Source organism: Marivirga arenosa (genome assembly GCF_030503875.2).
Classification (GTDB): domain Bacteria; phylum Bacteroidota; class Bacteroidia; order Cytophagales; family Cyclobacteriaceae; genus Marivirga; species Marivirga arenosa.
In genome coordinates, this window is record NZ_CP129968.2 from 1,966,715 (window position 1) to 2,024,385 (window position 57,671).

Sequence of the window (57,671 nt, forward strand, 5' to 3'; positions counted from 1 at the left end):
GGTAATTGACTCTGAATTCGATCCTTATTATCACATCTATCAGTATAGAATATCAATTTTTGAAACTGCTGAAGAAAAAGTGCGAAGCTTGCAAACCGTCTTTATTGATAAATTTAAAAAATCTATAGGGACTACCTTGGAACAATTAAAAATCAAAGTGTTGAAAAATATTAAGTTGGTTAGTAATTATTCTGCTTTTAGAGTGGTAGCCTTAAGACCTTATCCCTATGAAGAAACTTTATTGCCTATAGTAAAAAGAAGTTTTTCTAATTATTTATACAAGCATTAATTAATAGGTTAGATTTTTTTATTTAAAAGAGCTAAGTATTACAACCATGGGATTAGAATAGTTGTCTTTAGGTGAACCGTACTAAAAAAACTATTCAACCATGAAAAAACTATTAGCCATACCATTCTTTTTAGTATTTCTATTTGGGTCAATTGATGTTAAATCACAGTTATATGCAGGTGGTAGCTATGTGTATGCTCAATTATCCGAATCGGGTTTAGATCAGGTTAATGGCTTCTCATTCGACCTTCAAGCTGATTTTAATCTTGGATTTGATAAAATTATTTTTAGTCCCACTTTTCGATTAGCGATATTAGATTCTGATATATATAATCTTAATTATCCTTTTTATGCAAAGAATTTTAGTTTTAGTCCTATTACCGCTTATAATTTTATTCAATTGAAATGGCTAACAATAAGCATTTACGGAGGACCTTTTATAAGTAAGCTAGAGGCTAGGAGGGCACCTTCTATTTTATTTCCTGCTGCTTTTATCAGCGATACACGATATGGAGCCGAATTTGGTATAGGATTTAAGCTGAATATTTATGACGTTGCATCAGTAAAAATAAATCCATTGAATCTGCTTATTGGAAATGAATATTACAGACAGGGTCATATAAATTTTATGCTTAATTTTTAATTTTAGAAAATATTGTAAGTATATTTTGATTAAATGAACTATAGCCCTACATTTGCATTCCAATTTTGACAAAGAATTAATCATGGCAGGAACAAGTCTTAAAAGAAAAGCAAGAAGAAATAGAGTAGTAGCTAAGAAAAGAATGGATTCAATCCAGAAATTACAGCAACAGCCAGTTATTAAAAATGTTGATGTAGAGGCAATAAAAGAAGAATTCAAAAAGAATGCTTCTAAGAAAAAACCAGCTGCTAAGAAAGAAGATACTGCAAAAGCTGAAGAGAAAAAAGAAGCTCCAAAAGCTAAAAAAACTACTACTAAAAAAGCAGCAACAAAAAAAACTGAAGATAAGCCAAAAGCTTCTAAGAAATCAGAAGAAAAGAAAGAAGACTAAATTCTTACTCCATATAGATATAAATAAAAGCGAACATCAGTTCGCTTTTTTTGTTTCTGGTCTATTATTATCTAAAACATTCCCATTAGTATGGCAGAAATTTTATTAAAAGCTTCTTGCATTTCTAAATCATTCGATACTCAAATTTTGGATAATTTATCTATTGACATAGCAGAAGGGGAAACGCATGTTATAATGGGAAGAAGTGGGCAAGGAAAATCAACTTTATTGAAGATTTTATCGGGCTTGCTTGCTGCTGATGAAGGAGAAGTGAAATTTTCAGGTGAGCTGCTTGATAATCCAGATGAGGTTTTAGTTGCAGGTCATGAGGAGCTGGCTTATGTGGCGCAGAACTTCAATTTGCTTCATAATAGAACGGTGTTAGAAAACTTAAAAGATGCACTTTTAGCTTTTAAAGATGAATTTGCGGAGCAGCAAATTAAACAACTCATGCAGCTCATGAGACTTGAAAAGCTAAGTTCTCATAAAATTGAAAGCCTTTCAGGAGGCGAAAAACAACGCCTAGCTATTGCTAGAGCATTAGCTACACAACCTGCCGTGTTATTGTTAGACGAACCTTTTACTCAACTTGATTACTCCACTCGTCAAACTTTAATGGATGCCATTAAAGAAGTAAGGACTGAACTAGAGACTAGTATCATTTTAGTCAGCCATAACTTATTTGAAGCCTTTTATTTGGCAGATCAAATTCATGTTCTGGATAATGGTAAAATCATTAAGTCTGACAGTCCTCACTCTTTATATCAGAATCCTGAATTGAAAGCTGTAGCAGAATTATTGTCTGATTTTGTATTGTTGCCATCTAAATCTATCACTAATAAACAGAAAAGACAATTAGGGATTTGGGCTGAAAATGTGGTGGTATTAGAGGGTGAGCCATCGGAATACAAATTTTCAATTTCTACTAAACTTAAGGATTGTGTTTTCATGGGTTATCATTATAGGTGTGTGTTTGTTTCCGAGCAGGGTCAAAATATCATTGTAAAAACAAATAATAAGCTAGAAAGTGGCTCCTCTTTTCAATTAGCTTTTCCAGATGAATATCTGTTTGAATTAAAAGATGCATGAATATTTCTATTATCTGAGCATCAACTTATTGTGACTTCATAAATAAATCGTACCTTTGCAATCCGTTCAGGTGAGCGGCCTTATCTGTATTAATATATTATAGATAAGTGATTGTAAACCAAAACGATGACAATTTTGGCTCGAATTGTTGTTGTAATTAAAGAGCCCTGACACATTATGGCAGAAAATCAAGAAAACGTAAAGAACGAAGAGTTCGATTGGGAAGCATTTGAAACCAAAGGTTTTGGTGAAGGCTACTCAAAAGCTAAGAGAGAAGAATTAGCTAAAATGTATGACAATGTTGCTACTGATTTGGATGAACAAGAAGTAGTGAAAGGTATTGTGGTAGCGATTAACGATCGTGACGTAGTATTAAACATTGGCTACAAATCTGATGGATTAGTTCCTACAAACGAATTCCGTGACATGCCTGACTTAAAAGTAGGGGATGAAGTGGAAGTTTACGTAGAAGAGCGTGAAGACAAAAACGGTGAACTAGTTTTATCAAGAAGAAAAGCGAAAATTGTTGGTGCTTGGGATAAAATCCAAAAAGCCCTTGACCAAGATCTTATCATTGAAGGTTTAGTGAAAAGAAGAACCAAAGGTGGTTTAATCGTGGATGTACACGGTGTTGAAGCTTTCTTACCGGGTTCTCAAATTGACGTTAAGCCAATTCGTGATTTCGATGTTTTCGTTGGAAAGAAAATGGAAGTAAAAGTTGTGAAAATTAACTACAGCAACGATAACGTAGTAGTTTCACACAAAGTATTAATAGAAAAAGACCTAGAGAAGCAGAAAGCTGAAATCTTGAACAACCTTGAAAAAGGTCAGGTTCTAGAAGGGGTAATCAAGAACATGACGAACTTCGGTGTATTCATCGATCTTGGTGGTGTTGATGGTTTACTTCACATTACTGATATCTCTTGGGGTAGAATTAACCACCCAGAAGAAGTATTGAAGCTTGACGAAAAAGTGAAAGTTGTAGTATTAGACTTTGACGAAGGCAAGAAGCGTATTTCTTTAGGTATGAAGCAATTAACTTCTCATCCTTGGGATTCGCTTGCTGAAGGCTTAGACGTAGGTTCTAAAGTTAAAGGTAAAATCGTTAATGTTGCAGATTACGGTGCATTCTTAGAAATTGCTCCTGGTGTTGAAGGTTTAATCCACGTTTCAGAAATGAGCTGGTCACAACATTTAAGAAATCCTCAGGATTTCATCAATGTAGGTGATGAGTTAGAGGCTGTAGTGCTTACTTTAGACAAAGAAGAGCGTAAAATGTCTCTTGGTATCAAGCAATTAACTGAAGATCCTTGGAACAAGAAAGAAGTATTAACTAAATATGCGGTTGGTACTGAGCACAAAGGTGTAGTTAGAAACATGACTAACTTTGGATTGTTCATCGAATTAGAAGAAGGTATTGACGGATTAGTTCACGTTTCTGATTTAAGCTGGACTAAGAAAATCAAACACCCATCTGAATTCGTAAAAGTAGGAGAAGAGTTAAATGTAGTTGTTTTAGAACTAGATGTTGAGAACAGAAGATTAGCATTAGGTCACAAACAATTAGAAGAAAACCCTTGGGATACTTTCGAAACTGTATTCACTGTAGGATCTAAGCATAAGTGTACTGTATTAAGTAAAAACGAAAAAGGTGCTATTTTGGAACTTCCATATGGTATTGAAGGATTTGCTGCTACTAAGCACTTAAAGAAAGCGGATGACTCTATAGCAGAGGTTGGGGAGTCTTTAGAATTTCAAGTATTAGAATTCTCTAAAGATGATAAGAGAATCGTTCTTTCACACTTACACACTCACTCTAAAGTTGAGGAAGCTGCTCCTAAGAAGAAAGCTACAGGTGGTGGAAAGAAAAAGTCTACTCCTAAACCACAAGCTTCTTCATCTACATTAGGTGATTTAGATGCATTATCTGCATTAAAATCTCAAATGGAAGATGATGCTAAAGGTGGAGCGAAGAAAAAAGCTTCAGCTAAGAAGGAAGAAGAGAGTAATGAAGATGATAAAAAAGAGGACTAAGATTAAGTCTTAATTTTTAAATATACTGGAAGCCATTCGGATTAATTCGAATGGCTTTTTTTATTATCTATTCGTAAAGCACTGATATAAAATGGATTTGAAATAATTTTATAATTATTCTCTAAGTCTGTTTGACAAGCGCGAGAATATGTCTATTTTTGCAATCGCAAATGCGACAATGGTCACGTGGCCGAGCGGCTAGGCAGTGGTCTGCAAAACCATCTACAGCGGTTCGAATCCGCTCGTGACCTCATTATTTTTACCTCCTTCGTGTCAAAAGCGGAGGAGGTTTTTTTATGTCTTTAATTTTTGTGTTAAAAACTGAATGTTTAATAATTATCCTTTCAAACGATGATTAGTGGTAGTTAATACCACTTTGAATTCTGAAGTAGTATTTTTTATATATCTTTAGGCAGTTCTAGAAATCAAAACCTTATTATTATGAATATTTCTATTAGGTCTTTAAAAGAATACTTTTTTCTGATTTTAATTTTATTTGTTGTATTCATATTGTTTCTAATAGTACTATTTCTTTTTGATTATTTTCAAATAATAGAATTTGACAATTCTTCATTTTCATTTGATATGGCAGACAAAGTTTTGACGCTAATACTATATGTTATAACGGTTACACTACTTTTTAGAACATACAGTTTACAGCAAACAGAACTATCAAAAATGGTTGATGCAAATAAAGAATTAGTTACTGCCAATAAATTGATGGTTGATGAAAACAAGAAAGCAAATGAATTACAATTAATAATAACTTTGAAAAATAGTATATATGATAGGTTTAATGAACGTAAATTTGATTACGATTCTTTAAAAATCAATTGTATTGATTTTCTGGATAAATTTAGAACACATATTCTTAAGCCTATAACACATCTTATAAAAAAATATATATACATTCTGAACTTAATTTAGATGTCACTTATTTGAGTAATATTAATAGTTTTAATAAAGATTCATTATCGAAATTACAATTGTTATTGAACACTTTAGCCATTCAAATTAACTATTTTAAAATTCAAGGTTTCTCCGATGAAAACTTGAATTTCATTTATATTGGTTTACCTGATAATTTTAAAAGTTTTATATTATTAATGAATAGTAATTTTAGAGATGAACCAATAAATAAACTGGATAAAAATGAAATTAAAGAATTTGATCCCATTGAGAAAGGAGAAATAATTGAGAAATTTAAAATTCTTAGTAGGATACATGATCAAACTAAAAATTTGGCAGAATTAATTGGCTATTAAAGTCCTTTTCAGCAATGGGAGGTAATTATTCACCTTTTAATTCACTTACTTTCTTTTTTAGTTCTTCAATATGTTGAAGCCTTTTTTCATTTTGTGTTTTAGATATCTTTTTATTTTTATAGTCATTTTCTAAATGATAAAGGGCATCCATATAATGGTCAATAGCTTTTTCATTTTCGTTTTTATATTCAGCCTTTGCACCTAATTCTTTGTGCTTTTTATAGTTGGGTATTTTTTTACTTTTACTTTCAGATTCAGAAAAAAGTGTGATAATTAAACCTACTAAAGGACTTAACAAAATTGACCACAACAAAGCCATTCCAAAACCTATTTTTCTATTACTTCCAATAGCCCCAACTAATAAAGCTAAAATTACCCATGCTATGATATAGCCCATAATTGTTTTATGTTTTGATGAAAATCTAATATATCAGAATGAACTATAATTACCATAACGAATCTCAATTTGTTTATTCTAAGGGTGTTGTATCCCCGCTAGCGCACGTGTGTCGCATTCTATTTTATCCTCCAACTTAATAATCAGCTGGAGGACAAAACAATCCAACTATAAAACCTCCTTATTATAAGGAATGAAATTATGCCATTTCCATGGCGTAAAGGTGTCTTTAAGAGTAAGCTCTAATAAGTATTTAAAGATACTTTCTCCATTAGCACTGTTCGTCATGATCATTACCCCTTTCTTGGCATCTGGGAATAGGATAGAATAATGCTCAAATCCATCTCCATGACCACCTTTAGATGCAGCCCATCCGTAAGGCGTTTTGATTAAGATAAATCCTAAGCCGCATGATAATTCAATAGCGTCATATTCAGAAGTAGTTTTATTAGCAAGTGGACCAAAGTGATGCTTCGAATTGATTTTAACTTGAGGAGTGAATATTTCCTTCCAGCTTTCTTTACTTAATATTTTTTGCTGAAGCACGGCTTCTAAAAATAGGCTGTAGTCGGAAGCAGTGGTTTCCAATGTACTCGGGCCTCTAGGCTCATTATCTTTATCTTTCATTAATACCATACCCATTTCATTATGACCATAAGCAAAATCTGCTTCAAAACGGTCTTGCCATTGAAAGCTCGAGTTTACCATACCTAATGGCTTGAATATTCTCTCTTGAGCTAATTCTTCTAATCCTTTACTGGTCATCTTCTCAATAATCACCTGTAAATACACCATAGCTTCACCTGAATATGAATAACGACTACCAGGCTCAAATTTTACTCTCAGTTTTTGATCCGCCTCAAACCAACGCCAATTCGGAAAACCTGAGGTATGAGCTAAGCACATTCGAGCAGTAATTTTGTGATAAAGGCTGTCTTCTTTTAAATCTGAGTAATCATCATGCCAGCGTGTCTGAGGTTCATATTCATAAATCTTTTTGGGTAGGTAGTTTTCTAATGGAGTGTCTAGATCAATCACACCATCTTCTACTAAATCCATCACTAAAACACTAAAAACAGCCTTGCTAAGTGATGCGCCATAGATATTCGAACTATCAGATAAAGGCTGCCTGCTATTATTATTTTTAAAGCCAAAGGTGTTGGTATATTTCACTTGATTGTCTTCGAAAATACTTAATGCAAGGCCATGTACTTCCGCATCTTGAGATAGTTGCTTTATTTTTTGTTCTAATGAATCTATTGTTATGGTACTTTCATCTAATCTGTTTATTGATTTCTCATTATCAATACTACAAGATATAAGTGAGATCAATATTACGCATATAGCAGCACTCTTAAATTTATTCAAACTCAGAAAAGGAATACTGAAAGGATAGAAGCACTTTTGTTTATTGAGAACATAAAAAATATTGAATAGTATGATAGTGAAATTCAATGGCACAACACTGATGAAAAACAAAAAGCCATAGCCTTGCACCGTAATCAATGCTATAAAAGCAAGTATAAAGAGGAGAGTTATGGATATGTTGTAGTTGATAACTTTCCTACCATGTTTATCATAAATAGGATTATCTCCTCTTTTATGTACCCAAAGCAATACTATAGTAATAATATTAATAAATGGGACTACCACTCCCAAAAGCGGTACTCCATGAAATAATAATAACCATTTAGTTTGAATATCTTCTTCTTTAGGATTATTCAACGGTTTTAGATCTTCAATTTCAATGCCCAGACCTATTGCTAATAATTTAAGGGTATCCAAATGTGGATTTACGGTTCCTTTTTCAATTCTTTGGATAGTTCTTACCGTAACGCTTGATTTCTCAGAAAGCTTTTCTTGAGATAAGCCTTCTTTTTTACGGTAATAGATTAGATTTTTTGAGATACTTTCTTGTTCCATCATTTTTCGATTTGTGAAAGTACAAAAGTATCTTGAAAAGCGGGTCATTGTTACGACACAAGCCTGTCACCTTGGTGTCATATCACTTAAAATGGCTTTAAAAGGGGTTTTTATCCTCCTCGCACAAGCGTCCGCTTGTGCGGTCCATGAATTGTGTATCTTTATTCTATTATAATCAAATCATAGCATCATGTTTAGTCATCAATGCTTAAATTATCTATGTATTTGGTACAAGCTGACGCTTGCACCATTCAGAGTATTATGTGTTTAAGATGAGTTTTTTAGGTTGAGACTTGCTCACGTTTCATTTTCATTTCACCCACGCTCATATTTCCTTCTTTAGCTTGTCTACGCTCATAGCTTGCTTCAAAGGCTGATATTCCATGTAATTCTGATAGATAATCTAAATGACCTGGTGAGGTAACCACCATAATATCATCAGATGTAATTTGACTAGGACTATCATAACCACATGATTCTGCTAGCATTTGAGTTTCCTTATAAAGAGCATCTGCATAGGTGGCCACTCTTTTTGCTGCTGACTCAATATCTAATGCTTTTTGAAGCCTTTTATTCTGCGTAGCAATACCAGTAGGGCATGCATTGGTATGGCATTCTAAGGCTTGTATACAGCCAAGGGAAAGCATAAAGCCACGAGCAATATAAACGGCATCAGCACCTAAAGCCATAGCTACTGCAATATCAATGGTAGTAGCAATTTTACCGCTTGCGAATAGTATTACTTTATCACGAACGCCATTATTTTTAAGTGCCCAGTCTGCTACTGCAAGTGCTTGTTTCATAGGTAAACCCGCATAAGAACTCAAAACATGTGGAGAAGCACCCGTACCACCATCACCACCATCAATTACAATATAATCGGGACCTCGACCCGGTTCTTCACTGATCTTTTGTGCTATGTCTTCAATTTCTGCGGTATGGCCAATTACCATTTTAATTCCTACAGGTTTATTCACAATTCCTCTTACTTTATCAATGAAATCAAAAAGTCCATTTACATCGGTAAATTCTTTATGGCGAGCAGGAGCAAAGGCATCTTTACCTAATGGGATCTTTCTGATCTTAGCAATCTCAGGAGTGATTTTCTCTTTTAGCAACATGCCTCCTTTACCTGGTTTGGCACCCTGAGCCAATTTAATTTCAAACATTTTCACCTGCGGATGATTAGCCATATCTTTAAGTAAATCATCATCCATATCACCTGATTCATTTCTAATTCCATATTTGGCAGTTCCTATCTGGAATACCAGATCAGCATCTCCATATTCATGACAAGGAGCTAAAGATCCCTCTCCTGTATTATGTAAAATCCCTGCCATTTTAGCGCCTTTGTTGAGTGCTGCATGTGCATTAAAGGATAAGGCTCCATATGACATGGCACTGATGTGTACAAAGTGATTTAAAGTATAAGTTTCAACGCCTGTGTGTTTGCCAATTACTTTTTTGTAGAATTGTCCTGTTTCTTCCCCTGTTAAAGTTTTGGTGTTGGTAAATGTAGCTGGCATAATTAAAGTAGTACCCACTTTATCCATATCAACTTGGCTACCGAAGCCAATGGTGTTTCTGGCACCAGAAGAGGTAGCATAAATCCAGTTTCTGGTTATTCTATTGTAAGGAGTTTCTTCCTGATCATTAGAGAAAAGATATTGTCTTAATAATGGACCAATTTTTACTAATAATTTTCTACCCCAAATGACCACGGGAAATACTCTTTGAATAGGAGTGTCTTTTTGTCTTTTATCGTAAATGAATAAGGTTATAAAGCCTGTAATTAAAAGCGCAATAATAAACTCTCCTCCTAAAGTCAAGGCTAAAGACCAAATGCCTGATTCTTTTAAATATTCGGATTGAAAAAAAAAGCCATAAGCTGCCGTTATTACCAAAGCTGAAAATATCCAGGCTGTAGTATAGCTATTAAAGATTTTTAGGATGTATTTAAGGCGAGGTCCAGTTGTACCAGATTGTATAAATTCACGATCAGCCATAGCGTAGAAAATTAATAGTGTATTGTAATATAATACAATTTTATAGCTTTGGCAATGCTGATCTTTAAAATATTTTGCTTATAAGTGCTTGAAGCTCAATAATAAATTAGCTTACATCTGTTTACTCCAGAAAGCGTCAATAAGTAATTGGGCAGTTGCTGGGTTAGTAGCAATTGGGATATTATGAACATCACAAATTCTCATCAACATTTGAACATCTGGTTCGTGAGGATGCTTGCCTAGCGGATCTCTAAAGAATAGCACCATTTCAAGCTTTTTTTCGGCAGATAATGCAGCTATTTGAGCATCTCCACCAATGGGACCAGACAAAAGCTTTTCTACTTTTAAACCAGTATTTTCTACATATCCACCTGTGGTGCCAGTAGCCACTAATGATACCTTAGAAAGCTTTTCTTTATTTTTATTGAGGAAAGAAACCATCTCTGGTTTTTTACCATCGTGAGCTATGATTGCTATTTTCATATCATTAGATTTATAAAGTTTTAAAATGCTCTAAGGCTAATTTGTATCCTGATAATCCTAAGCCTGAAATCATTCCTATGCATTTTGATGAAATCAAGCTTTTATGCCGAAATTCTTCTCTTTTATAAATGTTGGATATATGAACTTCTATAACATCTGTGTCTATAGCGCCAATTGCATCATGTATGGCAACAGAGGTGTGGGTGTAGGCCGCAGCATTTAAAATAATTCCATCATAGGCAGAATCGGATTCCTGAATTTTTGATACCAACTCACCTTCTATATTGGATTGATAATAATCTAGTTCTACATCAGGGTAATCTAGTCTTAATTTTTTTATAAATTCATCAAATGAAGCTGCTCCATATATTTTAGGTTCTCTTTTACCTAAAAGATTTAAATTTGGCCCATTTATGATTATGATTTTCTTTTTATCCATTACATTTAATTATGGCTTGGGATATATTTTTAACTGAATATAGGAATTATTTACAATTAGAACGCTCATTAGCTGAAAACACCGTTTCTGCTTATATCCATGATGTGATAAAGCTAAAACAGTTTTTGGATTTCTCCAATCCTAAAAACGATCCTTTAGAAGTTAAGCCTTCTGATTTACATAATTTTTTAGAATATGTAAATGAATTAGGTATGACGGTCCATACCCAAGCAAGAGTAGTATCAGGTATAAAAGGCTTTTTTAAATATTTATTATATGAAGATATTATAAAAGAGAATCCGGCAGAATTATTAGAGGCTCCAAAGTTAGGGCGAAAACTACCTGATGTGTTGAGCACGGAAGAAATTGATCGTATCTTGAATTCAGTGGATTTAACTAATGCTAATGGGCAAAGAGATAGGACTATACTGGAAGTATTGTATTCATCTGGTCTTAGAGTAAGTGAAGCAGTGAATTTAAAAATATCCAATACTTATTTTGATATAGGCTTTTTAAGAATAATAGGGAAGGGGAGCAAGGAAAGATTAGTACCGATGGGAAAGTCGGCTTCCAAGCATTTGAAGATTTATATCAATGAAGTCAGAATTCATCAAAACCCAAAGCCTGAAGCTAAAGATATTGTCTTTCTAAATCGTTTTGGAGGATCGATCAGCAGGGTATCTATTTTTACCATGATTAAAAAGCAGGTCAATTTAGCAGGTGTTCATAAAAAAGTAAGTCCCCATACATTCCGTCATTCATTTGCTACTCATCTGATAGAAGGAGGAGCTGATTTACGAGCTGTTCAGGAAATGCTAGGACATGAATCCATTACCACAACTGAAATTTATACTCACTTAGATCGTGATTTTTTATCTCAGACCTTGAAAGAATTTCACCCTAGAGCTTAGTTGTTACTTTTAGCTTTATTTCTTTTCTCTTCGTCTATATCTCTTACTAATAAACTTAGGAAAGCTGCAATTGCCATTGAGATTCCCCCCACGATTAGGGCATAAACAGCATCATTATGAAAGAAATTCCTCAAAATATAACCTAATATACCAGCAGCAACGATTTGAGGGATAACAATAAAAAAGTTGAAAACTCCCATGTAATACCCCATTTTGTCAGCAGGCAAAACACTACTTAACATAGCATAAGGCAATGAAAGAATACTAGCCCATGCGATACCTACTCCAATCATACTGATGACTAATGTGTTTGGATCATTAATGTAAAATATAGAGATTAAGCCAGCTCCTCCACATAATAATGCAATCATATGAGTTCCTCTTCTTCCGAAATATTTGGCTAATTGGGGTAGTAAAAAAGCAGAGAGTGCTGCAACTCCGTTATAAACCCCAAACATAATGCCTACCCAATTAGCGCCTTCATTATAGATTGCCGATTTAGTATCGGTTGTGCCATAAATATGCTCAGTTACGGCAGGTGTGGTATAAATCCACATCGCAAATAAGGCGAACCAAGAGAAAAACTGAACGAAAGCCAACTGAACCATGGTTTTAGGCATTTTAAATATGCCTATGAAGGATTCTGCCAAACCTGTAAAAACACCTCTTTCACTATTTTCGAGCTTTAGCTTTTCAATATCATCCGGTGGATATTCTTTTGTATTAAACACAGTCCACATAACAGCTGATAAAAATGCAATTCCACCTATATAAAAAGACCATTTTACGGAATCTGGAATTTCGCCATCAGGTGCTTGATTACTAAAACCTAGCCAGTTGGTAAAAATGTAAGGTAATGCTGATGCTATGACTGCTCCAACCCCAATAAAAACAGCCTGCATGGCAAATCCTTTTGATCTTTGTTCATTGGGTAGCATATCGCCAACAAGAGCCCTGAAAGGTTCCATGCTAATATTTATAGAACCATCCATTATCCACAACATGCCTACGGCTATCCATAGGCTAGGGGAATTTGGCATGATGAATAATGCAATAGTTGCCAATATAGCACCAATTGCAAAGAAAGGTCTTCTACGTCCCCATTTGGGAATCCAGGTTTTATCAGAATAATATCCAATTATGGGTTGAACAATTAAGCCCGTAACCGGTGCTGCTAACCATAAGATAGGAAGGCTATCTTTTGAAGCTCCTAAAGTCTCAAATATTCTACTTACGTTTGCGTTTTGAAGCGCAAACCCAAATTGAATACCTAAAAATCCGAAACTCATATTCCAGATTTCCCAAAAACTTAATTTTGGTTTCTTAGAAGCAATTGAAATATCTTCCATTTAATTATTTATGGTTTAAAAATGTTGTGGGGGTTTACCAAATAATTATTCACTTACCAATTTATAATGAATTGTTCTTCTTCCCATTTAAATTTGCTTAGCGGTAGATTTTCTATTTTAAAATCAGTCCTTTCCTCATCTGGTAGTGGATCAAAGTTTGAGATTGGATCTATGAATCTATAAGGTGATTTTTCTATTGGGATTGACTGTTGATCAATTGAAATCTCCTGCTTTAATTCATTTTCAAAGCCGTGGAAGTAAATCTGCACTTCTTTATATTGAGATTTATAATTTCCTTCTCTAGCGTGGAAAATTATTTGTTTTTCTTGAGGCTTATATTCGATTAACCTTTTATAAAAAGCACCTTCTACATGATTGAAAGTGTCACCATCATCTTCATAATATTGGTAGGTATTATTTTCTAATCCTTTATAAATATGAAGATATAAAACACTATTTTGATTGTTACTCAAGCTTTGCACCCTGTCTTGCATGGGGATAATAGAAGAAGCTTTTACAAATGCAGGTAACTTTTCAATTGGGCACTCTGCTATAATTTCCTGCTTACCGTGATAGAATTTATCATCGTATAAATCATACCATTCTCCTTCAGGTAAATATACCTTAGCTAAATTTACTTCACTTGAAACCGGAGCTACTAAAATATTAGCCCCAAATAAGTATTGGTTTTCATATAGGGAGTTGTAGATTTTATCATCGTGTGGGTAATAAATCGCTAAACTGCGAGCTACGGGAATACCACTTTCATGAGCCTCATAAAATGCTGAATATATATAAGGCATTAATTTATAGCGCAGATTTATGTAATTACGGGAAATTTCTTCGACCTCTTCACCAAATGCCCAAGGTTCAGAATCTCGGCTGTTAATCATACTATGACCTCTAAAGAATGGAGCAAATGCTCCAATTGAAATCCATCTTGCAAACAATTTGCTGTTAGCATCACCTGCAAAGCCGCCAATATCGTAACCTGAGAATGCCACTCCTGTTAAGCCAAGACTGTTGACTAGTCGAACTCCTAATAGCATGTGTTCATCATTGGCTACATTATCGCCAGTCCAAACTGAGGCATATCTTTGTATACCGGCAAAGCCTGCTCTAGTAAGGTTGAAAACTCTTTTATTAGGATGGTTCTTCTTGGCTCCTTCATAGGTACTTCTGGCCATTTGCATACCGTAGATATTTCTTGCTTTTCGGGTAGATGCTTTTTGACCTTCAAAATCAAACTCCATCAGCTCAGGAAGATATTGACCCCAGGTTGCAATTTCGTTCATGTCATTCCATAAACCAGAAATTCCTAAATCAGTGTAGGCTTTTAGTTTCTCAGCCCACCAGTTTCTAACATCTGGATTTGTGAAGTCAGGGAAATGGCACCATCCAGGCCATACTTCTCCTTCATAATATTCCCCATCTGGATATTTGATGAATACATCTTCTTTTACTCCCGAGTCATAAGCTTCATAGCCTTCTTGGATTTTAATACCTGGATCACATATGACCACAAGCTTAAATCCCATTTCCTCCAGCTTTTCAATCATTTTACTCGGATTCGGAAAATCTTCCCCATCCCAGGTAAATATTTTATAATCTTGCATATGATGAATGTCTAAAACCATCACATCTGCAGGAATTTCTTTTTCCCTGAAAAAATTAGCTATACCTAAAACCTCCTTGTCAGGTTTATAACTGTAACGACATTGCTGATAGCCTAAACTCCATATAGGAGGAAGTTCCATTCTTCCTGTTAAATCAGTGTAGGCGCTAATAATATCTTCTACATTATCCTCATAAATGAAGTAATATGACATATCACCTTGGTCAGCTGAAAAGCTAGAGAACCTTCTATTTGAAGCTCCAAAATTGAAATGTGATTTATGACTGTTATCTAGGTAGATGCCGTAGGAAAGATGGTTGTGTATTCCAATATAAAAGGGAATACTACAGTATAATGGATCGCTATCTGGTGGGTAACCGAAATGGTCAGTATTCCAGTTTTGATATCCATTTCCTTTTCTATCTAAAGGTCCTGTTTTTTCGCCTAAACCAATAAATCTTTCCCCTTCTTGTAGTTTTTTATAGGTAGTAACTTGCTCTCCCAACCACGAGGTGCTAAAAGAAGCATCATCTTCATTGATAAGCTCACCACTCTTATTTTTAAATTTTACAGCAAATGGAGATTTGTTAAGTTCTAAAGTAAGTTTATCAGTTTTTATTTCTACAATATTATCATGATCGATACAGCTAAAGTCAATATTTAGTGGTTTCGAAATAACCGCATAGGAGAGCTCATCAAATTCTTCTGAGGTGCTTAAATGTATTTTGAAAGTTCCTTCCTGTATTACGGTGATTTTGAAATATGCATTTTCAGTTTTGCCAGAAATACCATAAGAAGTTTCTTCATAGTGTTCAATATTTCCACAATGAAGGTTTGAATTCGATTTATTTATCGTTTTAGAACTAATCATCCATTTTACTTTTAAGGACCGCTAAGCTATCCAATAAAGTTATCAGAATTTACTGATGCAATTATAAATTTCATGCAATCGTTTGCGGTGACGTTTGCAATTTAACCATTTGTATTTAAAAATCATTTAATATGCTTTTTTAAAGGATTTCAGATCTGTATACAGTGGCTAATATTAGTTCTAGCAAAATAGATTTAGGAAACAAAATCATTTATTTCTGTTTTGAAATTTAAATTAGCAACTTTGTCACAGATTAATAATACATATCATTATAATAGAGTTGATTTAATAAGATGTCACAAAATTTATATCATAAATTATCTTCTGAGAAGCCTTTTTTTATAGTAGGTCCGTGCGTAATGGAAAGTATGGATTTATTGCATACAGTTGCCAAGGAAATAGTTACCCTTAAAAAGGAGTTTGATGTTGAAATCATTTTTAAATCTTCTTTCGATAAGGCAAATAGAACTTCAGCATCAGCTAAAAGAGGTCCTGGATTAGAAGAGGGAAGAGAATGGCTGCAGGAAATTAAGTCAACTTATGATCTTCCAGTTACTACAGATGTGCATGAGTCAAATCAGCCTAAATTATTAGAAGATGTGGTTGATATTATGCAGATACCTGCTTTTCTATGCCGTCAAACAGATTTATTGTTAGCAGCTGCTGAAACGGGTAAGATTGTAAATATTAAAAAAGCGCAATTTTTATCAGGTGAAGATATGTATTATCCTGCTCAAAAGGTGGTTCAGGCGGGGAATAAGCAAGTTATGTTGACTGAGCGTGGCAATATGTTTGGGTATAATAATTTAATAGTAGATTTCCGGAATATTCCAGACATGCTTGAGCACGGGTTTCCTGTAATTATGGATTGTACGCACTCTGTGCAACGCCCAGGTGGGGCAGGAGGAAAGACGGGAGGCAATAGAGAATTTGTACCTGGTATGGCAATGGCAGCGAAAGCTTTTGGGGCTAATGGTTATTTTCTGGAAACTCATCCTAATCCTGATGAAGCATGGAGTGATGGACCTAATCAGGTATTTTTAAAGGATTTAAAAGCATTAATAAAATCAATAATTCAATGAGTCGGATTTTAGATTCTGCTAAAGAAACAATTGCTATTGAAGCTAAATCAGTAAAAGATTTAGAAAGCTTACTGACAGATGATTTTGAAAAGGCTGTGAATGCCATTATGGATAGTAAAGGTAAGCTGATTGTAACGGGTATGGGTAAATCCGGAATAATTGGAAGAAAATTAGCGGCTACATTTTCAAGCACAGGCACACCTAGTTTCTTTTTGCATCCAGGGGAGGCTTATCATGGCGATTTAGGTCTGATACAACAAAATGATATTGTACTTGCAATCTCTAACTCAGGTGAAACCGATGAATTGCTTAAAATATTGCCTTTTTTCCTTAGAAACGGGAATAAGATAATCGGAATGAGTGGAAATCCCGCTTCAACATTAGCTAAGAATACTCATTTTCATTTGAATGTACATGTAGAGGAAGAGGCTTGTCCCCTTGATTTGGCACCCACTTCCTCAACCACAGCTACTTTGGTAATGGGGGATGCATTGGCTGTTGCCTTAATGCGTGAACGAGATTTTCAACCTGAGCATTTCGCTTTATTTCATCCTGGGGGTTCTTTGGGAAGAAGATTATTAATGCGAGTGAAAGATGTGATGAGGTCTACAGAATTGCCAGTTATTGCATCTGATAGTAAAATGGAGGAGGTTATTCAAGCCATGTCTGCAGGAAGGTTGGGTATTGCCATAATTGAAGATCAAGCTAAATTATCAGGAGTAATAACAGATGGTGATTTAAGACGAGGAATGAAAAATAATAAAGCTAATTTCATGGACCTTCAAGCCAAAGATATTATGACTAATTCTCCTAAATTCATTGATAAAGAAATGAAACTAAAGGAGGCTGAATTGATGATGATGGAACATAAAATTAACACTTTACTAGTGGCTGAGGATCAGAAATGCATTGGTGTATTACAGCTTTACGATCTGTAGTTGTAATTTTTAAAATATTAATGAAGTAGTATTTTAAATTATATGTTGATTAGCTCAACATACATTAAATAACATTATCTCTTATTCCCTTTTATATTTCTTTCATTATTGTCATTTTTGAGTTCTTAAACGAAACGTAATTCATTAAAATATAAAAACATGGCTAAAGCAGGAGTATTATCCGGAGACGAAATGATGAATCTTCTTCATCATGCAAAAGAAAATAAATATGCATTACCGGCAGTAAACGTAATTGGTAACAATTCAATTAATTCAGTTTTAGAAACTGCTAGAGATGTAAATTCACCAGTTTTCATTCAATTCTCTAATGGAGGAGCTGCTTTTAATGCAGGGAAAGGATTATCTAATGATGGACAAAAAGCCGCTATAGCTGGGGCTATTGCAGGCGCTCATCATGTTCATTTAATGTCAAAAGAATATGGCGTTCCTGTAATTTTGCATACTGACCACTGTGCTAAGAAATTATTGCCATGGATTGATGGATTATTAGAAGCAGGTAAAGAATTTTACAAAACACATGGTAAGCCATTGTTCAGCTCACATATGATCGATTTATCTGAGGAGCCTTTAGAAGAAAATATCGAAATCTGTAAGAAGTACTTAAAGCCAATGGCTGAAATGGGTATGCATCTTGAGATTGAACTAGGTATCACTGGTGGTGAAGAAGATGGTGTTGACAATACTGGAGTTGATAGTAGTAGATTATATACTCAGCCAGAAGAAGTGGCTTATGCATATGAGCAATTAAAAGAGGTGAGTGATAATTTCACTATTGCGGCATCATTCGGAAATGTTCATGGTGTATATAAACCAGGAAATGTTGAGCTACGTCCTGACATCTTAAAAAACTCACAAGATCATATTCAGAAAAAGCATGATACAGCAGAAAAGCCAGTATTATTTGTATTCCATGGTGGATCAGGTTCTGAGCCAGAGAAAATCGAGGAGGCAATTGGATATGGAGCTGTGAAAATGAATATCGATACAGATATGCAATGGGCTTTCTGGAATGGTGTACATGGCTATTATAAAGAGCATAAAGATAGATTGCAACAACAGATTGGTACTTCTGATGATCCAGATTTACCAAATAAGAAGTTTTATGATCCAAGAGCTTGGTTAAGAAAAGGTGAGCAGAGCATGGTAGAACGTTTAAAACAAGCTTTTAAAGAATTAAACTGTATTAATAGACTGGCTTAAAAAGTCATGAAATTCTAAGTATTAAAGCACAGGTATAATTGCCTGTGCTTTTTTTTGCTTTATAATTAAGCTATATTTTCTTTTTAGTACTTTTAAGTTTATTGTATTCATATTCCAGATGAAAATAAATTTTGTTCTATTATGCTTTCACACAGTATTCATTCTGTCAGCTTGTAATTCCTTAGAAATGAAAAATAATGATGAATCAATTATTAATTCTGAATTCCCTGAAGGTGTTGCATATGAAATTTTTATTCAATCATGGGCTGATGGAAATGGTGATGGAATTGGTGATTTTAGAGGTGCAATACAAAAATTAGATTATTTGCAGGATTTAGGTGTGTCTGCTGTTTGGCTAATGCCTATCATGCCTTCACCTTCTTACCATAAATATGATGTAACCGATTATAAAGCCATCCATCCTGATTATGGAACAATGGATGATTTTAAAACCTTTTTAAAAGAGGCTCATAATCGAAATATCAAGGTGATTATTGACATGATCATCAACCATACTTCTTCTGAACATCCTTGGTTTAAGGAAGCTGTTAAGGGCAGAAATAATCCCTATCGTGATTACTATATCTGGGCAGATATAGATAGTGTAGCAGATAAAATATCAAAAAAAGAGGTCACACAAGATTCGGATAATATTACGCAATGGCATGCTGTAAATAATGATAGAAATGAGCAGCATTATTATGGTTTTTTCTGGGGAGGAATGCCGGACTTAAATTTTGATAATCCGAAAGTCAGAAAGGAAATTTATGATATTGGGAAATACTGGCTAAACGAAATTGGTGTTGATGGATTTAGATTAGATGCTGCAAAACACATTTTCCCTGATGAAAGAATTAAAGACTCTTATTTGTTTTGGCAGGAGTATAAAAGGGAAATGCAAAAAGTAAAAGATGATGTGTATTTGGTAGGAGAGGTATGGGCACCTGCTTCTGTTGGAAAAGAATTTGCTAAAGGTCTACCTGCATTATTTAATTTTGATTTGGCTGGAAGTATACAGCAATCTATCCTTCAAGAAAGAAATATTGCCAGTACCATCAGTGGCCCTTCTTGGGAAAACCTTGATAAAGAAGACATCATAAGTAGATTAATCAAACAAAGAAAGCTTTATAAAGATGCATCAAATGATTATAAAGATGCGATTTTTCTAACCAATCATGATCAAAATAGAATCATGAGTAATCTGAATGGTGATCTAAAGAAGGCAAAATTAGCGGCCTCCATTCTTTTAACTTTAGCCGGAACGCCATATATCTATTATGGTGAAGAAATAGGTATGTTGGGTAAAAAGCCGGATCCAAATATACGAGAACCATTCTTATGGGATACTAAAGAATTGGATACTTTTAGAACAAACTGGATCGAAGCAGTATTCACGAAAGATGGTAAAGTTCAATCTCTTCGAGAGCAAAAAGATAATCCTCTGTCATTATATCATCATTATAGGAATTTGATTCATTTCAGAAATCAATACATTGCTTTATCAAAAGGAAATATTGAATCTATAAAAAATTCAAACCCATATTTAGTAGTCTATCGTAGAGTATATCAAAATGAGCTGTTAAATGTTGTGCATAATTTATCTTCACAATCTCAATTGTTGGATACTATTCCTAAGGAGATAATTTATGGAGGAAATAGCATCATTAATAATACAATAAATCCATTCAGTACAATTATTTATAAATGAGTAGATTTCAATTAAATATTAACCCCAAAAGTACAGATTTTGACGAATTAGGGCATATCAATAATGTAGTGTATTTACAATGGGTTCAGGATGTGGCAGAGGCACATTGGAAGAATATTTCAGGAACGGATGATGATCAAATTAATCTATGGGTAGCATTGAGACACGAAATAGATTACAAAAAAGAAATTAAGCCTAATGAAAAAGTGGTAGCTGAAACGTGGGTAGCTTCAATGGAAGGAGTGAAATCTGAAAGAATGACAAGAATTTTTAATCCTGATAATAACCAAACTAAAGCAGAGGCGAGAACATTTTGGTGTTTATTAGATGCTAAAACTAAAAGGCCCAAAAGGATACCAGAAGATATGAAAAGTTTGTATGAGAGTTAGAATTAAGTTCCTCTGTAACATTTTCAAAATTGATAAGTTAGAAGTATAAAATAAGTAAAAGCTATGATTGCAATATTATCTCCAGCTAAAAGTCTGGATTTTGAGAAACAATTTGAGATTAGAAGTACCCAAACTAGATTTGATAAAGAGACCCATCAATTAATAGAAGTTCTTAAAGATAAATCGGAAGAAGAGGTTGGTGAATTAATGAGCATAAGTGATAAATTAGCTCAGTTAAATGTTGAGCGTTATGATAACTTTAAAAAGAAGACTCCTAAGCATGCTAAGCAAGCAATTTTAGCTTTCCAAGGTGATGTTTACCAAGGCTTAGAGGCTGAGGAATTCACACAAGAAGAGCATGACTATGCTCAGCAACATATTCGCATTTTGTCTGGTTTATATGGCCTGTTAAGACCATTAGATTTAATTCAACCCTACAGATTGGAAATGGGTACTAAACTAGAAACCGATAAGGGTAATAATCTTTATGAGTTTTGGGATGACAAAATAACAGATTTGTTAAAGGAGGATATTAAATCTCAAGGTGATAATATCTTGATTAATCTCGCTTCAAATGAATACTTCAAATCTGTAAATAAAAAAGAATTAAAAAAGGATTTTAAAATTGTGGATGTTGAGTTCAAAGACTTTAAAAATGGCAAGTATAAAATTATATCCTTTTTTGCTAAAAAGGCCAGAGGCTTAATGGCAAGATTCATTGTGAAAAATAAAATCGAATCTATTGAAGATTTGAAAGGCTTTGATTTAGATGGTTATTCTTATGATCCAAATGATTCAAGTGAAACTAAATTAGCTTTTAAAAGAGGGTAAAATCATCTTATAGGCTAAGATTATTTAAAAGGATAGTGTTGAATTCAAAAACGCTATCCTTTTTATTTTTATATTGTAATTCATTAATTCTAATTACTAATTATAAAACTATGAAAAAGAATTTTACAATATTATTGGTGTTCATTCTTATTCCAATTATTGGCTTTGCCCAAGATATAAATCAAATCGCCCTCGAAAAAGCTGAGGAGATAGAAGAAAAAGTAATTGAGTGGAGAAGATATTTTCATCAGAATCCAGAATTGTCAAATCGTGAATATGAAACGGCTAAAAAAATAGCCAAGCACCTTGAAGATTTGGGCCTTGAAGTAGAAACAGGCATAGCTCATACTGGTGTTGTGGGTTTATTAAAAGGTGGGAAGTCAGGACCTGTTGTGGGATTAAGAGCTGATATTGATGCCTTGCCAGTTACAGAGAGAAATGATTTACCATTTAAGTCTGAAGTAGTAACAGAATATAATGGAAAAGAAACTGGAGTTATGCATGCCTGCGGACATGATACACATATTGCCATTATGATGGGGGTTGCTGAAGTTTTTAGTGAAATTAAAGACGAGATTCCAGGAACAATAAAATTCATTTTCCAACCAGCGGAAGAGGGTGTGCCTGCTGGCGAAAGAGGAGGTGCAAAAATGATGGTGGAAGAGGGTGTTTTGAAAAACCCTGATGTTGAGGCCATTTTTGGTCTGCATATAAATGCGGGTACTCCAGTTGGACATATCAAGTACAAGTCTGAAGGAATAATGGCTGCATCAGATAGATTTACCATTAAAGTAAAAGGAAAACAAGCGCATGGGTCAACACCATGGGCCAGTATAGATCCGATCGCGGTTTCTGCTAGAATTATCAATGGATTGCAATATATTATCTCTAGAAATTCTGAATTGACCAATGAAGCAGCAGTTATCACGGTTGGAATTATGCAGGGGGGTGTTCGTTACAATATTATTCCTGAAGAAGCTTATTTGGAAGGAACCATTCGCACACTGGATGCGGATATGAAAAAAATGATCCATGAAAAAATTAGAATTACAGCACAAAAAATTGCTGAGATTGAAGGGGCTACCGTTGAAGTAGAAATCATTGAAAATGCACCTTTAACCTATAATGATCCTGAACTAACTCGAAAAATGGCTGCATCATTAGAAAAAACAGTAGGTGCAGAAAAACTTCATATTATGAAAGCAATTACAGGAGCTGAAGATTTCTCTTACTTTCAAAATGAAATTCCCGGTTTGTATTTCTTTATTGGGGGGCAGCCAAATGAGCAAGCAGAAGGACAAGCTTTAGGTGGTCATCATACTCCAGATTTTTATATTGACGAAAGTGGTTTGATAACGGGAGTGAAAGCTTTTGTTAACCTTACTTTAGATTATATGAATAATAACTAGATTAAAAATAGTATTGAGTCTTTGATAAGGCTCAATACTTTTAAGCTTGTCGATACTGAAACATATTAATAATTTCTCCTTCTAAAGTAGTATATTGACTCATAAGGTTTGCGGTTAGACAGGAGTGAATGGGTAAAACGTATACAATATCACCAATATTGAATTCATCAAACTTTTCATCATCAACATGCATCGTTCCGTGTTCTTGCGACAGTTTTTTCATGTAGCAATTCTTAATAGGGGAGCCCCATCTTTCATCTTCTTTTTTGGAAATTAAACCGTAAATGGTTCTGCCATTTTGTTCAATTCTATCTTTAGATAAATGAATAGCTCCACCGTAAAGGATTATCTCGTTTCGATCTTTATGTTTGGCTACAACAGGACAAGCTAACGCTACAGCAATATCATTATAACTACATGATCCGATTTCAGCCTGCATGACATCATAAAAGACAAAATTCCCAGGACGCATTTCATCAATATGGTCAAAGTCACTGCATATACTACAGCTAGGAGTGTCTCCGTTCGAAATAATCAGTTCAGGATATTGTTTTTTGAAATGATCTTTTAAATCGATCATCAACTGTGAGGTTTCTTGATGTATTTTATTTATTTCTTCTTTTCCCTTTGCTTGATAGGAATGCCCTGCATGTTGAATGAAACCAACAAAATTCACCAATTCATTCTTTTCAATTTCATTAATAATGGATTGGATTTCTTCAAATTTTTGAGCCTGAACGCCTGTCCTATGATAACCCGCATCAATTTTTATAAATATTTTAAGTGGATGTCTTATTTCTTTGTTTAGCCATTGAACTGTTTCAACTGACTCAACACAGATATTTAAGGTGATTTCTTTTGCCAGATAATTCACCGTGTCAATTTCTAATAGGTTGAGTGGAAAAGCTACAGTGATATCTTTCCAGCCTGATTTATGGAAATATTTCGCCATTTCTAATGAAGAAACAGCACAGGAATCAATGCCACATTCTTTAAACCACTCGCCAATTTCATGCGATTGATGCGTTTTAAAATGCGGCCTTAATTTACAATTGAATTCTTTGGCACGATCCACCATATTTTCAATGTTTTTTCGGCATTTGCCTTTATCTAATAATAGGGTTGGTTTCGTGATCTTCATATTGGCTTTATTCTATTTGGATTAATTCACCCCCATTGCTAACTTCTACATTAAGACTAGGATTTCCTACATACAATATTCTTCCAGCATTTTCAATAGAACCAGTTATAGAGTTTTTTGCATTTACTATTATATCATTATAACCTCTATGTAGAATTTTAGCATTATCCACTACTAGCTTTTCACAATTATATTTTCCATCATTGAAATAGGCATTAATTCGTAAATTCGAACTATTCCCTGATATCATATAGTTAGCAGAAGAATTACTTGATAATACTGTATTGGTATTATTGACTTTCAAATTTATATCGTTAACTGCATCTTCAGTACGTATTGAAATAGATTTAAAAAGGGTGTCATTTGCAAAAATATTTCCATTACTTAACGATAATATATTTAAGCTTTCTTTATTGGTAAACCATTTTAGCTTAGGCTTTTTGAAATCTCTGGTCCATCCACATGAATTATAATTGAAGAAGCTAATAGAGTCATTTTCAAATTCATATTGAATTTCAGGAATTAAATTTTCACCATAAGTCAATTCAAAATATTCATTTTCTGCATCTACTATTTCTAGTTCAATATCGTTATACAAGACTAACTGATTAAAAGATTCTAAATCTGTTATGTTTATGGTAGTTTCTTTTCCTGCTGATTGAAAACAATCAGGGGCATTAGTTGAATTGCAACCCAAAAATGATATGCTTATAATGAGAAGAAAGAAGCAATATTTAATTCTTTTTAAAATCTCCATCCTATTCCAAATTCAGATTGTTCTGCAGTTGCAGCATGCGTTTTTAAAGATGCTATAGCCATTAAATGATCATGGAACTGATACCTTAATCCATATCTTTGATATACAGGCATGTTTATAGCACTAGGATCATAAATATAAACCCCCAATTGAGTGATGAATCCTAATTTCCCAAACTTTAATTCATGCCCAATTAAAAGTGCGACTCTCCTAAAATCTTTTATTTCTTCATCATTATTTAATCTAAACCAATTCTGCTGAATTTGACTTTTTAAGGAAAGATTATGAGAGTAATCTAAACCAATTCCAATATCACTTTTTTTATTTATATATTTCTGACCAAATAGGATAGCGTTAAAAAATGGTCTAGGTTCCCTAACCTGTAGAGTTTTTGTATTGTAACCACCACTAAAGGCAAAATATATTTGATAGGGGATTTCTTCAACCAGTTTTATATCTTCATTTTTTTCTTCAACTCTGCTGATAATTTTATACGACATCCCTAAATTAGCTGTCACTATATTAATACCTCTATTAGGTGCTCTTTGAGCGCCATTACTAGCGTGTGTAACATTTAAGTTTGGAGTCAGATTAATTTTATCATTTATATTAATCTCATAAGTCAACCTTGTTTGTAACAAAATAGTGATAGGGGTTGAGATCATATTATTCTGGTTATTAGTTTCCCTATCATAAGGGTTAGTAGAATAGACTAAACCAGTCCCAATGCGAAAATATAAAGCCGTGTTTTCTTTTCTACTTATTGGGAGATCCATATTAGCAGCCCCAACTATCAAATGACCTAATTTTGGATTTCTTAGGTTGTAATAAGATAGACCATAGTTTACAATTGGCTTATTGTAAAGGCTTTCCCATTCTCTTCTGCCATTTAATCTTTGTTGAAAACTCAATTCAATTCCACTTGGATTCGAAACTGCCAAATGAGAAACATATTGATTATGTTTTAAAATAAACCCTTTAATAATTTGCCCATTCAAATACCAGTCGTATTTCTGGGCATGAGCTGAAAGACTTATTATTATAAATAATAAGATTGCTAAAAATCTCTTCAACACTATGATAATTTAAACTGCAACAGCTGCTTTAATATGTGGGTGATATTGATAATCTACCAACTCGAAATCTTCAAATTTGAAGTCGAAGATATTCTTGACTTCAGGGTTAATTTTCATTTTTGGTAGTGGGTAGGGCTCTCTTGATAGTTGAAGATGAGTTTGGTCTAAATGGTTAGAATATAAATGAGCATCTCCTAATGTATGAACAAATTCACCTGGCTCAAGATCACAAACTTGTGCAACCATCATAGTTAATAGTGCATAAGATGCGATATTGAATGGGACACCTAAAAATACGTCAGCTGATCTTTGATACAATTGACAACTTAATTTTCCATCCGCTACATAAAATTGGAAAAATGCATGACAAGGAGGGAGTGCCATATTAGGAACATCTGCAACATTCCAAGCACTTACCATAATTCTTCTAGAATCAGGGTTGTTTTTAATTTGATCAATTATTTGACTGATCTGGTCAATATGTTTTCCATCAGGTGTTGGCCAGTTTCTCCATTGAGAACCATAAACTGGACCTAATTCACCATTTTCATCTGCCCATTCATCCCATATTGAAACGCCATTCTCTTTTAGGTACTTGATGTTAGTTTCACCTTTTAAAAACCATAGTAACTCATGAATGATCGACCTTAAATGCAACTTTTTTGTAGTAACAACAGGAAAGCCTTCTGATAAATCAAATCTCATCTGATAACCGAAAACACTAAGGGTTCCAGTTCCTGTTCTATCTCCTTTTTCAGTGCCATTATCTAAAATGTGCTGCATTAAATCGTGATACTGCTTCATACTATTGTAATTAAAAGACGCTAATAATTCTTAAAGATAATAAATGATAAAAACTATCTATAAAACATCATGTAATATAATACAAAATGAGATATGGTAACTAGGATTAACCTGGCGAATTCCACTCTATTTCTTTCTGATTTTTCAGTTCTGGTATACAGATAGTAAAATACTGCAAAGTAGGGGATAGGTAAACCAATGAAGGCAAGTTCAGAAATTGGAATCCTACCCATTATGATAATAACGGCAGGAATCCAATATATAAATGATGAATACCTTTTAGCACTTTCTAAATTCATTCAAATTATAGTTTTTCGTAAATGATTGCGGCACCTTGCCCAACTCCAACACACATGGTAGCTAAACCATATTTCACATTTTCTCTTTTTTGCATTTCATGTAATAAAGTAGCTGAAATTCTAGTGCCACTAGCTCCTAAAGGGTGACCAATCGCAATTGAACCACCGTTTACATTTATAATGTCAGGGTTTAAATCTAAATCCTGAATGCAGGCTATCGATTGAGAGGCGAAAGCTTCATTTAATTCAATTAAATCTAAATCATTTACAGATAATCCAGCTCTCTTCAAAGCTTTTTTTGTAGCAGGAACTGGACCTATTCCCATAGTTTCAGGTCCTACACCAGCAATCGCCATGCTAACCACTCTAGCCATTGGTTTTAAATTGAATTTTTTAAGGGTTTCTTCATTTACAATTAAAGATGCGGCAGAACCATCATTAACCCCACTTGCATTCCCTGCAGTTACTGTCCCATCTTTTTTGAAGGCAGGTTTTAAAGTGCTTAATTTTTCAATAGATGATAATCTAGGATGTTCATCTTTATCAAAAATAATATCGTCAGCTTTTCTTTGAGGTACATTAACGGGCACTATTTCGTTACTAAATTTACCTGCTTTATGAGCTGCATCGTATTTTACTTGTGAATTATGAGCAAATTCATCCTGACTCTCTCTACTGATCTTCCATTGTTCAGCAACATTTTCAGCAGTTTCGCCCATCGCAAATGGATAATGCATATCTGCTAATTTTGGATTTATAAATCTCCAACCAATTGTAGTGTCATATATTTCTGGTTTTCTAGAATAAGCAGTTTCAGCTTTTGCCATAACAAAAGGAGCTCTTGTCATACTTTCAACACCTCCGGCAATAAAGGCTTCGCCATCACCTAACATAGTAGCTCTACTGGCATCCATTATGGATTGTAGGCCAGAGGCGCATAATCTGTTTACCGTAACTCCACCCACCTCTATGGGTAATCCAGCCATAAGGCCAGCCATTCTTGCTACATTTCGGTTATCTTCTCCCGCTTGATTAGCAGCTCCAAAAATCACATCTTCTAATAATGATTTGTCTAAATTGGGCTGTCTTTCTAATAAACTTTTGATAATATGAGCTGCCAAATCATCTGGCCTTACGCTACTTAAGGTCCCACCAAATTTTCCGACAGGTGTTCTTGCTATGTCTACAATATAAGCTGTTTTAATCATTTCCTTTTTTTTATTCGAAATTAATCTTTTTGATTTTTAGCTGAAAGTCTTAACTCAAAATGTTAATATTGATTATCTATAGATAATAATAAAAACTCAATTGATTTGTTTAATTCAATTTATCAAGTTTCCCATCTCTCATTTCATGTCTCTCATCTGATATGGCCGCTAGATCTTTATTATGAGTTACGATTACAAAAGCTTGTCCAAATTCATCCCTTAATTTTAAAAATAAGGAATGGAGTTCTTCCGCATTTTTTGAATCTAAATTACCGCTGGGCTCATCTGCAAAGACTATGGATGGGTTGTTCATAAGAGCTCTAGCAACAGCTACTCTTTGTTGCTCTCCACCACTTAATTGACCGGGTTTATGTTCTGCCCTGTTATCAATACTTAGAACTTTCATCAGTTCTTGTGCTCTTATTTGAGATTCCTTTTGATCTCTCTTAGAAATGTAGGCAGGAATTAATATATTTTCTTCTGCCGTAAACTCTGGAAGTAGATTATGGAATTGAAAAATAAAACCAATTGCATTATTTCTAAAGTTGGATAGCCTGCTTCCATTAAGTTTACTAATATCTTTATTGTCGAATATTAATTCACCATTATCAGCTTGATCCAACGTTCCTAAAATATGTAATAAAGTACTTTTTCCGGCACCGCTCGGTCCTACAATAGCACTTATTTTTGCCTTTTCTAATTGAAAGTCAATGCCATCTAAGACTTTCAGATCTCCATAATTTTTTTGAATGTTTTTAGCAATTAATAAGCTCATGCCTCAAAGATAATGAAAACAGTATATCTGAAATATGAAAGTTGAATTATCTTAAGTATTGGCGATAGAATTCAAAATATGCATCTTCAAAATCTTTATAAACTTCAATAATTCAAAGTATTTGCAAATTTGTAATTTGTAAATTACTGTTGAGGTTGAATAATAATATTTAATGCCGTACATTCGCAGAAAAATTATCCAAGAATGAACATACACGAATATCAAGCCAAAGGAATACTTGAAAAGTACGGAGTAACCATTCAAAAAGGAATTGTTGCCGATACACCGGAAGATGCTACAGCTGCAGCTAAGAAATTAAACTCAGAAACAGGTACTGAGTGGTATGTGATAAAAGCACAAATTCATGCTGGAGGTAGAGGTAAAGGAAAAGTAAAAGAAACTGATTCAAACGGAGTTGTATTGGCAAAAAGCTTAGATGAGGTAGCACCAAAGTCTCAAGCTATTTTAGGGGGTACATTAGTTACTCACCAAACTGGTGAAGAAGGTAAAGTTGTTAATAAAATATTAGTAGCACAAGACGTTTACTATCCAGGAGAAAGTGAGCCAAAAGAATATTATTTAGGTATTCTTTTAGATAGAGCCAAAGGATGCAATGTTATCATGGCCTCTACTGAAGGGGGTATGGATATAGAGGATGTTGCTGAGAATACTCCAGAGAAAATCATTAAGGAGTGGATTGATCCACGTGTTGGTTTACAAGGATTTCAAGCAAGAAAAGTTGCTTTTAAGTTAGGGTTAGAGGGTGAAGCTTTCAAAAATATGGTGAAGTTTATCTTTTCACTTTATGAAGCGTATGATGCAACGGATTCATCAATGTTCGAGATTAACCCAGTATTAAAAACATCAGATAATAAAATTTTAGCAGTTGATGCTAAGGTTAATTTAGATGATTCAGCTTTATATCGTCATAAAGATTTAGCTGAAATGAGAGATAAGACGGAAGAAGATCCTGCAGAAGTTGAAGCAGCTGAATCTGGCTTGAACTACGTAAAACTTGACGGAAACGTAGGTTGTATGGTGAATGGTGCTGGTTTAGCGATGGCCACTATGGATATCATAAAATTATCAGGAGGCGACCCTGCTAATTTCTTGGATGTAGGAGGTAGCGCAAATGCAGAAACTGTAGAAGCGGGTTTCAGAATCATTTTAAAAGATCCTAAAGTAGAAGCTATCTTAATCAATATCTTTGGTGGTATTGTGAGATGTGACAGAGTTGCAAAGGGTGTTGTTGAAGCCTACAAAAACATAGGAGATATTAATGTGCCTATTATTGTTCGTTTACAAGGAACGAACGCTGAAGAAGGTGCTAAAATCATAGAAGAGTCAGGCTTAAAAGTAACTTCTGCTATCGTATTGAAAGATGCAGCAGAAAGAGTAAAAGAAGCTTTAGCTTAATATAAAGATAAATTATATTTGAGCAGCTGATCTTCAGGTCAGCTGCTTTTATTTTTTCAACCCAATATGCACCTGTAGCTCAACTGGATAGAGTATCGGATTTCGGCTCCGAGGGTTGGGGGTTCGACTCCCTCCAGGTGTACTACTCATGACTTCAAAGGTCGATAAAACCTCTCAATTCGCAATTGAGAGGTTTTTTATGTTCAAAATCTCCATAGTATCACAAAATATTTAGACTATTTTCTGACTTTGTACTTATTTATTACGAGTACATTTATCGTTCTACCTAGATATGAAATTTCTAAATTATTTTTGATTAAAACTGACCTTTGACTATCGAAAGAAAACAGCAATACCCAGACTCTATTTGCATAATCAGGTAAATGACTTCCCTAAATTTAGATGAATAATTCTGTACTCACCCTACCTTTCTCAGATACATTTATAAAGTAAACGATTCAATTGTTATTTATGCTCTTAAAAAACCTAGTTTAGAAATAGAAGAAACAGAATGATAATAGATTTAAAAATCTGAGAGTAGAATTAAAATCTCCCTATGAACTCTTATATTCCATTAAAAGATATCTGAATGAAATTCGGATGAAGATATGGTCAAAATTCATTAATTTTTATTGTTTTAAATAGTTTGTACTAATCCTTTTTAGCGATGCAAACCTACTACAAACTTCTGCTTCAAAATATTCAAGAACTCGTTCCAATTAAGCAGGAGGATATCTGCTTGATAAAAGAAGCCTTTAAACCCGTATATCTTAAAAAAAAGGATTTTTACCTTCGAAAACACGATAGGTCTAACTATATGAATTTTGTAGCTGATAGCTGTTTAGAAGTCTATTCTATAGGAGAGAATGATATGGAGCATATTCTCAAGTGTGGAATTGAGGGGTTTATGACAAATCATTATTCAAATTCCTTTACATTTGAACCTTATGAATGGGGTTTATATTATAAGCTTAATCAGTGTTTTTTTATTCCTACTTCTTACTTCTTTTTTAACCTTACATAGGTCAAAAAACAGAATTGATAACATTTTATTCGCTTATTTTATCAATACGCATACTTGATTTTGGTTACACATATTTTATTAATTGCAGGGGATGGTTAATCGTTTTTTTTGGTTGGCTCTCATTTTTCAGAGCTTATTTCTTTTTATAGAATTTTTCAGTTCTTGCGTTTTTGTTATTGAAAGAAAAACACAGAAAGCAAATAATTAAGATGCTTAAGTGGTATTTAAAGAATAAAAATTTATTTAGTATTGATGTCATTTGTTTAATATTGTAATCATTTTGTTAACCAGCTATTTGACTAAAGTTCACATGTTCTTTTTCCCAATTCCAGATGGACATGCCAAAGTTTCTGGAATCTTCAACAACTTTCATTTGTACCTAATTTATTATTTCAATAACTATTTTACCGTTTAAATTGTCTTTGCCTAGGGAACATCTGCCTATTCTAAAATACTCGAGCTATTTGAGTTTAATTTCCAATTTAGCTTTTGGGTTAGTAATTCTCTAAAATGAATAGCATCCTCAATATTTGTATTGGTTTTTAAGTTATATGTTTTTAATAACATATCTTTTTTTGCAAAGATGAGTATAGTTTTTTTTAAAAAATTGATTGAAATCAAGACTTTTTAAGGCTTGAAAGTGTTTCTGGAGTCATTATTAGGTAAGAAGCAAAGTATTTATTGGGTGTTTCTTGAAACACCTGTTGGCTTATTTGTAACACTCCATTATAATGTTCCTTTGGAGAAGCAAATAAAAGATCTTTTTCACGCTCTATTTGTTGTATAACAAGTTGTTGCATTATGATTTTCCAAAACTCTTTTAAATTCTTGTTTTGATTCATAAGATTCTAAAAGCGCTGTTTTGATATAACTTTTAATCGAGTCTTTTTTATAGCTTGAATATTAACTCAGATGGTTTTTCTTTAAAAAAACTATCAAGAGCAGTACTGAAATTGTTTTTGTAACCGAAGCGGATTATATGTTCCTGTCCATTATCAATTATTGAAATTTTCAAACTCCAAGAGATTACAAAGTACAGATTTGTTTCAACTGTTTGAGCTTTTTTAAGAAAGCCATTTCTGTTTAGAATGATAAAGGCATTCCATAAGTTTTGATTTTCAATTTGCTTGTATAATTCATTATTGATATCCATTATTAATCAAAATGTTGGGATGTTTGGGTATTAATAAACTTATCTTGATATTAATCAGCATGCAAAATTGAAACCTCTTCTTCCAACAAAGGACCTATCACTTCAAGTTTTCTACCTCCTCTTTCTAATAATTCTCTTGTTGGCATTTCAAATACCCAATTCAGATTATCTCTGCCAACAATTTCATAATATTTCACCTTACTTAGTCCATAAATAAGTTTTCCAATTCCACTCCAATAAATAGCTGAAGTGCACATAGGACAAGGTTCATCACTGGTATAGATGGAACAATTTTTTAGATATGAGTAATCAAATTTCTTATAGGCATCTCTTATTAAATTGACTTCTGCATGTGCAAGACAATCGTTATCTGTATTAATTGTATTTTTTCCTTTTAAAAGAACTTCCCCGTTTTTATTTACTAAAACACAACCAAATGGCAAATTACCTTCTTTCTTCGATTCTTTTGCTAATTCAATTGCCATTCTAATAAATTCTTGATGATTTTTCATGTCACTTAACCTTTTGATGTTATTTGTAGAATACTCTATGCTTAATAATATTTTTTATATCTCAGTTATTTTATGCTCAATATTTACACCGAAAGCTCAAATTATTCTTTTTCAGTTGCCAATATTTCTCGATTGCTTTCAATAGTTGGATATCAAAGCTCAACTAAAACGATTTGCAGAACTCATATAGTTTACCATGCGAGTTATAGCCCTGAAAAGTGTATTGCCATCGAGTATAATAATTATTGGATATCCTTTATGTGATGCCGCTTGGGTAGTGTAAGATTCAGGAATGCTAATCCCAAATTCTCTCGCTTCATTCAAGATATTAGAAAGCGATTTATGTTTTGTTCCGATTGTTTTTTGTTCAAGGCTTTGTGATTTTACTTGGTAATTAACAATCAGAAAAAAAAGTACGATAAAAACATGATTCTTCATTTGCTATTATTTAAGACTTGTAAATTTTAGATAAGGAGGTTCAGTTGATGTCTTATGAAGATTAGGTCCTCTGTAATACATTACTTTTCCAGTAATTGACACCTCATTTAGACTAATTTCAGAATAAAGTATACCGTCAGGATGAATTAAAGCGTATTTATTTTTTCTATTCAAATAAATGAGCTTAAATATTTCTTGATTTTGAGTATCTGGATCAATCACCAGCCTATCATTTTCTCCATCCAACACAATATATCCATCCCTTCTAATCCATTCTCCCCTAACATCTTCATCTATTTCTAGTTTAAAAATACCTTTTGGCTGTTGTTGAGGAGCTGGATCTGTTAAAAAAGGAATAGCGAGTGTATGTGCAGTTTCTTCAATAGCCCAAAGTCTAAAAGCATTGGTCATTAATGCAATTGATAGGTTACTGTCTGGAAAAACGCTTACAATATTGCGTGCTCCCTCAGCCGAACCGTCTTGTTCAAAAACTTTTCGATCATCCATGTCCCAATTTTTGTCCCAACCAATAGTTTCCCTAATCGTATCTCCAGAATTTAGTTTTTGTATTTCAAAAACCGTATGTAATTCTTCTTTTTTAATAAAACCATTAGTATATGAATTTGCTAATTTTAATAAATCTGTTGGCGTAGAGATAATTCCAGCTCCAGCCCAACTGTAACTATAATCTTTAAGCGTGTCTATTTGCGTTAAGTACCCTTTGTTTATGTCTTCCTCATTTAATTTGAATAAACCAGTCATTTGTTCAGATCTATTTTTTAAATCTTCTATACTAGTAGAGTTCATTGATAAAGGAGAGAATATGTCTTGATTTAATACATCTATAAAGCTTTGGTTAGAAACCTTCTCTAAAACTTTTGAAAGCAGCGTATAACTATGTATGCTATATTTGTATTTTTCTCCGGGTTTGTGTGCTAATGGCACGTGGGAGAAAACACTGAGGGCCTCATCAACACTGTAATAGTTCGATTGCATAAATTTATCCTGCTCCGTATAATTATCCATTCCAGACAAGCCTGAAGCCAATTGTTTGATGGTAAATGCATACTTTTTGTGAGGATAGTCTGGTAGAATTGTATGCAGCGTGTCATCAAAACTTATTTTCCCTTGTTCAATCAGTTTAGCTAGAGAAGTAATAGTAATAAGTCGGGACAAACTACCGGCCCTAAATTGAGTTTCTGGAGTAACTGATTGCTTCGTTCTCAGATTAGTATAGCCAAACCCTTTAGAATAAATTATTTTGGAATTGCTGCTAAGAGCTAACGAAATGCCTGGTGGCATAGCAGGCTGTTTTATTAGTTCATTCATCATGTAAGTGATAAGATTTAATGCCTCCTTGTTCTCTGATTCTTTAGCTTTGGATGCTTCTTTATTTTCGCTCAGTTCTGAAGTTTTTACTGAACAACTCGAAATAGCAAGAAGCAGAAAAAAGGTTGTAAATATCGTTTTAGAAGGAATACCCAACTGTTTCATATTTTAAAAGAGGTTTAAAAATTATTTACTCATAAAATCAGCAATTGCTTTAATTGATTCTATTGCTTTTTCTTCCTGCACAAAATGACCACACTCAAACTCCTTGGTTTCTGCATTAGTAAGTCGGTCTTGCCATTTCTTCAAATATTTCATGGAGATAAAATCATCCTTTATACCCCAAAGAATTAACCATTCTTTGTTTGACAACTGGTCTAACTGTTCCCACTGATTTTGATACCAACCCGAAGAACCTACCAAGGTTTTGGCGAGATTTAATAAAGGAACTCTAGAGCGTTTGGTAGGGAATGGTTTGATATACTGAGCGTGCAACTGTTTCGATAGATACTTTTTGTTAGCAAAACCTTTTTTAAGAAGTACTTTAGGTGAAAAATTCATCGTTAGATACAAAAACCTACCTAAGCCTGAATTGACAATCTTGTCTATTTTTTTGGCTTCTTTCTGTTGATCCGTAGCCCAAAGCCAAGAATTAAATAATATTATTCTTTTAATTCTGTCAGAATTTGCAATGCCTGCTCCCAATCCTATTGGCCCGCCAAAATCATGGACGACCAATGTGATATCTTGCAGATCTAGTTTGTTAATAACTTCACTAAGGTTGTTGGCATGCCATTCAGGAGTACCAGAAACAGAATCTGGTTTTTCCGACAAACCAAACCCTAAATGGTCTATGGCTATACATCGATATTCTTTTGAAAGTTCTTTAATGAAATTCCTGTATAAAAAGGACCATGTGGGTGTACCATGAACAAACAGGATTATTTCTCCTTTGCCCTCATCGATATAGTGCATATTGCCGGCTTCTATTCGAAGGTATTTATTTTCAAATGGATAGAGTGTAGCGTCAATCCATGTCTGTGAATAGGATACTGATGTCATTATTGTAAATAGTAAGATGGTTAGTAACTGTTTCATTGGTTTCTGAATTTGAAATAAAGATCAGTCGTCTATACCAATTTAATTTTGGTATAAACCAACATTCTAAATCTTTATGCTATTGTATAACTTGCTGAAGTTGGTAGAGTCGATTCTTAAATAAGAAGCCAAATCTTTATGGGAAACCTGTCCAAATAAATGCGGGCTTCTTTCGGAGAAGGAATTAAACCGTTCCTTAATATCATATGCCATGAGCTCATAATGGCGCTGCACCATTCCAATTAAAACAAATTCCGTAGCCTTTCTAAATAGGGTTTCTATTTCCCGATATTCGTTTAAAAGCTGTAGATGTTTTTCATAGGAAACCCGAAGAAAAGAACTTTCAGTAATCGTTTCTAAAAAATACTTTGAAGGTGTTTGAGTAAGAAATGATTCGGGTATACCAATAAAAGAGGAAGGATAGGTAAAAGCAATGATATGCTGACGATCATCCTTCAAATAATATGATTTTTGAATGCCTTCAATTACAAAATACATATATCGTTCGGTCTCACCCGGTGCAGTCATAATCGTCTTTTTAGGGGCATCATATTCAGTCCAATATGAAAGATATTTATCCAGAATGTCATGTTTTATGGAGTGGAATTTATTTAAAAAGTCTTTCATATTTATCGTATCTGATTTTTAATCTTATGAAGGTAATTAGCATGCCTACAGCCTAACATTGATTTTACAATTATTTATTTTTCCGAAACCTATATGAACTGCTAAATTGATGCAAAGTGACTGCTCAATTGATAATGAAAATCAAATATATTAGGTCTATAGTCAACTAATAGCCAGCTAATTTGATTATTTCAATAGGTGATAGCTTACTTAATTCTAAAATGTTCTTGCCTGATTCATTCATAATTTTTCTAACCAAGAAGTTACCACTACGATAGCCAATTGATGTTCTGCCATCAGGATGCTCAAACATCCATATTTGGTAGTTTGCATGTTTAGGTAATGCCATAATTTCTTTGATCCAAGAATCTCCATCCGTGCCTTCTGGCATATGGTTTTCTTCAAAAATGGCACCAGTATATTCTTCAGCAAATACTTCAGCTAAACCTTCATTGACTATAGCTATGGTAATGCCAGGACCAAACTTATTATCTTGAATAGCCCATCCTCTCGAAAGGTGATGAAATTCATGGTATAGAGTAGATTTCAAGCCTATTTCAACCGCTGAAGACAAGCCCCCATCAAAAGTATTAGAAATTTGAATGGCCACAACTGCGGGTGAATTGGATTCCGTTCTGCCAGTGACACCACCAACATTATTTAAATTCCAATCTACAATTTCTACAATAAGCTGAATGTCATTAGGCACATTGGGTAGTAGAGCTTTTACCTCCATATAGGCACTAGAGATATTCTCTTCAATTGTTTGCTTTTCAATTTGTGAAAATTGAGTTGTTGTTTCCTGGAATACTACATCTAATCCTGCTTTGTTAGATTTGTCAGAGTTGCAAGAACCCAAGATAAATAAGGGAATTGCCAGTAGAGTGATTTTAAGAATATTCATTTTATGATTTTCAAGGGAGACTGCTTAGATACTTAAATGTTACATATTGTATTAGAATTTCTGCTTACTACCAGTATTCTATTATGCGTGGAATTTTACCATTTTTGAACTCAAAGAGCGTCATCTGTAATTCGCTTTTTACTACAACATCATTCTTTTTCTCGAGAAAGCGCTTTTGTACTGTGGCTGCGTTTACACCTAGTATTGTGTTTTCTATCTTGTAACCTACTATTCTGCCATCATAATTGCCTTGCTCAAGATTCCAGAAAGCACTTTTATATAGGCTTTCACGAGTATATTGGCTATCAAATCTTGTGTGAGTATAGGTGAAATCGGCTGTAAATAGAGCAAATGCCTGATCGATTTCGGAGATAGTAGAGCCTGCCTGAAACAATTGTGTATGCAAGGCATAATACTTGTCCAAAATGCTTTGTAGTGAATTTTGATGAGTTATAGTTTTTTCTTGCGCACTTAATGGTATTATTGAGGTAATATATAAACCTAGCCTTAGGAATTGTATTGAGATTTTTAACATAATGAATTCGTTTAAGGTGAGTGAAGCTCTTTATATTTTGGACTTTTGATAGAGCAAGGCTAGTAAATGGTCAATTTCGACATCGAAATGTGGATAGGCCTCAACATAGCGCGCTGGTAAATTCCTTTTAATAATAGTAAGGCTTATATCTTTATCTATGCCTTCGCTATGATGCATTTCTAACTGTTCCCAAACATAGCTGAGGAAGGCCAAATCTCGCTTAACAGAGACTATGGATGTAGCTTGGCCATGACCTATTAAGATAATTGCAGGATTTAGTGTAATTACCTTTTCCAAAGTAGCTAGTAAAACAGGTATTTCGGTTTGGTCGGTAACGATAGGCATCCAATCAGAGCTTAAGATGTCTCCAGCGACCATGATACGCTTCTTTGGGAACCATAGCATCAGATCAGAATCAGCATGGGCTCCTTCAGTTAAAATGAATTCTACTTTGAATTCTCCCAGCTTCAATTTCTTTTCTTTTGACATCAATTTGTTAGGATACAGCAGTTGCGTATTAGCTGTTGCGCTATTGGTCAGCTTTGAAAAAAAGGCCACATCTGATTCACCATATTTCTTCATTTCTTCAAATGCCTGCTTAGCAGTAATTATTTGATCTACCTCTGATGAGAAGGCTGCATTACCAAGCCAATGATCTGCATGGCTGTGTGAGTTTATGATCCATTTTACCGGCAAGTCGGTAACTGTTGTAATTAAAGCTTTGATCTGAACTCCAATCTCCTGTGAAGCCCCAGTATCAAAAAGCAAAACACCTTCTTCGGTTATGATGAAATGCATATTGGAATTCCATCCTTTATTTTCTGCGTTGGGTAGACCTTTGGCAGGAGCCACAATACTGTAAACCTGATCAGTAATCTTTGTTAATCTCAGCGTTGAAGATTCATTGCTTCGGGGTGATAGAAAGATCATTATCCAAGGGAAGAAATATGCCAGGATAAGCTTCAACATATAGCTTAGTTTGATCATTGGTATTCTTTTATAAGTTTATCAATTAGTACTTTTTAATTTTTTTAGCATCTCAAAGGCATGGCTGCTCTCAGGGTTTAATTTTAAGGCCTTTTGATAATATGATATGGCTAAATCGTTTTCACCTAATCGAGCATATGCTTCTGCTAAGCTGTCAAAGGCATTTGCTGAAGTGGGATATAATTCAGTATTGAGTATAAAAAAGGCCAGTCCAGCTGTTTGATCCTTCGAGTTTTGGAGCAAGTGGTAACCAATTCTATTAACCAAGGCTTCTGGTGGACTAAAGGGGTAATGGAGTCTCTTTGAAAGAGTAGCGAAATGAGCTTTGAGTGACTCAGCACTTTCTACATGTCTATAATTGACGTCATAGCCTTCAAATAGACAGCTAATACCTTCATAAAAGGCTATAGGCGGTACAGAGGCATGATTTTCATTGTCAAAATATTGGTATGTCCCAAGAAATGGACCTAGAGACCTGCTTTTTAGGGTTTCATAAAAGCGGATATGCCTATCTCTATTTCGGATGTTTCGCTTACCCCAATTTGCTGTAGCTATATAAATAAATCGATCAAAGGTTTTTTCAGTAACAGCATTTATTTTTTTATCCATTGTTTCGGCATCCCATGTGCCAAAGCTAGGATCAATAGCAAGAAAGGCATGGAACTTACTTTCAGCCTGCAGATAAGCGTGTGTGGCAAATAAGCCGCCTAGAGAATGACCAAAAAGAATGCGATAGGGAGCAGTTCTATATTCTTGGTCAATCAACGGAATTAATTCATTTTCAAGAAATTGCAAGAAAATTCCAGCTCCACCTGTTTCATTAGGTCGTGTAGTGATAATTTTATCAGGTGTAAAATCTCTTTGCCTCTTGCTACTCCTAATACCCACTACTACCATTTCTGGAATCTGTAGATTACCATTTAGTCCGGCACTCATGTAGTTTACCATGCCCGTTGCCGACTGAAAGTGAAGGTGGCCATCTAATAGTATTAGCAAAGGATATTTTTTATAAGCAGCACCCTGGTCTTCGTAGGAGGCAGGTAGGTTTATCCAGTACTCTTTTTCTTCATTTAAATAGACGGATTTAACCTTCTTTTTTATACCAAGCGTTATGCTGTTTGTCTCTTGTCCCTTACAAGGCGTTAATACACTAAAGCAACACAATAGTATAAAGAGCTTAATTTTTAGATAATTTTTGAGCGAACTAGTATTCATTTCTTCTTGCATCTTTATAGAGCCAAAACATATTTACAATTCTCCATTGCCCTTTTATTTTTGCCAAATGTAAATACTCGTACCAGTTGTCAGAAACTAGCTTTACTGAAGCTGCTTTTTGGTAGGCATCCAAGATGGTTACTGACTGTTGTGGGTGGGTTGGGAATTTGGTACCAGATTGATTCCATGATTCAGCAAAATCAATCATTTGCTGATAAGTGGTTTCTCGTAGGACTTCTTCATTTTCTCTAAAATCCCATCCTATGGTACGCTTCGCTAGCTGCTCATGCATTACTTCTTCCATAATTTCAGGCTTTAGCTGCTGCAAGGCGATGAGATATCCCATGGCTACGCGTTTGATAGCTACTGAATCAGCTGCTGAAATAGGAGGCGCCTTCACGGCATACACATTGGAGAAATCTTCGCGTTCATTTAACAAGCTGTCATTCACATCATAAACAGCTCTTCCAATTTGATTCCCCTCGGCATCATAGGTCTTTCGTCCGATGGCGAATCCCCACTGATTTAAAGTAAGCTCATCTGATTGGTTATGGTAAGTATAACGAATATGGTTGTCATTTTTATCGTAAGTGTCTTGATATGAGGCCACTCCTGATTCATTGTCAACGACCTTGAGTTGTTCATCAAGATTGTAGTTGGCTTGTGGGAAACCGTTTTTGTCATATACTATGCCTGTGGTGCCAAAGGAAAAGTACGGTGAGATACTTACGGCCGAATCTGCCAAATTATAGCGTTTTTCTATCACCATTTTTTTATGCTTGCTCCATTGATAGCTATGTATGCCCCAGTTAGATTCCATCGTTCGATCTTCTAAATCAAAAAACTCTAAACTGGTGACAAATCCTTTTTTATCATATGTAAAAACTTCCTTGTAAACACCCCGTTCGTTGGCGATGCGTTTGCCATTAGGGTCATAAAAGGTTCTTACCTCTTGATTATGAAGGTAGTTAATCATGACTTTGTAAGCATCAAAGGTGGTTAAAGGATGCTGACGCTGAGAGTTATAATGGTGATTGACAATTTCAACTAATTGATCATTATGAAAAGTGAACTTATAATGAGAGCTTGTGTCAGCTTCAGTTTTTGAAATAGGATAGATTCCTTTAATGGGGACATGCGGTGAAACATGATTGTAGGCAAGATGACGGTAGTATTTTGTTTTAAGCTTGTCTTGTGCGACCAGGCTAATACCGGAAAGCAACAGGCAGAGGGTTATAATATATTTAATCATCTGATTATTTTTTGATGTAGCACAAAGAAATTAAAAGAAAGAATAGCTAAATACATGTGAAGATTGATAGCCTTCTTAAGACTACGGAGAGGCTTTTTAAACATGATATGCTCTTGATTGCCATCAAAAGGCTTTCTGTCTACTTTCATAAACCTTCTGTCTACAAAAGAAAATCTATAGTTTAAATTTCCCTATGTTTATGGATTGCTATAAAATTGAGAAATGCTTAAAACAAAATATTTGCTAAATACCGTTGGCAGTCATGCCATTTTCTGGTCCTTAATTTTTAGCTTTTTTGTAGTACCTACATTGGGTTATCAAGAGCAAAAACTAGCTTATATAGGAGCTTATGCTAGCAAGCTTTTACCGCAGATGATTTTGGCCTATGGCATGCTTTTTATTTTGGTTCCCTATGTTTTAAATCGCTACGGAAAAGTACTTTTCGGGATAAGTGTTGGGATTAGCCTTTATCTTTCTTTTATTCTATACACATTTATCCGTTACTACGGGTTTGAACGGATATTTCCAGAGTATTACAGATTGCCACCTGAGGTAGACTTTTGGTGGCGTGCCACTGATTTTCACTATTTTGCTCAAAATGCTATTTGGTTTCTCTTTCCTGCGGTTATTTTTATGTCGGTTCGCTATTATAAGCATCAACGTGAGGCACTTGAACTTCGTGAGCAAAAGAAAAGTGCTGAGCTTAATGCTTTGAAAAATCAACTGAACCCTCATTTCTTATTTAATACGCTTAATAACCTATATGCTCTGACACTAAAAAAGTCAGATCAGGCACCAGAGGTGATAGCCAAACTTTCGGAAATGCTAGATTACATCTTATATAGGTGTAACGAGGAATATGTCCCATTAAAAGATGAATTGAATCTATTGAATAACTATATTGCTCTTGAGAAAGTGAGATATGGTAAACGAGTGAGCATCCAATTTGAGAGTAGGGTAGAGCAGCGAGTAAAAATAGCTCCTCTGTTATTAATAACTTTTTTTGAAAATGCATTTAAACATGGTGTGAGTCAGGAAATAAAACAGGCAAAAATACATGCTATGCTTGAAGCCGATAGTGAGCTGATAAAATTTAGTATTACAAATACAGTTACCTCACATAAGGCCGAAAGTGATGAAAGGCAAGCCATTGGACTTACCAATGTGCAGAAGCAACTGAGATTGATTTATCCCGAAAAGCATAAATTGATAGTGAAAGAGCATGGCGAACTTTTTATGGTAGAATTAAAGATTGAGCTAAGATGAAATATAAGTGTCTGATTGTAGATGATGAAGAGCTTGCACGTGAACTTATAGTTACACATTTGTCACAGCTAGATCAGTTCAAAGTGGTAGCTACTTGTGAAAGTGCACTTGAAGCTAATAAGGTGCTCGCCAATAAGGAAGTAGACTTGCTTTTTTTAGACATAGAGATGCCTGTTTTAAAAGGGACAGATTTTCTGAAAAGTCTTCATAAAGTACCTAAAGTAATTTTTACTACAGCATATCGCGATTATGCTTTGGAAGGATTTGAACTAAATGCAGTTGATTACTTATTAAAGCCTATTGTTTTTGAACGCTTTTTTCAGGCTATTCAAAAGTTTTTAGAAAGTCAGCCATCTTCGGTACAAGCTTCTGAGTTAACGAAGACTGATGAAATTAAGCAGGAGGACTATCTTTTTGTGCAAGCCAAGCGCAAAAACATAAAGATTCAGCTATCAGAGATTTTGTATATAGAAAGCCTTAAGGACTATATTAGCATACATCTTAGAACTGACAATGTTCAGACAAAAGCTAGTATTAGCAGCTTTTATAAGAAATTAGATCATCGCTTTCTTCGCATACACCGCTCCTTTATTGTAAATAAAGATGTCATCACAGCCTTTACCAAACACGATATTGAAATTGGATCCACAGAGCTTCCAATAGGTGATAGTTATAAGCAGGAAGTCATGCAGGCCTTGAGTATATAATAGGGAAATTTTTAATTATTAATTGTTGTATCAGATATCTAAAAAAGTGGAATTTTTACTCTAGCATTTAGCTTTCTTGAGAAAATTAAAATGCCTTTAATTTGAAGCAAGCACTGTGGTAATTATATAATCAAACAGACCGTTATACAAATTTTTAATAGAGGCTATCCCTAAAGCTGATTATTAATTAGTAAAGAGGTATGTCATAGATACCAAAAGACCTGCTATGCAATAATTAAATCTTGGATGAAAAGAATCTTAAGAATAAAGCTAAAGTTTCCTATCCTCAACATATTAGACTATTTTCATTTTTAGCTAAATTATATGAAGAAACGGATTGATAAGAATATGCGAACGTTAATTAGATTTAAGCCTGCGTTGTGTAATCCTATAAGTATATAATTGAGATAAACTTCTACTTAAAATTAATTAATTTTTCTAATTTTAATATAGATTGTACTAATCCTTGCTAGCGATGCAAACCTACTACAAACTTCTGCTGCAGAATATTCAAGAACTCGTACCAATTAAGCAGGAGGATGTCTGCTTGATTGAAGAAGCCTTTAAACCCGTATATCTTAAAAAAAAGGATTTTTACCTTCGAAAACACGATAGGTCTAACTATATGAATTTTGTAGCTGATGGCTGTTTAAAAGTGTATTCTATAGGAGAGAATGATATGGAGCATATTCTCCAGTTTGGAATTGAGGGGTGGTGGGTAAACGATTTGTATTCCTACCTTACAGAAACGCCTTCAACTTTATTTATTCAAGCTATTACAGATAGCGTAGTATTGCAGATACACCGTGATAGACTCAATCGCTTGTTTGATGAGGTTCCAATGATGGATAGATTTTTTAGAATAAAAACTCAAAACGGATATGTGGCTCTTCAAGATCGTACAATACGAAACATGAGTCAGGCTGCCGAGCAACGTTATATTGAATTTGTAAACCGATATCGTGATATGGAACAACAAATTCCCCAATATATGATTGCCTCTTACCTGGGCATTACTCCGGAACACTTAAGCGCTTTACGCAAAAAAATTGCTGATAATATTCGTTCTTAAGATATATTAATGAATGCTGAGTTCGTGATGTCCAACTTTGTTATCAAAAGTTAATATCATGAAAGGAAAATTTTTAATTATCGCATTACTGTTTACCGTACCTGTTGTTAAGGCACAACAGACAGAAGCAGTTGGAGTAAGTCCGTGGGGTCCTGAAGATGAAATAGGAACCCTTAATATGATGTCTGAAGCTTCTAGGCTTCAAGTATTGTTGCAGATTAGTTCTGGTAAAATTTATGATCTGAGTGTAGATTATTTTGTTGGTATGCCTAGTTTCCATTCCTTAGGAGACCCTGGCTATCAGTATTGGCTCACACATACACCTCATGGAACCATTGTGGATAATCCAAATGGGCGAGGAGAGGAGATGAACCAAAAAGTGAGCTATACTGGAGATGCAGTGTCCATGTATACACACATGGGTACCCATATCGATGCCTTGAATCATTTTGGCCTCAATGGAAAAATTTGGAATGGCTTTACTGAGGAAAAGTACTTGGGAGATAAAGGTTGGAAGAAAACAGGAGCAGAAACTATACCGCCTATTATTTCAAGAGGAGTACTTATCGATGTTGAAGGACAGATAGGTCCATTGCCTAAAAACTATCGGATTACATCTGCTGATTTAAGAAAGACACTGAAATTGCAACAGATCACATTGAAAAAAGGAGATGTTGTGTTGATTCGGACAGGTCAAGCTAGATTTTATCAAGATGCTGGTCAGTATCTCGATCAATATCCTGGCATTAGTCTTGATGCTGTGAAGTGGTTAGTAGAAGAAAAGCAAATTATGCTGTTAGGTGCCGATAACCTAAGTTTAGAGGCTTTTCCTCCTGAGATAGAAGACAATTGGGTACCTGTTCACACCTATTTACTTGCAGAAAAGGGGGTTATGTTTATTGAACAAATGTTTTTGGAGGATCTAGCTGCTGACCAAGTGTATGTTTTTGCCTTTATGGCTGCTTCTCTAAAACTTAAGGGGGCTAGTGGTGCACCTATGAGACCTTTGGCTATCCCAGTTAATAAAGATTAGAACCAGTGAGTTCTCAATATTTACTTGTACTATCCGTGACTGTAGGTGTCATGGTAGTCATTCAGGGAGGCATCAATGCTCGTCTAGGGATGATGCTCAGTAATACATTACTAGCAACATCCATTGCATTATTGTTGAGTGCTATTATTACTCTTATAGCATTTTTCATTACAACTAAGGAATACCCAACTGTGAATCAAATAAAAAATATTCCAATTTATTGGTACATGGGAGGACTATTTAGTTTCTCAGGCCTGTCACTTTTTTACTATGTGATTCCTAGACTTGGGATATCTACTGTCGTAACTTTTGGCCTTACAGGTCAAATAATTTTTGCAAGTATTGCGGCACATTATGGGTGGTTTGGAATGCCTATTGAACAAATCTCAATAAAAAAAATCATAGGAATGCTCATTATGATTATGGGTTTGACAGTAATTAAATACTAAATAATGAATAAGAATAAAAACATAGAGAATCTTATCAGTTTATGGCGGTTGGTTGGTCAAATAGGTGGAGATCACCTGATAACTGATCGCTATGAATTGAGTGCTGTGACACTCTCAGAATGGCCAAATAGAATATGGTTTAATGGTTATATTGATACGGAACTGTTGGAGCATCTTTCTAATAATTACAAACTCAAAGATTTTACTTTTCCGCTAATGGGCGAGTCATCAGTACATAATGAAAAAATATTTAGAAAAGCTGAATTTGATTTGAAATCTCTACAGTATGGTATGTTGAAACAACTAGAAGGAATCAATCTAGCTGATGATCGAGTTAAAGTCGTCAAAGTAACTGAACCAAATCAGGCATATATCTGGTCTAATTTGTTTGAGGCATCTTTTGGCTATATGATTCACCCGGACACAGTTGCATTGACTATGAAAGTAGTCGACTATTATATAGCTACATATGAGGATCAACCTGTTGGTACTGCAGTTTTATTCTTCAGTAATTCTGATATCGCGGGCATTCATTCGATGGGTATAATACCTGAGATGAGAAAGAATGGATTTGCTCGCAGCCTTCTTTTGCAGACCTTAAAAATAGCTGAAGATAAAGGAGCTAACTGGGCCACTCTACAAGCTTCTGATAGCGGAAGACCGTTATATAAGCAAGTGGGCTTTAAAGAAGAATTTATTATTAAAAATTATATTAAAAGTTAATGTTATTATGAAATTAATTGAAAATTTAAATTGGCGATATGCTACCAAAAAATTTAATCCAGTAAGAAAGGTAACCAGTGAGGATTTAGAAAAGCTGAAGGAGGCTGTACGATTGTCAGTATCTTCCTATGGTCTGCAGTTATATCGAATTCTAATTATATCTAACGAAGAGGTGAGACAACAATTGCGCAAAGAATCGTGGGATCAGGCTCAAATTACTGATGCTTCGCACCTTTTTGTATTTTGTAATTGTACCAATAATTATGGTAATCATGTGGATGACTATATTAAACGCATTGAAGACGCAACAGGTGAAAATACTGAGGAGCTGATTAATTATGCAAGTTTTATAAAATCTAATATTGACAATATGTCTATTCTGGAAAGACAAAGTTGGACAGAAAAGCAGACATACCTTGCTTTAAACAATTTACTGATTGCTTGTGCTGAATTAAAGATTGATGCCTGCCCTATGGAGGGATTTGATAATGAAAGATACAATCAAATTCTAGGATTAGATGAAATGGGGTTGAATGCAGCAGTAATTGCTCCTGTAGGATACAGACATTTTGATGATGCAGCTATAAAAAATCCGAAGGTTAGAAAACCATCAGATTTATTATTTATAAATGTGTAATCTATCCTAATCATTCATTATTAAGGATCAATACTCAACTGTTGATCCTTTTTTTGTATTTTTATCTTTAGGTAAAATTGCATCATCATGGAAAATGAGCTTACAAAATTAATCTCAAGATTTATGGCCTTAACAGATGAAGAGAGTAAGGCATTCGTGGAGTGTATTCCAATTCGGAATTTCACAAAAGGTACAATCCTATTAAGTCAAGGACAAGTTTCCAGATCCTCTTATTTTATCATTGAGGGTTGTGTTAGAAAGTACTATATTATTAATGGTGAAGAGAAGACAACTAATTTCTATGTCGAAGATGAGGCTGTTTCTTCTTTGCAAAGTTATATGCAAAAAACACCTGCTAGTCATTATTTTGAGTGTGTTGAGGATTGTAGACTTGCCGTTCTTTCTTATGATAAAGAGCAAGAACTTTTCAAACGAGTTCCGAGATATGAAAACCTATGTCGCAACTCTGTTGAGAACGATTTTGGTATGCAGCAAGAGGCATTGGCTAATTACATGACCTCAACACCAGAGGATAGGTATAAGAATTTATTGGATAACAGATTAGATTTAATCAATCGCATACCACAATATGTTTTAGCGAGCTACTTAGGGGTTAAACCTGAATCTCTCAGCAGAATAAGGAAAAGAATTGCTTCTAAATAGAAATAGTAAACTTGAATTTAAATTGTTGACTTGATAAGGCTATCAAAAGGATACTTCATATTTTACTATGAAGTACCCTACATTCAAACCCAATACTACCACGGCTTATTTTTCTCTTTCAATAACTTTAACGGTTCTGTAATCAAATACCCCCATAGAGATAAGTCGTAGCAAGAGGTTGGATTTAGTTTCAATTGTGTATTTATCAACTTCCATTTCTTTCACTAATTCATCCACATTGCTCTCTTTTAAATTAACACCAAAAAGATGGATGTCACCTGATTTCCTAAAAGTTAAATCTTTGGTCTTTTCACCAAATATTTTTCCACCATTTTCAAATGGTTCTGTTTTGGTATTCACTGCAAATTGTTGCACTGAACACGATGCTAGCGTCATAGCTACTAACACTCCAAATGCGATTTTTTGTAATTTCATAACTTTTAAATTTTAATTATAAAACAAAATTACCGCTAGATTCACGCCCATTCATTGACGTTGGTTAAGAACCATTTTATATTCAACTACCATTCTCTTATTTTATCTTTATGCCAAAACTGTCCGCTTTCAACATCGTTGTTTAATAAATTTAAAATATCAACAGCTACATCTTGAGGTAACCTGGGAGCTATTTTTCCTCCCATATCTGTTTGTGTCCATCCTGGATCTAGAGCCGATACTTTGATTTGTTTTTCCTCTAATCGTTTTGCCAGCAACTTGGTATACATATTCAAGGCCGTTTTTGACATTTTGTAATGTGGCTGAAAGGCATCAAAGTTTTGTTCGCTAAAAGAGCCCCAGTCAGACGTTATATTTATAATATGTGCATTGGGAGTAAATAGTGATAATAGTTTTTCGGTGAGTTCAATAGTCCCAAAGACATTGACATCGAATGTCTTTTTCAATTGTTCCATTTTGATTTCTGACGTATTCCATTTTTCTAGTAATACACCTGCATTATTGATTAAAAAGTCTATTTTGATATTTCCAATTTTTTCCACAAATTCAGCAATTGAATGACTATCTGACAAATCAAGTTTCAAACATTTAAAGTTTGAAAGGTTTAATACATGGTTTCCAGCTGTTGAGCTCCCAATAATTTGACAATTTTCATTATCTAACAGAAGTTTTACTGTCGCCAAACCAATGCCTCTACTGCTTCCTGTAACTATTCCGTATTTCATAATATCTTTTTTGACTCTGTAATATACTTTTCTAGTTCAGGTTCATTATTCTTTCTTGCAATTTGAATGGCCTTTTTATAACATTTCTTAGCATCCTCAACTTTACCCATTACCTTATAATAGTTTCCTTTTTCAAAATGAAAAATCGAAGCATCAGGGAATTTATCAAGCCCTAATTCTAAAATCTCTATAGCATCTTTAAATTGGTTGTTTTCAAAATAAAAACTGGAAAATCTGTTGAACCATCTGGCTTGTCGATAATAATTTTTGATAAAGTTTTTACCATCAAATTCGAGTAATAGCTTCTCGAAAATTTTAAAATTATTTTCTTTATAGGCTTGTAACAAAAGATAATGTTTTGTGTCAGAGTGAATCTCTTCTGAAATTTGATATTTTTCTCCTCTATCTTGATAATGTTTTTTAAGCTTTTCAATACCACCAAAATCTAAAAACTCATTAATTGAATAAAACCTGATTGGACCATAGTCACTAAAAAATAGTATTAATCCTTCGTTTAGGGTAGTTAATGGGGTTGTGTAATGATTCTCTTTATCTGAGAGATTGTATTTCCATTGAATGTTATTTGAAGAATTTGTTCGAAAAATAGAATCTAAGGAAGACATGGATTCTGTTGCCCAGTTTTCAATAGTTCCTAGTACTGTATATAGTTTCAAATCATGTTTTGTGTTGTTTTTTAACGTTCTAATTACCATTTCCAATCGGTCTTGTGAAATATGAGTAGGGCTAGCTAAAAGAAACCCATTAAAAAGAGAAGGTTTGGTCGCACATATTTCAACACCAAGTCCAGCTGCCATTTCCCAACCAAAATAAAATTGTTCATTAAGTGTTTTATATTTTGAGTTTATCTCAGGAATCAATTCTTTTTCCAAGAATTGAATAAATTTTGAAGACTCATTATAAAATAGATGACGTCTTTTTACAGCATCTGTGTTAATTCCGACAACAATGAATTCTGGCACAATTTCTTGCCAAGTAAGATTTTGCTGAAATACGATGCCATTCAAGAAGTAGCGTTGTGCATCTATTACATAAAGAACTGGATATTTTTTTAAATTTTCTTCATAATTAGTTGGTAAGAAAATTTGGATGTCTCGTTCTTCTTGTAAAATATCAGACTTTAGAATTATTGAATTACCAAATACTTTTCCTTCATTTAAATTTTGAGACACAACTTTGTTTATTGTAAAAAGTAGGATCAATAGGTAAAGATTTTTTGTCATAATATTTTTGCAATTAGTATTTTACCAATACTCAGTAATCTTATAAATTTTCCCATTCTTAAACTCAAAAAGTGCCATTTGCGCATCACCTCTAATAACTTTACCGTCTTCTTTAGAGATAAAGCGTTTGCTAACTGTAATTGCATTTAAGCCATAAATAATGTTTTCTATTTTAATATCAATAACGCTTCCGTCATAGCCACCATTCTCTTGATTACGTTTGTAGCCATTGTACAGGTCTTCTCTTGTATATATCCCACCATATTTTGGATGTACATAGGTAAAATCGTCTGTAAACAAGTCAAAGATGTTATCTATGTCCTCCAGGATTGAGTTTTGTTGAAATACTTTTAGGTTGAGCTCATAATACTGATTCAGAACATAATTGAGTGAATCTTTATGATTAAGATTACTTTGTTGAGCTTGGGCCAAATGAAGGCCACTATGTAATAGTGCTAAGAGAATGATAGATTTTAGTTTCATTTTTTTATTTAATTAATTTCACATGTAAAATTGGATAGGGTTTTCCAGAAACATCCAATTCGGATCTTCTTATGGTTTCAAAGCCACAATGTTTGTAGAACCCTTCTGCATGTCCGTTCTGTTCATTTACATCAACTTTTGAAACTCTTAAATGGTTGATGACATATTCTAATAGTGTTTTACCTATTCTTTTACCTCTATGCTCTGGGTTAATGTACAGCATTTCTATATTTTGATTAGCCACATCAAAGAATTCGATTATTTTATAATTTGCATCTATTGTTGACCTTAGGTTTAACATGTTCTTTTATTAAACAGAATAACGCTTTCGCATCTTTTGAGACTGTTTTTCTTATGCTTATCATTTTATAGGAATGTCTTCTGTTAATATTTTTTTATCATAATAAGCTTCTTATTACTATAGGTTATTTTAGATGCTTTATAAAAAAATTAAAATAGCTCTAATTACTCATTTTGAATTTATGCAGTATCTATTCACTCTTTTTATTGTAAATCAACGATCCAGTAAATAAGGTGTCATTTTTGATTTCGAAATTTCTGGATAGCACTCCTAAATTACTAGTAAGGCCCGATTCATTTTTATGAATTTTACCAGATAATATCCCCCATTTAAATAGATAGTAATTTTCCATTTTAACTATGGATATTGATGGCCAACTGTCATTATTATGATAATCTCCAATAATAGCATCATTTACCTTATTACTAATCAAAAGAGTTGAATCCGTAGGATATTCAATTTCATTCTCTCTTTCAAAACTTTTATCAAATGCAACCCTTTCTTTTTCAAAAATACTATCAGCTTGTAGGGAATTTATTATATTATATCCATAATTAGCAATTAGATGTGGTAACAAGTAAGCCCTATTATCATTTGTAAAGGCAATAACTCCTATATTTTTCTCTGGCATAAAGGATATGTGAAAACTTATTCCAGCTAATCCTCCAAAGCGAGTTAAAATTTTTTCATTCTGATATTCAGCAATATCCCAGCCTAAGCTGTAACCTGATCTATGATAAGTATAATATGTTTTATCTTGGGCTGTGGTTGAATTCATTAATTCAGACCAAGAGTCACCTTTTATTAAGTTATTATCTTTTCTAATATTTGCACTTAACCATTTAGATAAATCACTTACTGTTGATATAATTCCTCCTGAAGCATGCATTGTTATATCTTGCTTATAGAAATTTGATTCAATTATACCTTGTTTTTTAGAAACTGTTATAGAAGGCAATATATCATTTGCTTTATAATCACTCACAAAAGCACTTGTATTTGTCATATTTAATGGTTTGAAAATGTGTTCTTTCATTTCTGATTTCCATGAATTGCCAGTTACATTTTCTATGGCTATTGAACTAATAATGGGCCCTACGTTTGAATATCTGAAGTTTCCTGATGGGTCATAAAGGAAATCTGTATTGAGATCATTTATCAACTCATTATTCCCATTATCATAACCTAAAAATGCAGTTTTCCACGTCATCCTTGTGCTAAAAGTACCATGTGTGTGGTTTAATAAACTTTTAATTGATATATTTTTTGTATCTACACTATAATTATAATTTAAATCAGGAATATATTCACTTATCGGGTTATCGAGATTAATAAGTCCATCCTTCTCAAGGATTTTAAGCAAAGTACCTGTGAAGGATTTAGTACTTGAAGCAATGTAAAAAGGAGTATCATTATCAAAATTTGAATTTTTACCATCGAAGATTTCCCTATCCATATTATAGGAATAAAGTAATCCATCTTCATCAACTATTGCTATTATAACATTTCCATATAATTCATTTTCAGTGTATATACTTGCAATTTTACTTTCCACTTTCTCTGCAAAATCAGGATAGTTTTCTTCAAATCTATCTATATCATCTGACGTTGTAGTTTCATTTTTATTGCAAGAAAATAGTATTAATACCATTACTATTACTAATGAAAAAGGTATGATTAGGTTATTATGTCTCATTATTTTGATATTTAAATTTTATGAAAATTGAATTAATGGAGATTAAAAAAGTATTTGGTTTAATATTTAACTTTGACACTTACCACTATTTAATGGTTACAGAATTATTAGGAAATTTGATTTTCTTTAGTGGATAAAGTTTATGACTACATTAATTTGATTTATGCAATATCCAGGCTGAAATTTCTTCTAAAAAATTGTCTACAAATTTCTTTTCAAGTATTGCATATTCATCCTTACTCCCAGTTGTAGCCTGTTGGAAAAAATGATTCGCATTATCAAATGTAAAAAATTGATATTCTGTTCCCGATTTGAGGAGAGCATTTTCCATTCGATCTTTATTTTGCTCAATAGGAACTCGAAAATCTAAACCTCCAAAAAGGCTCAATACTGGCACTTCCAATTGTTCCAAGTCTTTTGAAGGGTCGTAGTAAAGAAATGATGTAAGAGAAGGTAAAGCATAAATTATTTTGAATTCATCAGCTTTTGCAATAGCTTGTTGTTTTATTTTTTCATCGTCTATCATGTCTCCATTTGACTTCATTTCATTTAATATCGATTCGGTAGTTTGTCTGAACAATTGATATGCCTCATCAATATTCTTGTCATCTTCAATGGCTCTCATGAGTTTATTGTGTGCAGACACATCAGATTCAATTAAATTTTTAGGTAAATCTGTATGTTCATAATCTTGTCTCACCTGATAAGTAACCACTTCTATTAGTGGTACGGATGGCGCACCCATTAAAATCACCTTTTTAACAGACTCATTTCTTATAGCCACTTTTCCAGTAAGTATGCCGCCTTGACTGTGCCCAAATAATATGAAATCATTGAATGGATGCTCCTTTGTGGTATTGAAATAATCCATTATGCTTTCCAAGTCCTTTGCATGGTCGTTAATGGTGCTGTTTACAAAATCACCGGTGCTTTCACCTACACCTCTATCGTCATAACGGAAAGATGCTATTCCCTTTGATGCCAGATGGTGGGCAATAACTTTAAAAATTTTGAAGCCTTCCAATGTTTCGTCTCTATCCTGGTCTCCACTTCCTGAACTCATGATGACTAAGGATGATGTATTTAATTTTGTTGGAATCGATAAGGTTCCTCCAATTTTAACGTCATCCGCTTCAATGATTAAGTCAATCTCTCTCGAATTTTGATCATTACTGTCAATTTTCTGGGCAACTATATTCTGATGCCACAGAAAAAAAATAATTACTATAGTTATTAATTTTTTCATTTTATAAATATGATAGAAATCTCTATTTCACTTTTAATCTGCATGTTGTTCTAACCATCTTAATATTGTTTGATTTGTTTCTTCTGGTAATTCTTGCTGAATCCAATGACCGCAATCAAGACTGACTTCATCCAAATTAGGAGCAAAATCCTTTAAGGTTTGAGACTTTGGAATCAAATCACGATTTCCATAAATCATAAGTGTAGGATGTTGGATCAATGGTTTGACGTCTGCTAACAAGTGCCAATTTCTATCCATGTTTCTATACCAATTAATGCTTCCTGTAAACCCTGATGACTCAAATGCAGAAACGAAAACAGACAATTCACGATCACTTAATAAAGGCTCCCCAAGTGGTTTTTCTGCTCTTGCAAGATTAATCATCAACATTCCTGGTTCTGGAGGAGTAAGAGGAACATTTTTCCGAAATATGTTACGAATGAACCGAGATGTATTTTCATTCATTATTGCATCTGCTATCCCTGGTTGTTTATTGAAGTGAACAAAATAGAAATCTTCACCAAAAAAATCTTCCATAAACTCAATCCATGGTTTTTCTCCTCGCTCTTGATAAGGTAAGGCCAAGTTTATAATTTTGTTTACACGATCGGGATGTAATAATGCAAGATTCCATACTACATTGGCACCCCAGTCATGACCTATAAAAGTTGCATCTTTATAGCCGTAATAATCAAGTAAAGCAACTAAGTCATCGGTTAAATGTATTATATCAAAATCTGATATTTCTGCAGGTCTAGATGAATTACCGTAACCTCTCTGATTTGGTACAATGACATGGTAGCCAGCATTTACTAGAGCCGGAATTTGATGGCGCCAGGAAAAAGCGTGTTCAGGAAAGCCATGACAGAGTACTATGGGATTTTCTTTATTTTGTTGTCCTGCTTCAAATACTTCCAATTCGACATTGTTGACAGAAATTAGTGTCGATTTAGGAAAATCAACTGAATAAAAAATTGATTTCATTTCGTTTGTTATTTTTATTTTATTAATTCCATATGTAAAATTGGATACGGTTTTCCAGAGGCATCCAATTCAGATCGTCCTATGGTTTCAAAGCCACAATGTTTATAAAATCCAACAGCTTGTTCATTCTGTTCATTCACATCTACTTTGTTAACGTTTAAATTTTTCAGTACAAATTCCAATAAGGTTTTACCTATTCTTTTCCCTCTATGTGCTGGGTCGATAAATAACATCTCTAGATTTCCATCAGCTACACCTACAAAACCTAGTATTTTATGATCTCTATCTCTGCAACATCTTAACTCAACAGCATTTAGATAGGTGTTTAAAATTAGTGGCTTAAAATAGGCTATATCATCTTCTTTTAAAAAATGATGTGTTGCTCTTACAGACGCTTCCCATAGCTCAACAACTTTATAATATTCAGATTTGTCGATGTAGTCAATTCTATGTTTCATTTAGATTACCTTAAATAATTTGTCAATTTCAGATATAATACTATCGTTTGGTACAACTTTATAAAGCTCACCTAACAAATCTAATGAGGTTGGTTTCTTGGGGTATTTGTTATTGTTTAAAAAACTCCTAAGAGCCTCATTTACTTTATCTTCCCCAATTAATTCACTAAGTTTCACCATGGCAATTGCGCCTTTAGAATAAGCAATGTGTGTATATCCGGGCTTCACTTTATAAAGCGGTTGGTTGTCATACAAACCTTTCTCGTTATCATAAATTTGCCTATGAATCTCTAATCGTTCCTTCATTTTTTCACGACCATGCATTTTCTTGTAGATCATCATTTCAGTATACATCGCCAAAGTCTCGGTGAGCATTGTAGCACCTTCTCTATAATCTGGGTTTATTTGGCTATTTCCCCACCAGAGATGAGAAAGTTCATGTCCTGCTAGTTCGTTGATTACATCTTGCTCGTCATCTCCGTCCAGATTCGAATGAAATATCATATCTTCAGTCATGAATACCGTAGAGGGATATGCTGTTGCTGCAAAACCTGAAGTAAAAGCGGATATTTCAACAAAATTGACGGTTTTAAAAGGGTAAGAACCAAAATTCTCTATGCAATAATCTAGGGTGGTTTTAACATTTTCGATAAGATGCTCTACATTCTCAAAGTGCTTTTTTGAATAGAATATATGAATAGTAATGTTTTTATGTTGAATGGATTTATGTTCATATTCTGCAGAAGCTAATGCAAAACGGAAAGGTATTTTTTCTGCACCATAGGTGAAATAATTTCTGCTGTTTTCAGACCATTGCTCTATTAAATCTCCAGTACCTAAAGCGGTTTGGGATTTTTCAGTGGAAATGGTCATTTCCAAATTGATGAAATCATTTTTCACTATCTCTGGACTTTCTAATGCTTTCAACTGTGAAGCTTTACCTAAATTAAATTCAGCTCGTTTTTCCTCATCGTCAATTTCTCTATCGTTTTGATATCCAAGCCTTGGGTAGTAGTTACTGATTCTCATAAAAGAACCATTTTTAATAATAGCATTATAAGACTGATGACCGTTAACAGCAAACCATTTGTAGGACAGGTTAAAGGTTAAACTAGCTTCTTCATTAGGTTGCAATGGTTGATTCAAGCTAATCTCTGTGACATGCTCTTCAATTTGTAATTTATCGGAGTTACTTTTAAATAAAGCTGATTCAATATTCAAATCTGGATGAAAATTGATTAAAACCTTATGAATGGGCTCATTGGTGTTGTTTCTTAAAACATAACTTCCATTTATTTCATAGGCGTTTTTAGAAGGGTAAAGATGAATACCTGTCGTTAAGTCGGTAATGATTGGCTGCGGAATATCTTCATATTTTCTATAGGCCTTTTCATATTGTACTACTTCTGAAATCGATTGTTCTTCATTTTTGGAGGAAAATCCTTTCATAAAAAGTAAGCCATTAGCAAGCCCCAAGATAACTACTCCTAAAACGATCCAAGATTTTCTCGTGGAAAAGACTTTTGTCTTTACAAGATCATTTACAAACCAGAGTAAAGCCATTAGGCCAAATCCAAATATGAGGCGCTGAGAGAACGCTAAAAGATAGATTCCATAGCCATTGAAATCACTATAGATTCCATTATAACCTGAAAATACATGGAACAATGGATATGAAAAGATATAATTCGACAAGGG

At 33.9% G+C, this 57,671-nt stretch carries 61 protein-coding genes and 2 tRNA genes (2 of these 63 running past the window's edge); 27 read left to right on the forward strand and 36 right to left on the reverse strand.

Translation table 11 applies throughout. The features are described from left to right. From QYS47_RS08385 to QYS47_RS08420, 8 genes are all read left to right on the forward strand, one after another. A protein-coding gene (locus tag QYS47_RS08385) for a hypothetical protein (RefSeq protein WP_302126103.1) crosses the window boundary here: on the forward strand, positions 1 to 289 show its final stretch. 425 nt of this gene lie to the left of the window's left edge; 289 of the gene's 714 nt are visible here — the last part of the coding sequence; its start codon lies off the left edge, out of view; it ends in the stop codon at positions 287 to 289. Positions 290 to 389: 100 nt separating this feature from the next. Beyond that, the gene (locus QYS47_RS08390) at positions 390 to 932 is read left to right on the forward strand and encodes a hypothetical protein (RefSeq protein WP_322348364.1); all 543 of its coding nucleotides are present in this window, start codon (positions 390 to 392) and stop codon (positions 930 to 932) included. 82 nt (positions 933 to 1,014) lie between these two features. Continuing rightward, positions 1,015 to 1,323: a hypothetical protein gene (locus QYS47_RS08395; protein ID WP_302129123.1), complete on the forward strand. Its 309-nt coding sequence runs from the start codon at positions 1,015 to 1,017 to the stop codon at positions 1,321 to 1,323. A 90-nt stretch (positions 1,324 to 1,413) separates the two neighbouring features. After that, the gene (locus tag QYS47_RS08400) at positions 1,414 to 2,412 is read left to right on the forward strand and encodes an ABC transporter ATP-binding protein (RefSeq protein WP_322348365.1); all 999 of its coding nucleotides are present in this window, start codon (positions 1,414 to 1,416) and stop codon (positions 2,410 to 2,412) included. Between the two features lie 177 nt (positions 2,413 to 2,589). Beyond that, entirely contained in the window at positions 2,590 to 4,446 is a 1,857-nt protein-coding gene (rpsA, locus tag QYS47_RS08405; RefSeq protein WP_322348366.1) for a 30S ribosomal protein S1, read from the forward strand. Positions 4,447 to 4,626: 180 nt separating this feature from the next. Beyond that, a tRNA-Cys gene (locus QYS47_RS08410) sits at positions 4,627 to 4,697 on the forward strand. 190 nt (positions 4,698 to 4,887) lie between these two features. Continuing rightward, positions 4,888 to 5,373 (forward strand): hypothetical protein, encoded by a 486-nt coding sequence (locus QYS47_RS08415; protein ID WP_322348367.1) that lies wholly within the window; start codon positions 4,888 to 4,890, stop codon positions 5,371 to 5,373. A gap of 11 nt (positions 5,374 to 5,384) precedes the next feature. Then, positions 5,385 to 5,711 (forward strand): hypothetical protein, encoded by a 327-nt coding sequence (locus tag QYS47_RS08420; protein ID WP_322348368.1) that lies wholly within the window; start codon positions 5,385 to 5,387, stop codon positions 5,709 to 5,711. A gap of 25 nt (positions 5,712 to 5,736) precedes the next feature. On the opposite strand, the gene QYS47_RS08425 is transcribed toward QYS47_RS08420, so the two are convergent. From QYS47_RS08425 to aroQ, 5 genes are all read right to left on the reverse strand, one after another. Next, complete coding sequence (locus tag QYS47_RS08425) at positions 5,737 to 6,108, reverse strand: hypothetical protein (RefSeq protein ID WP_302126091.1); 372 nt, start codon at positions 6,106 to 6,108, stop codon at positions 5,737 to 5,739. A gap of 168 nt (positions 6,109 to 6,276) precedes the next feature. After that, positions 6,277 to 8,034, reverse strand: coding sequence for a serine hydrolase (locus tag QYS47_RS08430; RefSeq protein ID WP_322348369.1), 1,758 nt, complete (start codon positions 8,032 to 8,034; stop codon positions 6,277 to 6,279). A 278-nt stretch (positions 8,035 to 8,312) separates the two neighbouring features. Further along, complete coding sequence (locus QYS47_RS08435) at positions 8,313 to 10,037, reverse strand: FMN-binding glutamate synthase family protein (protein ID WP_322348370.1); 1,725 nt, start codon at positions 10,035 to 10,037, stop codon at positions 8,313 to 8,315. Between the two features lie 111 nt (positions 10,038 to 10,148). Next, positions 10,149 to 10,520 carry a methylglyoxal synthase gene (locus QYS47_RS08440; protein ID WP_308356970.1) on the reverse strand — a complete coding sequence of 124 codons (372 nt, stop codon included), beginning with the start codon at positions 10,518 to 10,520 and terminating at the stop codon, positions 10,149 to 10,151. Between the two features lie 10 nt (positions 10,521 to 10,530). After that, positions 10,531 to 10,959 (reverse strand): type II 3-dehydroquinate dehydratase, encoded by a 429-nt coding sequence (gene aroQ / locus QYS47_RS08445; RefSeq protein ID WP_302126083.1) that lies wholly within the window; start codon positions 10,957 to 10,959, stop codon positions 10,531 to 10,533. Positions 10,960 to 10,970: 11 nt separating this feature from the next. Between aroQ and xerD the strand changes: the two genes are divergently transcribed. Beyond that, on the forward strand, positions 10,971 to 11,870 hold the full coding sequence (gene xerD, locus QYS47_RS08450) for a site-specific tyrosine recombinase XerD (RefSeq protein WP_302126081.1): 900 nt from the start codon (positions 10,971 to 10,973) through the stop codon (positions 11,868 to 11,870). Here the strand turns inward: xerD and QYS47_RS08455 are convergent. Next, positions 11,867 to 13,219 (reverse strand): MFS transporter, encoded by a 1,353-nt coding sequence (locus QYS47_RS08455; RefSeq protein WP_322348371.1) that lies wholly within the window; start codon positions 13,217 to 13,219, stop codon positions 11,867 to 11,869. The genes xerD and QYS47_RS08455 overlap by 4 nt on opposite strands. 53 nt (positions 13,220 to 13,272) lie before the next feature. After that, entirely contained in the window at positions 13,273 to 15,705 is a 2,433-nt protein-coding gene (locus tag QYS47_RS08460; protein ID WP_322348372.1) for a glycoside hydrolase family 31 protein, read from the reverse strand. 293 nt (positions 15,706 to 15,998) lie between these two features. On the opposite strand from QYS47_RS08460, the gene kdsA reads away from it, so the two are divergent. The 7 genes from kdsA (at position 15,999) to QYS47_RS08495 (ending at position 23,283) form a co-directional block, all read left to right on the forward strand. Next, complete coding sequence (gene kdsA / locus QYS47_RS08465; RefSeq protein WP_322348373.1) at positions 15,999 to 16,787, forward strand: 3-deoxy-8-phosphooctulonate synthase; 789 nt, start codon at positions 15,999 to 16,001, stop codon at positions 16,785 to 16,787. After that, a complete protein-coding gene (locus QYS47_RS08470; protein WP_322348374.1) occupies positions 16,784 to 17,725 on the forward strand; it encodes a KpsF/GutQ family sugar-phosphate isomerase in 942 nt (313 codons plus the stop codon). The genes kdsA and QYS47_RS08470 overlap by 4 nt, the downstream gene beginning before the upstream one ends. A 159-nt stretch (positions 17,726 to 17,884) precedes the next feature. Beyond that, positions 17,885 to 18,946, forward strand: coding sequence for a class II fructose-bisphosphate aldolase (gene fbaA, locus QYS47_RS08475; RefSeq protein ID WP_322348375.1), 1,062 nt, complete (start codon positions 17,885 to 17,887; stop codon positions 18,944 to 18,946). 187 nt (positions 18,947 to 19,133) lie between these two features. After that, entirely contained in the window at positions 19,134 to 20,654 is a 1,521-nt protein-coding gene (locus QYS47_RS08480) for an alpha-amylase family glycosyl hydrolase (RefSeq protein ID WP_322348376.1), read from the forward strand. Further along, positions 20,651 to 21,043 carry an acyl-CoA thioesterase gene (locus tag QYS47_RS08485; protein ID WP_322348377.1) on the forward strand — a complete coding sequence of 131 codons (393 nt, stop codon included), beginning with the start codon at positions 20,651 to 20,653 and terminating at the stop codon, positions 21,041 to 21,043. The genes QYS47_RS08480 and QYS47_RS08485 overlap by 4 nt, the downstream gene beginning before the upstream one ends. A 63-nt stretch (positions 21,044 to 21,106) precedes the next feature. Beyond that, a complete protein-coding gene (gene yaaA, locus QYS47_RS08490) occupies positions 21,107 to 21,874 on the forward strand; it encodes a peroxide stress protein YaaA (RefSeq protein ID WP_322348378.1) in 768 nt (255 codons plus the stop codon). 110 nt (positions 21,875 to 21,984) lie between these two features. After that, a complete protein-coding gene (locus QYS47_RS08495; RefSeq protein WP_322348379.1) occupies positions 21,985 to 23,283 on the forward strand; it encodes an amidohydrolase in 1,299 nt (432 codons plus the stop codon). A 40-nt stretch (positions 23,284 to 23,323) separates the two neighbouring features. Here QYS47_RS08495 and QYS47_RS08500 read toward each other — a convergent pair whose 3' ends face one another. The 7 genes from QYS47_RS08500 to QYS47_RS08530 all read right to left on the reverse strand — a co-directional run bounded on the left by QYS47_RS08500 (position 23,324) and on the right by QYS47_RS08530 (position 29,343). Then, complete coding sequence (locus tag QYS47_RS08500) at positions 23,324 to 24,424, reverse strand: alanine racemase (protein WP_322348380.1); 1,101 nt, start codon at positions 24,422 to 24,424, stop codon at positions 23,324 to 23,326. A 7-nt stretch (positions 24,425 to 24,431) separates the two neighbouring features. Further along, entirely contained in the window at positions 24,432 to 25,181 is a 750-nt protein-coding gene (locus tag QYS47_RS08505) for a GIN domain-containing protein (RefSeq protein WP_322348381.1), read from the reverse strand. After that, a complete protein-coding gene (locus QYS47_RS08510) occupies positions 25,169 to 26,254 on the reverse strand; it encodes an acyloxyacyl hydrolase (protein ID WP_322348382.1) in 1,086 nt (361 codons plus the stop codon). The genes QYS47_RS08505 and QYS47_RS08510 overlap by 13 nt, the downstream gene beginning before the upstream one ends. 12 nt (positions 26,255 to 26,266) lie before the next feature. Then, the gene (locus QYS47_RS08515; protein WP_308356955.1) at positions 26,267 to 27,061 is read right to left on the reverse strand and encodes a thymidylate synthase; all 795 of its coding nucleotides are present in this window, start codon (positions 27,059 to 27,061) and stop codon (positions 26,267 to 26,269) included. A 53-nt stretch (positions 27,062 to 27,114) separates the two neighbouring features. After that, entirely contained in the window at positions 27,115 to 27,360 is a 246-nt protein-coding gene (locus QYS47_RS08520) for a hypothetical protein (protein WP_308356954.1), read from the reverse strand. 5 nt (positions 27,361 to 27,365) lie between these two features. Next, complete coding sequence (locus QYS47_RS08525; protein WP_322348400.1) at positions 27,366 to 28,565, reverse strand: acetyl-CoA C-acyltransferase; 1,200 nt, start codon at positions 28,563 to 28,565, stop codon at positions 27,366 to 27,368. Between the two features lie 112 nt (positions 28,566 to 28,677). Beyond that, positions 28,678 to 29,343 carry an ABC transporter ATP-binding protein gene (locus tag QYS47_RS08530; RefSeq protein WP_322348383.1) on the reverse strand — a complete coding sequence of 222 codons (666 nt, stop codon included), beginning with the start codon at positions 29,341 to 29,343 and terminating at the stop codon, positions 28,678 to 28,680. Positions 29,344 to 29,547: 204 nt separating this feature from the next. Here QYS47_RS08530 and sucC point away from each other — a divergent pair, with 204 nt between their 5' ends. From sucC to QYS47_RS08545, 3 genes are all read left to right on the forward strand, one after another. Continuing rightward, a complete protein-coding gene (sucC, locus tag QYS47_RS08535) occupies positions 29,548 to 30,759 on the forward strand; it encodes an ADP-forming succinate--CoA ligase subunit beta (RefSeq protein ID WP_308356952.1) in 1,212 nt (403 codons plus the stop codon). A gap of 68 nt (positions 30,760 to 30,827) precedes the next feature. After that, positions 30,828 to 30,901 (forward strand) — tRNA-Arg (locus tag QYS47_RS08540). A gap of 525 nt (positions 30,902 to 31,426) precedes the next feature. Next, positions 31,427 to 31,783 carry a cyclic nucleotide-binding domain-containing protein gene (locus QYS47_RS08545; protein ID WP_302126047.1) on the forward strand — a complete coding sequence of 119 codons (357 nt, stop codon included), beginning with the start codon at positions 31,427 to 31,429 and terminating at the stop codon, positions 31,781 to 31,783. A gap of 617 nt (positions 31,784 to 32,400) precedes the next feature. Here QYS47_RS08545 and QYS47_RS08550 read toward each other — a convergent pair. The 12 genes from QYS47_RS08550 to QYS47_RS08605 form a co-directional block, all read right to left on the reverse strand. Next, complete coding sequence (locus QYS47_RS08550; protein WP_302126045.1) at positions 32,401 to 32,625, reverse strand: cyclic nucleotide-binding domain-containing protein; 225 nt, start codon at positions 32,623 to 32,625, stop codon at positions 32,401 to 32,403. A gap of 47 nt (positions 32,626 to 32,672) precedes the next feature. Continuing rightward, entirely contained in the window at positions 32,673 to 32,936 is a 264-nt protein-coding gene (locus QYS47_RS08555; protein ID WP_322348384.1) for a hypothetical protein, read from the reverse strand. A 50-nt stretch (positions 32,937 to 32,986) separates the two neighbouring features. Then, positions 32,987 to 33,448, reverse strand: coding sequence for a nucleoside deaminase (locus tag QYS47_RS08560; RefSeq protein ID WP_322348385.1), 462 nt, complete (start codon positions 33,446 to 33,448; stop codon positions 32,987 to 32,989). Between the two features lie 159 nt (positions 33,449 to 33,607). Beyond that, on the reverse strand, positions 33,608 to 33,886 hold the full coding sequence (locus tag QYS47_RS08565) for a hypothetical protein (RefSeq protein ID WP_322348386.1): 279 nt from the start codon (positions 33,884 to 33,886) through the stop codon (positions 33,608 to 33,610). A 6-nt stretch (positions 33,887 to 33,892) separates the two neighbouring features. After that, positions 33,893 to 35,380, reverse strand: coding sequence for a serine hydrolase domain-containing protein (locus QYS47_RS08570; protein ID WP_322348387.1), 1,488 nt, complete (start codon positions 35,378 to 35,380; stop codon positions 33,893 to 33,895). Between the two features lie 21 nt (positions 35,381 to 35,401). Continuing rightward, positions 35,402 to 36,313, reverse strand: coding sequence for an alpha/beta fold hydrolase (locus QYS47_RS08575; protein ID WP_322348388.1), 912 nt, complete (start codon positions 36,311 to 36,313; stop codon positions 35,402 to 35,404). A gap of 66 nt (positions 36,314 to 36,379) precedes the next feature. Continuing rightward, a complete protein-coding gene (locus QYS47_RS08580; RefSeq protein WP_322348389.1) occupies positions 36,380 to 36,940 on the reverse strand; it encodes a Crp/Fnr family transcriptional regulator in 561 nt (186 codons plus the stop codon). Positions 36,941 to 37,106: 166 nt separating this feature from the next. Further along, positions 37,107 to 37,844: a DUF2268 domain-containing putative Zn-dependent protease gene (locus QYS47_RS08585; protein ID WP_322348390.1), complete on the reverse strand. Its 738-nt coding sequence runs from the start codon at positions 37,842 to 37,844 to the stop codon at positions 37,107 to 37,109. 67 nt (positions 37,845 to 37,911) lie between these two features. Further along, the gene (locus tag QYS47_RS08590) at positions 37,912 to 38,379 is read right to left on the reverse strand and encodes a nuclear transport factor 2 family protein (protein ID WP_322348391.1); all 468 of its coding nucleotides are present in this window, start codon (positions 38,377 to 38,379) and stop codon (positions 37,912 to 37,914) included. 30 nt (positions 38,380 to 38,409) lie between these two features. Then, positions 38,410 to 39,348 (reverse strand): MBL fold metallo-hydrolase, encoded by a 939-nt coding sequence (locus QYS47_RS08595; RefSeq protein ID WP_322348392.1) that lies wholly within the window; start codon positions 39,346 to 39,348, stop codon positions 38,410 to 38,412. Positions 39,349 to 39,387: 39 nt separating this feature from the next. Then, positions 39,388 to 40,581, reverse strand: a complete 1,194-nt coding sequence (locus QYS47_RS08600) for an alpha/beta hydrolase-fold protein (protein WP_322348393.1) — start codon at positions 40,579 to 40,581, stop codon at positions 39,388 to 39,390. Further along, positions 40,571 to 41,833 (reverse strand): nuclear transport factor 2 family protein, encoded by a 1,263-nt coding sequence (locus tag QYS47_RS08605; RefSeq protein ID WP_322348394.1) that lies wholly within the window; start codon positions 41,831 to 41,833, stop codon positions 40,571 to 40,573. The genes QYS47_RS08600 and QYS47_RS08605 overlap by 11 nt, the downstream gene beginning before the upstream one ends. Positions 41,834 to 42,055: 222 nt before the next feature. On the opposite strand from QYS47_RS08605, the gene QYS47_RS08610 reads away from it, so the two are divergent. The 8 genes from QYS47_RS08610 (at position 42,056) to QYS47_RS08645 (ending at position 48,383) form a co-directional block, all read left to right on the forward strand. After that, positions 42,056 to 43,099, forward strand: coding sequence for a sensor histidine kinase (locus QYS47_RS08610; protein ID WP_322348395.1), 1,044 nt, complete (start codon positions 42,056 to 42,058; stop codon positions 43,097 to 43,099). Next, positions 43,096 to 43,806 carry a LytR/AlgR family response regulator transcription factor gene (locus QYS47_RS08615; RefSeq protein WP_322348396.1) on the forward strand — a complete coding sequence of 237 codons (711 nt, stop codon included), beginning with the start codon at positions 43,096 to 43,098 and terminating at the stop codon, positions 43,804 to 43,806. The genes QYS47_RS08610 and QYS47_RS08615 overlap by 4 nt, the downstream gene beginning before the upstream one ends. A gap of 475 nt (positions 43,807 to 44,281) precedes the next feature. After that, positions 44,282 to 44,878, forward strand: coding sequence for a Crp/Fnr family transcriptional regulator (locus QYS47_RS08620; protein ID WP_322348397.1), 597 nt, complete (start codon positions 44,282 to 44,284; stop codon positions 44,876 to 44,878). A 58-nt stretch (positions 44,879 to 44,936) separates the two neighbouring features. Continuing rightward, positions 44,937 to 45,911 carry a cyclase family protein gene (locus tag QYS47_RS08625; protein ID WP_322345532.1) on the forward strand — a complete coding sequence of 325 codons (975 nt, stop codon included), beginning with the start codon at positions 44,937 to 44,939 and terminating at the stop codon, positions 45,909 to 45,911. A 5-nt stretch (positions 45,912 to 45,916) separates the two neighbouring features. After that, positions 45,917 to 46,360, forward strand: coding sequence for a DMT family transporter (locus QYS47_RS08630; protein ID WP_322345534.1), 444 nt, complete (start codon positions 45,917 to 45,919; stop codon positions 46,358 to 46,360). 3 nt (positions 46,361 to 46,363) lie between these two features. Then, complete coding sequence (locus tag QYS47_RS08635) at positions 46,364 to 47,083, forward strand: GNAT family N-acetyltransferase (RefSeq protein WP_322345536.1); 720 nt, start codon at positions 46,364 to 46,366, stop codon at positions 47,081 to 47,083. Positions 47,084 to 47,090: 7 nt separating this feature from the next. Next, on the forward strand, positions 47,091 to 47,720 hold the full coding sequence (locus QYS47_RS08640) for an NAD(P)H-dependent oxidoreductase (protein ID WP_302125984.1): 630 nt from the start codon (positions 47,091 to 47,093) through the stop codon (positions 47,718 to 47,720). 87 nt (positions 47,721 to 47,807) lie between these two features. Then, a complete protein-coding gene (locus QYS47_RS08645) occupies positions 47,808 to 48,383 on the forward strand; it encodes a Crp/Fnr family transcriptional regulator (RefSeq protein ID WP_322345538.1) in 576 nt (191 codons plus the stop codon). 105 nt (positions 48,384 to 48,488) lie between these two features. On the opposite strand, the gene QYS47_RS08650 is transcribed toward QYS47_RS08645, so the two are convergent. The 10 genes from QYS47_RS08650 to QYS47_RS08695 form a co-directional block, all read right to left on the reverse strand. Beyond that, entirely contained in the window at positions 48,489 to 48,818 is a 330-nt protein-coding gene (locus QYS47_RS08650; protein ID WP_322345540.1) for a hypothetical protein, read from the reverse strand. An 86-nt stretch (positions 48,819 to 48,904) separates the two neighbouring features. Continuing rightward, a complete protein-coding gene (locus QYS47_RS08655; RefSeq protein ID WP_322345541.1) occupies positions 48,905 to 49,564 on the reverse strand; it encodes an SDR family NAD(P)-dependent oxidoreductase in 660 nt (219 codons plus the stop codon). Next, positions 49,561 to 50,805, reverse strand: coding sequence for an alpha/beta hydrolase-fold protein (locus QYS47_RS08660; protein WP_322345543.1), 1,245 nt, complete (start codon positions 50,803 to 50,805; stop codon positions 49,561 to 49,563). Before QYS47_RS08660 ends, QYS47_RS08655 begins: the two co-directional genes overlap by 4 nt. Positions 50,806 to 50,826: 21 nt before the next feature. Beyond that, positions 50,827 to 51,288, reverse strand: a complete 462-nt coding sequence (locus QYS47_RS08665; protein WP_302125971.1) for a nuclear transport factor 2 family protein — start codon at positions 51,286 to 51,288, stop codon at positions 50,827 to 50,829. Positions 51,289 to 51,292: 4 nt separating this feature from the next. After that, the gene (locus QYS47_RS08670) at positions 51,293 to 51,589 is read right to left on the reverse strand and encodes a GNAT family N-acetyltransferase (RefSeq protein WP_302125969.1); all 297 of its coding nucleotides are present in this window, start codon (positions 51,587 to 51,589) and stop codon (positions 51,293 to 51,295) included. A gap of 190 nt (positions 51,590 to 51,779) precedes the next feature. After that, on the reverse strand, positions 51,780 to 53,285 hold the full coding sequence (locus tag QYS47_RS08675) for a serine hydrolase domain-containing protein (protein WP_322345546.1): 1,506 nt from the start codon (positions 53,283 to 53,285) through the stop codon (positions 51,780 to 51,782). A gap of 151 nt (positions 53,286 to 53,436) precedes the next feature. Beyond that, positions 53,437 to 54,531 (reverse strand): alpha/beta hydrolase family protein, encoded by a 1,095-nt coding sequence (locus QYS47_RS08680; protein ID WP_322345547.1) that lies wholly within the window; start codon positions 54,529 to 54,531, stop codon positions 53,437 to 53,439. Positions 54,532 to 54,564: 33 nt separating this feature from the next. Next, on the reverse strand, positions 54,565 to 55,515 hold the full coding sequence (locus QYS47_RS08685) for an alpha/beta fold hydrolase (RefSeq protein WP_322345549.1): 951 nt from the start codon (positions 55,513 to 55,515) through the stop codon (positions 54,565 to 54,567). A gap of 14 nt (positions 55,516 to 55,529) precedes the next feature. Then, positions 55,530 to 55,973, reverse strand: coding sequence for a GNAT family N-acetyltransferase (locus tag QYS47_RS08690; protein ID WP_322345551.1), 444 nt, complete (start codon positions 55,971 to 55,973; stop codon positions 55,530 to 55,532). Beyond that, on the reverse strand, positions 55,974 to 57,671 hold the 3' portion of the coding sequence (locus QYS47_RS08695) for a M1 family aminopeptidase (RefSeq protein ID WP_322345553.1). The gene runs 1,473 nt beyond the window's last position; 1,698 of the gene's 3,171 nt are visible here — the last part of the coding sequence; its start codon lies off the right edge, out of view; the stop codon is at positions 55,974 to 55,976.

What these genes read in the sequence shown, in the direction of transcription:
- QYS47_RS08390 (WP_322348364.1), top strand. Translation starts at nt 390, where the DNA reads ATGAAAAAACTATTAGCCATACCATTCTTTTTAGTATTTCTATTTGGG.
- QYS47_RS08395 (WP_302129123.1), top strand. Translation starts at nt 1,015, where the DNA reads ATGGCAGGAACAAGTCTTAAAAGAAAAGCAAGAAGAAATAGAGTAGTA.
- QYS47_RS08400 (WP_322348365.1), top strand. Translation starts at nt 1,414, where the DNA reads ATGGCAGAAATTTTATTAAAAGCTTCTTGCATTTCTAAATCATTCGAT.
- rpsA (WP_322348366.1), top strand. Translation starts at nt 2,590, where the DNA reads ATGGCAGAAAATCAAGAAAACGTAAAGAACGAAGAGTTCGATTGGGAA.
- QYS47_RS08415 (WP_322348367.1), top strand. Translation starts at nt 4,888, where the DNA reads ATGAATATTTCTATTAGGTCTTTAAAAGAATACTTTTTTCTGATTTTA.
- QYS47_RS08425 (WP_302126091.1), bottom strand. Translation starts at nt 6,108, where the DNA reads ATGGGCTATATCATAGCATGGGTAATTTTAGCTTTATTAGTTGGGGCT.
- QYS47_RS08430 (WP_322348369.1), bottom strand. Translation starts at nt 8,034, where the DNA reads ATGATGGAACAAGAAAGTATCTCAAAAAATCTAATCTATTACCGTAAA.
- QYS47_RS08435 (WP_322348370.1), bottom strand. Translation starts at nt 10,037, where the DNA reads ATGGCTGATCGTGAATTTATACAATCTGGTACAACTGGACCTCGCCTT.
- QYS47_RS08440 (WP_308356970.1), bottom strand. Translation starts at nt 10,520, where the DNA reads ATGAAAATAGCAATCATAGCTCACGATGGTAAAAAACCAGAGATGGTT.
- aroQ (WP_302126083.1), bottom strand. Translation starts at nt 10,959, where the DNA reads ATGGATAAAAAGAAAATCATAATCATAAATGGGCCAAATTTAAATCTT.
- xerD (WP_302126081.1), top strand. Translation starts at nt 10,971, where the DNA reads ATGGCTTGGGATATATTTTTAACTGAATATAGGAATTATTTACAATTA.
- QYS47_RS08455 (WP_322348371.1), bottom strand. Translation starts at nt 13,219, where the DNA reads ATGGAAGATATTTCAATTGCTTCTAAGAAACCAAAATTAAGTTTTTGG.
- QYS47_RS08460 (WP_322348372.1), bottom strand. Translation starts at nt 15,705, where the DNA reads ATGATTAGTTCTAAAACGATAAATAAATCGAATTCAAACCTTCATTGT.
- kdsA (WP_322348373.1), top strand. Translation starts at nt 15,999, where the DNA reads ATGTCACAAAATTTATATCATAAATTATCTTCTGAGAAGCCTTTTTTT.
- QYS47_RS08470 (WP_322348374.1), top strand. Translation starts at nt 16,784, where the DNA reads ATGAGTCGGATTTTAGATTCTGCTAAAGAAACAATTGCTATTGAAGCT.
- fbaA (WP_322348375.1), top strand. Translation starts at nt 17,885, where the DNA reads ATGGCTAAAGCAGGAGTATTATCCGGAGACGAAATGATGAATCTTCTT.
- QYS47_RS08480 (WP_322348376.1), top strand. Translation starts at nt 19,134, where the DNA reads ATGAAAAATAATGATGAATCAATTATTAATTCTGAATTCCCTGAAGGT.
- QYS47_RS08485 (WP_322348377.1), top strand. Translation starts at nt 20,651, where the DNA reads ATGAGTAGATTTCAATTAAATATTAACCCCAAAAGTACAGATTTTGAC.
- yaaA (WP_322348378.1), top strand. Translation starts at nt 21,107, where the DNA reads ATGATTGCAATATTATCTCCAGCTAAAAGTCTGGATTTTGAGAAACAA.
- QYS47_RS08495 (WP_322348379.1), top strand. Translation starts at nt 21,985, where the DNA reads ATGAAAAAGAATTTTACAATATTATTGGTGTTCATTCTTATTCCAATT.
- QYS47_RS08500 (WP_322348380.1), bottom strand. Translation starts at nt 24,424, where the DNA reads ATGAAGATCACGAAACCAACCCTATTATTAGATAAAGGCAAATGCCGA.
- QYS47_RS08505 (WP_322348381.1), bottom strand. Translation starts at nt 25,181, where the DNA reads ATGGAGATTTTAAAAAGAATTAAATATTGCTTCTTTCTTCTCATTATA.
- QYS47_RS08515 (WP_308356955.1), bottom strand. Translation starts at nt 27,061, where the DNA reads ATGAAGCAGTATCACGATTTAATGCAGCACATTTTAGATAATGGCACT.
- QYS47_RS08520 (WP_308356954.1), bottom strand. Translation starts at nt 27,360, where the DNA reads ATGAATTTAGAAAGTGCTAAAAGGTATTCATCATTTATATATTGGATT.
- QYS47_RS08530 (WP_322348383.1), bottom strand. Translation starts at nt 29,343, where the DNA reads ATGAGCTTATTAATTGCTAAAAACATTCAAAAAAATTATGGAGATCTG.
- sucC (WP_308356952.1), top strand. Translation starts at nt 29,548, where the DNA reads ATGAACATACACGAATATCAAGCCAAAGGAATACTTGAAAAGTACGGA.
- QYS47_RS08545 (WP_302126047.1), top strand. Translation starts at nt 31,427, where the DNA reads ATGCAAACCTACTACAAACTTCTGCTTCAAAATATTCAAGAACTCGTT.
- QYS47_RS08550 (WP_302126045.1), bottom strand. Translation starts at nt 32,625, where the DNA reads ATGAATCAAAACAAGAATTTAAAAGAGTTTTGGAAAATCATAATGCAA.
- QYS47_RS08555 (WP_322348384.1), bottom strand. Translation starts at nt 32,936, where the DNA reads ATGGATATCAATAATGAATTATACAAGCAAATTGAAAATCAAAACTTA.
- QYS47_RS08560 (WP_322348385.1), bottom strand. Translation starts at nt 33,448, where the DNA reads ATGAAAAATCATCAAGAATTTATTAGAATGGCAATTGAATTAGCAAAA.
- QYS47_RS08565 (WP_322348386.1), bottom strand. Translation starts at nt 33,886, where the DNA reads ATGAAGAATCATGTTTTTATCGTACTTTTTTTTCTGATTGTTAATTAC.
- QYS47_RS08570 (WP_322348387.1), bottom strand. Translation starts at nt 35,380, where the DNA reads ATGAAACAGTTGGGTATTCCTTCTAAAACGATATTTACAACCTTTTTT.
- QYS47_RS08575 (WP_322348388.1), bottom strand. Translation starts at nt 36,313, where the DNA reads ATGAAACAGTTACTAACCATCTTACTATTTACAATAATGACATCAGTA.
- QYS47_RS08580 (WP_322348389.1), bottom strand. Translation starts at nt 36,940, where the DNA reads ATGAAAGACTTTTTAAATAAATTCCACTCCATAAAACATGACATTCTG.
- QYS47_RS08585 (WP_322348390.1), bottom strand. Translation starts at nt 37,844, where the DNA reads ATGAATATTCTTAAAATCACTCTACTGGCAATTCCCTTATTTATCTTG.
- QYS47_RS08590 (WP_322348391.1), bottom strand. Translation starts at nt 38,379, where the DNA reads ATGTTAAAAATCTCAATACAATTCCTAAGGCTAGGTTTATATATTACC.
- QYS47_RS08595 (WP_322348392.1), bottom strand. Translation starts at nt 39,348, where the DNA reads ATGTTGAAGCTTATCCTGGCATATTTCTTCCCTTGGATAATGATCTTT.
- QYS47_RS08600 (WP_322348393.1), bottom strand. Translation starts at nt 40,581, where the DNA reads ATGAATACTAGTTCGCTCAAAAATTATCTAAAAATTAAGCTCTTTATA.
- QYS47_RS08605 (WP_322348394.1), bottom strand. Translation starts at nt 41,833, where the DNA reads ATGATTAAATATATTATAACCCTCTGCCTGTTGCTTTCCGGTATTAGC.
- QYS47_RS08610 (WP_322348395.1), top strand. Translation starts at nt 42,056, where the DNA reads ATGCTTAAAACAAAATATTTGCTAAATACCGTTGGCAGTCATGCCATT.
- QYS47_RS08615 (WP_322348396.1), top strand. Translation starts at nt 43,096, where the DNA reads ATGAAATATAAGTGTCTGATTGTAGATGATGAAGAGCTTGCACGTGAA.
- QYS47_RS08620 (WP_322348397.1), top strand. Translation starts at nt 44,282, where the DNA reads ATGCAAACCTACTACAAACTTCTGCTGCAGAATATTCAAGAACTCGTA.
- QYS47_RS08625 (WP_322345532.1), top strand. Translation starts at nt 44,937, where the DNA reads ATGAAAGGAAAATTTTTAATTATCGCATTACTGTTTACCGTACCTGTT.
- QYS47_RS08635 (WP_322345536.1), top strand. Translation starts at nt 46,364, where the DNA reads ATGAATAAGAATAAAAACATAGAGAATCTTATCAGTTTATGGCGGTTG.
- QYS47_RS08640 (WP_302125984.1), top strand. Translation starts at nt 47,091, where the DNA reads ATGAAATTAATTGAAAATTTAAATTGGCGATATGCTACCAAAAAATTT.
- QYS47_RS08645 (WP_322345538.1), top strand. Translation starts at nt 47,808, where the DNA reads ATGGAAAATGAGCTTACAAAATTAATCTCAAGATTTATGGCCTTAACA.
- QYS47_RS08650 (WP_322345540.1), bottom strand. Translation starts at nt 48,818, where the DNA reads ATGAAATTACAAAAAATCGCATTTGGAGTGTTAGTAGCTATGACGCTA.
- QYS47_RS08655 (WP_322345541.1), bottom strand. Translation starts at nt 49,564, where the DNA reads ATGAAATACGGAATAGTTACAGGAAGCAGTAGAGGCATTGGTTTGGCG.
- QYS47_RS08660 (WP_322345543.1), bottom strand. Translation starts at nt 50,805, where the DNA reads ATGACAAAAAATCTTTACCTATTGATCCTACTTTTTACAATAAACAAA.
- QYS47_RS08665 (WP_302125971.1), bottom strand. Translation starts at nt 51,288, where the DNA reads ATGAAACTAAAATCTATCATTCTCTTAGCACTATTACATAGTGGCCTT.
- QYS47_RS08670 (WP_302125969.1), bottom strand. Translation starts at nt 51,589, where the DNA reads ATGTTAAACCTAAGGTCAACAATAGATGCAAATTATAAAATAATCGAA.
- QYS47_RS08675 (WP_322345546.1), bottom strand. Translation starts at nt 53,285, where the DNA reads ATGAGACATAATAACCTAATCATACCTTTTTCATTAGTAATAGTAATG.
- QYS47_RS08680 (WP_322345547.1), bottom strand. Translation starts at nt 54,531, where the DNA reads ATGAAAAAATTAATAACTATAGTAATTATTTTTTTTCTGTGGCATCAG.
- QYS47_RS08685 (WP_322345549.1), bottom strand. Translation starts at nt 55,515, where the DNA reads ATGAAATCAATTTTTTATTCAGTTGATTTTCCTAAATCGACACTAATT.
- QYS47_RS08690 (WP_322345551.1), bottom strand. Translation starts at nt 55,973, where the DNA reads ATGAAACATAGAATTGACTACATCGACAAATCTGAATATTATAAAGTT.